Origin of the sequence: Anabaena sp. FACHB-83 (assembly GCF_014697485.1) — a bacterium.
Taxonomy (GTDB): Bacteria; Cyanobacteriota; Cyanobacteriia; order Cyanobacteriales; family Nostocaceae; genus Nostoc_B.
This window is the reverse complement of sequence record NZ_JACJRY010000013.1, coordinates 1-57,671: the sequence shown is the minus strand read 5'-3', so window position 1 is coordinate 57,671 and position 57,671 is coordinate 1. Positions and strand designations below refer to the sequence as shown.

The window sequence follows — 57,671 nt, the reverse complement described above, 5'->3', positions numbered from 1 at the left end:
ATCACCTCATCGCCTGCACCAATTTCTAAAGCTCGCAGGGCTAAGTAGAGCGCATCAGTTCCAGAGTTACAAGCTATACAATTAGTAACACCATGATAGGCTGCAAATTGTTGCTCAAAGCTTTCAATGATCGGGCCACCAATATAACGTCCAGATGCTAAAACTTCTAGCACTGCTGCACTTACTTCTGCTTCGATAGTGACGTATTGCTGCTTGATATCAAAAGCAGGAACAGAATTTACGCTTTGGAACATGAGTTTTTATGTGATTTGAAAATACAAAGGATGCAATTCGACAGTCAAGTTTAGCTACTTGACTTTTTGTCAAAAAGCTGATTAATAGACTGTCGCCCCGGATACGCATCAAAAAGGGTTATTACTGAAATTATTGTATGGGTAAAAATATCATACTAATTTGTAACTCGTAATTTGTAATTTGTAATTAGTCCACTCTGATAAAGTGTCAATACACAAGACTTGCAAGCACTCATTTTATGAGATGCGTCAATCCTTATTGATTCACCAACACCTCTCCCTTGTCACCCAAATATCACTGCTACAAATATTTAAGTTTCTACTCAGCACTTTTCCAGGAGGTAAACAACTGTGCAGGAATTAATCAAACTAGATTTAGCTGATTTAGGCTTGGCTGTAGGGTTAATGGCGATCGCTATTGGTTTATCTGCCTGGGAAAAATTAGGATTAGAGTTAAACTGGGCAATTGCTACAGGCAGAACCATCTTACAGCTGCTGGTATTGGGATATGTTTTCGACTTTATCTTTGCTGTCAATCATCTTGGGGCAGTTTTGGTAATTTTAGCAATTATCTTGACAATTACCGCCATTGTCGCCCGCAATCGCATCAGCCAGAAAATTCCCCTCGTCTTACCTGTGGTTTGGGGAGCGATTTTCATCAGTACCGCTTTCACACTTTTTTACACTTACTTGTTAATTTTGCAACCAGACAGATGGTTTGAAGCCCGCTATCTCATTCCCCTAGCGGGAATCATCATTGGTAATGGGATGAATGCAGCTGCGATCGCAGGTGAACGTCTGGTTAGTACCATCAATAATTCCGCTTTTGAAATCGAAACTCACTTGAGTTTAGGCGCAACTCCCCAACAAGCCGTTAGTCAATACCGGAAAGAAGCCATTCGCGCTGCATTGCTTCCCACAATTAATCAAATGATGCTGATTGGGATGGCGACACTTCCCAACATCACCGCCGGACAATTATTAGGCGGAGTCAACCCTTTAGATGCAGTTTCTTACGAAATTTTGATTGTATTTATGGTTGCAATAGCTAATTTGTTGACAACAATTTTAGTCACCAAGGGATTGTATCGTCAGTTTTTTAATTCAGCAGCACAGTTAATTAGATAATATGGGAATCCGCTTTGATTTCAGATTCTAACTCTCACTCTTTGCGTCTCTGCGTGAGATAAAAACATTCTAAAATTCAGCACTGCCATATTCTCTTATATCTCTATCTCACTAGTTACTAACTGATAAATTTCTCAAAACTTAAAGTTAGACAAGCAGAAAATTAGGATGCTCTCAAACTATTGTTTAATTGTTTTTTCTAACTCTTGACAAATGTGCGATCGCTCTAATTTCTCCCAAATATCCCAAATCAGATAGTTATAGAGAAAAATTCTGTATAAAAGTTGAATATTGACAATATAACGCCAATTTATTGATATTGTTCTATCAAGAAAAAGCTTGCAAGTCTTTTTATACCTACATCGCTAAAGCATATATACGGCAATATTCCGTATCATAAATAGTGAGGAAAAAATGAAGTATATTGGGTTTCGCACATATAGTGTGGGCATCGCTGCTATGCTTGCGTTTATGCCAACTTTGGTAAGGGCAGAAATCAAAAGCACTGTAGTAGATGCACTCGCAGCAGCAAGCTATCAGGAACGAAAACAAGTCCTCGACACAGCAAACCAAGCCGCTAAAGATAAAGGGCTGACACTTGAGGCACTTGGAAAAGCCTGCAATCTTCTCCCAGTCCGTATCGGGGCAATTCTCACAGGTCAGGCTCCATTGGAAACACCCACGCAAGAATGCTTAGAAAAGCAATTGGGACTGAAGGCAGGAATCTTGAATCCGCTACGTGTCCCGCCAGTGCGGTGGAATGCCGGAGCAATTTACCGCCTCCATGAAGCCATTGATGTGTATGCGCCTACACTTCAACGCTGGATGAATGAGCGTTTTGGTGATGCTATCTTGTCAGCGATAGATTTTACAATCAATGTCGAAGAAACTAAAGGAAGCCACGGCGAACGCCGCATTCGCATTATCTTGGATGGTAAGGCGCTGCAATATTCCGGCGATGAAGCTTGGCGACCTACAAGTACTCAGCCTGCTGGTGAACGTCGCTAGTCATTGCTGTTAATGATAAGTATAAGTAAGTGAAGTACACCATGAGTATTAAGTAATGAGTAATGAGTAATAAGTAAATTTCTGACTCATTATTCATTACTTTTTTCAATCAGTTGCTATACCTCATAAACATTGTATCTGCTGTATTTGCGTCGAATTTCAGACTTAAAATATTTAATATGCGGCATTAAATATTAAATACATGACTCAATACCTAACCAAAGTAGTTACCTTCGATGAATTCGTTGCTCAATATCCAGACGACTCAGGTAAACTCTATGAATTACACGATGGAGTAATAGTTGAAATGCCACCCCCAACAGGCGATCATGAAGAGATTATCGGATTTTTGGTGAGAAAGCTAAGTGTAGAATCAGACAGGTTAAATTTACCCTATCTCATCCCAAAAACAGTGTTCGTAAAACCGTTGGCAAGTGAATCAGCTTACTCACCAGATATCCTGTTATTAAATCAGCCAAATTTAGTTAATGAACCACTGTGGAAAAAGAAATCTACTGTGAGTCAAGCAGCATCTATTCCCTTAGTAGTTGAAGTAGTCAGCACAAACTGGCGTGATGATTATCACAAAAAATTTGCTGACTATGAAGAAATGGGAATTCCTGAATACTGGATTTTAGATTATGCGGCGTTGGGTAGCAGAGAGTATATTGGTAAACCCAAACAACCGACAATCTTAGTTTGCAGCTTAGAAGACGGTGAGTATCGAATTAACAAATTCCGGCAAGGCGATCGCATTCAATCCCCGACTTTCCCTGATTTGAATTTAACAGTTGAGCAGATTTTTCTCGCTGGGGGAATGATATCTGCTAAATAAAAATAAGGTGGATTTTTGGCGATCGCAGATCGCAGTCCGTTTCATCCATAGTTCCACCTCTAGAATATTTTTTAAGCTGCTTGCTGTTGATGTTCTATCAAATCCAGTAAAGGCGGAAATATTTTCGATTTATCACCAGAAACCAATACAAACACGGCATTTATCGAAAATGATTCTCTAATATAGTTATAAAGAATCACAAATGCTCTGGTTGTTAAGTAATGAGCATTTCTCAATAAAACTACTACCTTACGCCCTTCCATCTCTGCCAATGACAGTTTTACTTGTTCGATGAGTCTTTCAATATCTTGAGCTTCATAACCATCCGTAGCTTCAAAATCTATAATTTGGTCGCATATAAAAGATGTCATTGTTGTGCCTCCGTATCTTCTATTTTCTCAAAAGTTCCATCAGCGCGTCGCCGCCAGCCATCTACAATTACGTCATCTTCAGGATTACGAGGTTTACTAGGATCACGCCAGTCATATTTAATCAACTCGGCTAGTGATTTCGGTTCTTCGTTGGGGATTTTGTCTTTATTTGCTTCGTTAGTTTCGCTCATGCTCTAGAATAAAAATAACTGTTGTTTGCTATATTCAGCAATATTTAAAAAATTACTGTCTTGTGTTTTCTGAACTAGTCTTGTCTCTGTGAGCTTTGTGGGATAGAACTTGCAAGTTATCTATCGTAGTTAAACCACCCTGAGACATGGGTTTAATGTGATCGATTTGAAAATCTCTTTGCATTTGGCTTCTCAGCCCACTGACTGCACAAGTTATAAACCCTTTTCTATTTGTATGTTTGGCAAATACAGCCTTTTTAATTTTTCTGTATTCAATAATATCTCGTTCTTTAATTTCATATAACGTCAGTTTCTCTAAAGGTATGTTATCAGGAATCACATTTGGGAGTGATACAAATTCATTACCGTATATATCTGGCTCTTCAATTTTAAGGCTTTCAATACTCAACTGTTTCAGGAAATATAGTTTGTTGTAGCTGAATAAAACCTGCCAAAAAGATTTCTCATCATACCAAAGTGAGTTAATATAATCCGATTTTGCTTTACCACCTAATGAATTGTCATAAATATGCCTTGCTACAATAGATAAATCACATTTTCTCCTTTCACTAAAAGCTAGAAATTCTGGCTTAATTTGCTTTTGAGCGTAAAATCTTAGTATATTTTTTACATCTTCATCTCTATAACCTAGCAAATATTGGTATCCAGGAAAATAAATTTCTTTTGCAGTATTCAAAAGATACTCAAGCTCTTTTGTAGTTAGTACTTCCCTATATTGTAAATCAATGCTCTGGAATAGAACCTCTAAATCAGTCACGAAATTGTCGTATGCGTCTTCTGTATCATCGTATAATAAGACATCATAGTTTGTAGGCTTTGGCTCATATCCTTCAGAAGATTCGAGAATAGAAAAATGATAAATTCCAACAGGAATCCTTTTTATAAACTCTAATGATTCTAAATCACTAGTATCAATGGAATCATCAATAATACGAGCAAATTCCTCAATCATTTCGATAGAAATTAGCCTAGCGGTTCTATTACTTGATGCAATATCTCTTTCAATAAATTCTGCCCCATCTTCAAAATGAAGCTTTTGTGGGTTTACCCAGTTTATTTTGTCTTCCCAATCATCAATAAAACTTACTACATAGGCTTTTTCTGTCCCACCTGCCTTTTGTCCACGCAAAGCTCTTCCAATCATTTGTGTCATAAGTATTGTCGAGGTTGTGGGACGTGTGAGAAAAACCGTTTGTATATTGGGTAAATCTGTACCTTCAGTCAACATTTCTACATTAATTAAAACCTCAATTTCACCATTTCTAAACTTGTTAATTTTCTCTGAGTTGCCTTTTATAGATACTGTAGCGCCTGTGTTTAAATCTTTAACTGAAGCTACAATAAAATCCGAATTAATTCCTTTGAGTCTAAATATAGCATTCAGAGTTATTGCATGTTCTACATCAATTGCAAATACTAACAGAGGTTTATATTTTTCTCTGTTTTTGATATAGTGATCAACAATTTTATTATTACGAATACTAGATTGAGCAATTTTTTCAGCAATATTTTTGGGGAGTTTATCAAAGTCCTCAATATTTTTGATGTCTTTAGCAGACAATTTTTGCTTTATTTCTATCTTGGTTTCTAAATTTTCAAAAATTGGTTCAGCAAGAATTCCTCTAGAAATCAAGTTTCTTAAATGTTCTGAGAATATAATATCATTAGGGAAAACTAATTTTAATAGTCCCTTTTCGCTCTCACTTGTTCTGAAGGGAGTAGCGGTTAGTCCTAACATCCTAAATCCATTTGTATCGCCTCGCTTCTCTATATCATCTTTGACAGCATTAATGAGCTTACGGTAAGTTTTAGCTGTTGCATGATGTGCCTCATCAACGACCAAAAGAACTTCTGATAAATGATTGACCCAGTTTTTTAATAAGTAATCTAATCCACTATTTAAACTATCCTTACTGGCAACAATTATGTCATCATTTGGTTCAATATTTACAGGGCGGTCGTGCTGAGGATGCCCTGAAATAATACGGTATCTAAATTCTGTTACGTCATTTAATAATGATGAATAAGCACTAAATCTGATTGTCTCAAAGGCTTGGTTCAGCAATTCATGACGATGAGCAATCCATAAAACTTTTTTTCTTTTATTGATAAAATTGCGTAGTAACCAGTGAACTACTGTTAAAGTTTTTCCACCACCTGTTGGCAGAACTAATAAACCTTCAAACGAAAGTTTATTTATTTGGTCTAGTGCCTTGATTGCCTCATTTTGGTGAGCATATAACTCTCTGGGATTTTCTCCTCTTGCAACTTTGATTTCTCCAGCATAAGTAACTTGAACAGTTTTCATAATTAAACACCTGAGAAGAATATGTTTTAAGGTAAAAGCTGAAACTCAGTTTTCCTTGAGCGGTTGCAGCAAGTGATCACCCTATTTCAGAGTATTCCCAAGTTAGGTATATATTATAACTAATTGCCTAAATTCAACTTTTCTGTTAATGATTTAGATTGCTTGTACTGTTGCTACTATCTCGATACATACAATATCTCCCTAACAGGCGGTTTTTGTTGCTTCATCTGCTGAATTCAATTCAGTAGACCATTTGAAGTACATTGTGATGCTTTTACCAAGAGATCATCCCCGCGCCAAAATTTAGAGTGAAAGTTTCCATTTCCTCTCTTAACACTAGAATAAGAATTGATGTAAAGTTATCCCAGAGCTAAAGTGTCAGACTCTCTGCCATTGCGCGATCGCTACCTCGCTTTAATTGACGAAATTGTTCAACTCACCCTCCAGGGCAAAGTTAGTTCCGTGGAGATGGTGTACCAGATGTTGCAAAAAAATATTACATCGGGAACGGGGGAAATATTTGAGTTGGCATTGAGCGATCGCTTGAGTATCATCCAAAATCAGGTAGATAGCGAACAGGATGAACTCAAAAAAGCCAAAGCCAACCGCAGCCTGAGAGCAATTAAAACAATTCAAAATCAATGGCAACGTTATGCAGAACAAAACAAAGCCATAGAAGCGATCGCTACAGCAGTGCGAGAAATTACCACAGCTTCTACAGATGAACGCCTCGCTACATTGTTGCGTTTCACAGATCCCAATCAAAAACACCCACTCAATTCATCACAATTACAGCAGTTAGCCAAAGGTTTACAACAATTTGCTCAATTAGATCCTGATATTGACCAAATATCACAAGGGATTACTCGCGGTTTAGCTTCTTGGCAAAGACTCCAAGACCACTTGATTAGTTGGATGTACGAACAAAATCGAGACTTGGGATTTGGCGGCGTACCAGGAGAAAACGGCCCTTGGGCAACTTGGGCAAAAAAAGTTAATAGTGAGTTTCCCTATGGATTCTTTCGGACTTTAGCTTTGGGACAATCTGCAATTGAATTTGCCGAACAGCAAAGCAATGTGACCCTGGGTGACTGGGTAGAATTAGCGTTGATATTACAGTATTTGCAACGTGGTTTAGTTAACTGGTTTGACCAACAACCATATAATGTGCAAGCAGGCTCAAAATTATCAATTTCGACTTATTTGACCTTTGCGGTGATTTGGAGTCAGTTAGCCAGTGGTTTTGGTAATACGGCGGCGAGATTTGGTAATGCAGGTTCGCAAATGATGTTGCAAATTCTGCGAAACTTTGCCCAACGTCCTTATTTTCCCCTTTATGGTGGGATATTTGCCTCATTTTCGGGGAGTTATTTAAGAAACGCCTTAGATTATTTAGATGAACCCTTGCGCCAAGTGGAAGGAACCCAGGAAAAAGCCAGGATTTTGACACTTTTGGGTTATTCGCAACGAGCTTTAGGACAATATCCGCGTTCGATTAACTTTCACTTGCAAGCATTAGATATAGCCAGAAATGCCAGTGATCGCCCCTGCGAAATAGCCAACCTCAACCACCTCAGCCGGACTTATGTACAGGAAAAAGATTATGGCGAGGCGATTAATTATAGCCAACGCGCTTTAATCTTGAGTCGGCAAGCAGGCGATCGCAATGGTGAAGCCAACGCCTTAGTAAATCTCGGTTACAGCGAAGTTATGCAAGCACAACAACTAGAACAAGTTGAACCAGAAACTTATGAGATGCCCATTAATTATTTAGAACAAGGTTTAAAGTTATTAGAAAGATTAGGTGATATCCAAAGTAAAGCTTTGTGTTTGAGTAGTTTAGGCATTGCTTATCTAGTAATTGATCAACCCGAAACCGCAATTAAATATTTAGAAGATGGTTTTAAAACAGCCCAAACTGCGGGAGATTTATATCTACAAGGGCGGAATTTAGGATACTTAGCCGAAGCTTATTATCAATTACAAAATGCTGAAAAAGCCATTTACACTGGCAGTTTAGGCATGTATCTTTTAGAGCAGATTGCTTCTAGTGAATGGAAACAACCAGCAGGTTTATTAACAATTTTGCAAGGACAAATTGGCAAAGAAACATTTCAAAATCTGTTACAACAACACCGCCCTAAAATCATCGCAATCATTGGTGTGGATGGTTATGATCATATCCCTGCATTATTAACGACATATCAACAAGATATGTGAACAACAAGGACAAGGTAGACAAGGTAGACAAGGTAGACAAGGGAGACACATATCTTGCACCAGGCGACTGAAGTCGCGGCTACACGTTTCAAAACTTTGATTTTTCATTAGTCCGCGCTACCTCATTTACCCAAAATAGGCTGCAATATTCAGTAGAGACGCGAAATTTCGCGTCTCTAAATCAGGATTACTGCATCAAAATTTGCCGAATTAAAATACTCATAACTTCATCTTCGTTAGCGGTTGGTAATAGCGGACTCCAGTCGCCAACGCTGGCGTAGCCAATGACTTGCAAATAGTGGATTGTACTGTTAACCGCTTTGGGGGAACCAATGAGTAAATGTTTAATTGGTTCTCTGTGGGGGAGGGGATTTTTGGTAATTTGTGCCATCATGTATTTATCTCCTGAATATGGGAGCCAGATAAGGCGATCGCACACTTCTTCGCGGGATGAGGCGATCGCCTTTATCGTGCTTAATATATAATAAGGTATAAATTTATACTTGTAAATAGTTAATTGAAAAATTTTTAATAAAAATTCTCTTGTTTTTCAGGAAAGAAATTTTACGTTTGTAGTATTAATAAAAACCTCAGTAAATTATTTAGGTGTAGGTTGGGTGGAGGAACGGAAACCAACATTCACGCATACTTTGTTGGGTGTAGCGATAGCGTAACCCAACCTACTATTCTCTTAACTGAACCGTATTGGTATATAAGTATAAAACTACAAAAAATAAATAAATAATTTGTTTTAATGATTGATTAGGCTAAACTGTCTTAAATGTCTTAAGTGTCCTTGCATTTTTATACAAAGTCAGAGAGATTAAAAAATGTTGAGTATACTTTTACGTATTTCTCAAGAGTAAAAGTAAGTTTTTTTGTACAAAGAGATACCAAAAAATTTTAAACCCTTGCGTATCTAACTAATTTCATTTTCTTGTTCTTAGATAATCCTATTCAAAAATGAATATAGCAAACATAGCAATTATTATTGGTGAAGTCATATTTGTATTAGTTCTTTTTTGGCTATTAAACTTGCTAATTGGCATCATCTTTAAACAGTTAAATAGAGTTGCTTGGCTGCAAGAAAGAACTGCAAACATCACCTTCCTACGTCGGAGTATTAGCAGAATTTTAATGCTGATTTCCGTGGCGCTGTGTTTGGCGCTGGTTGGTGTGAATGGAATGATAATTTACCGGGGTGAAAATGTTCAAGAATTTCAACTTAATTTGATTCGCAGTCTTCCTACACAATTTTGGGTAAATCTGGTCACTGCAAGTTTAAAAACTATCAGTTTGCTATTGCTAGTTAAATTTAGCATCCCACCTTTAAGCCGTGGAATAGACTGGGTTTCTGACTACGCGAAGAAAGTCGATCAAATCAAAGCCAATGATGAAAGTGTCGAGGCTTTTTTCCAAACTTTAAAAAGAATTATTATTCATAGTGCATGGATAGCTACTGCTATTTTATGCGCTAATTTTTTGTATCTTCCCGCAATTGTTACTAAATATCTATTTATTGCTTTAAAAATATATATTACTATTTCAGTTGGGTTATTAATTGTTAAAGCTGTTGCAACTATTGTTGATACTCTTGATGCGCTCAGTCTCAAGTTTTCTCATTCTAATAATCTACTGCGATTATATGAACGGTTACGCCACTTAATTCCCCTATTTAAAAAATGTTTAGAATATGTTCTTTATGTGGGAATTGTCAATCTCGTTCTCCCGGAAATAGAACCTATTGCGTGGATAAGTGAGTATACTCCCAGAGTTGTGCAAATTATTGGGGTTTTCTTTCTCAGCAATACTTTGATAGAAGTTGCTTACTTTTTACTAGATGAGTTCTATTTAAGAACCACAGATTTCAACGACTCACAGCGACAAAAACGGCTGACACTGATTCCCTTAATTCGGAGTTTCGCCAAATATTTTATTTATTTTACTGCTGGAGTAACTATCCTGAAACTAATTGGCATTGATCCTGCGCCCATATTAGCAGGTGCGGGAATTGTGGGTATAGCAGTCGGGCTAGGGGCGCAAAATCTGATTAATGATGTTGTGTGTGGATTTTTGATTTTATTTGAAAACTATTATTTGGTAGGTGATTATATAGAAGCCGGGAAAATGGAAGAAAGAAGCGTGGAGGGAATTGTTGAAGCCATTGAACTGCGAACTACTCATGTCCGCCATCCCGATGGACAATTGCAGATTATTCGGAATGGAGATATAGGTTCAATTATCAACTTTTCTAAGCAATATATATATGCAAGAGTAGAATTTAGTGTTGCTTACGACTCTAATTTAGATCATGTATATCGAGTAGTGGAAAAAGTAGGACAGCAGTTACAAGCCCAAGAAGCTGATGTTTTAGAACCAACGCGAGTAGCAGGAATAGAACATTTTGGTGAGGATAACTTATTGTTGCTGACGCTGACAAAAGTTAAGCCAGGAAAACACCTACACATTCAGCGTGTGTTGCGTAAGATATTGAAGGATAATTTTAATCAGGCAGAAATTGAACTTTGCGGTTTTGCTAAAAATTAATCATAGTTAGTAGGTTGGGTGGAACAAAGTGAAACCCAACAAGAGTAAATTTTGACTAAGTACAATCAAGAATTACAATTCCCATATTATTTTGAGCAGCATCAATATAATAAGCAACAAATTCGTTGATAAAATATTCTGAAAAATCTTCAATGTTCTCCACAGACTGTTCTAAGTTCCTAAAGTTTGGTTGCAACTTCTCCAAACCACCAATTATTTTACGACGTTCTGCATTGGCGAATAAGTTCAAAGCATCCCAACGTGATGCTAAATCTTCTTGAGAAATTTTAGACAAAGCTTGAGCAACTTCCTGAACCTGTTCAACTGTTAAACAAATTGCTACAAGTCCATGAGAACGCAATGATTTTAAACATATTCCGCCAGCTAAAGCATCGACTAGTAGAAGATTTCCATAGTTCGGTATTGATATTTCTTGGACTAAGAATGGAGAATCACTGAACCATGCTGCTGATATGTCAGTTGAACCAGTTAACAGAAAAGATAATACTTCTGGCAAACCGTTATTAACTTCAAAAGATTCATGAGTTTCTCCATCATAGTTATCATTCCATTGAATTAAAAATGATTCAATGTCATGGAGTGTCTTGTAATTAACTTTGATCAGGCTTAGTTCAATAGACATACAAATCATCCATTATTCCAGGATTGTATTTAAGCCGCAGACTACGAAATTTCTTATCATCCCATTCTAGTTGTTCCCAACACCGAGACTTACAACATTTTTGGAGTAAGTGAGGTACGCCATAAGTATTAAGTAATGAGTAATAAGTAAAGTTCTAACTCATTACTCATTATTCATTACTCATTACGTCCCTCAATATACAAGGTTGGGTTGCACTGCGCTTCACCCAAACCACATTTATAAGTACTTGTGTAACAATAGATGTAATTTTTCTTTCGTTGCTGTTGGCGCTTTATCTAATTGAGTCAAAATTGCATATTTTAAGGCTGTGTGTGCGTCGCTGGGTGGGGGATTTTCACTCAAACGGCGGACAGTTTCTTGTATGACTTTTTGGGCGTTGACGGCGTTGCGTTGCAAGTTACCAATTACCATCTCGACGGTGACGCTATCATGATCTGGATGCCAACAATCGTAGTCTGTGACTAGTGCTAAGGTTGCGTAGGCAATTTCGGCTTCTCTGGCTAATTTGGCTTCTGGTAAGTTGGTCATCCCAATTACTGTTGCACCCCAACTGCGGTACAGGTTAGATTCGGCTTTGGTGGAAAATGCTGGCCCTTCCATACAGATATATGTGCCGCCGCGATGTAGGGTGACATCTGGTAAATTGAGAGATGCGATCGCTTCTGCTAAAATTCCAGCTAAATTGTGACAAATCGGATCACCAAAGGCAATATGCGCCACAATTCCTTCGCCAAAAAAGGTAGAAATGCGATTTTTTGTGCGATCGATAAACTGGTCTGGTATTACCATATCTAATGGTTTGGCTTCGGCTTTTAATGAACCCACCGCACTAGCCGAAATTAAATACTCTACACCCAATTTTTTCATTGCATAGATGTTGGCACGAAAAGGTAATTCGGAAGGTAATAAGGTGTGATTGCGCCCGTGACGTGCCAAAAAAGCTACCTGGGTTCCTTCGAGTGTCCCCACAATTACAGCATCGGAAGGAGAACCGAAGGGAGTTTCGATTTGCACTTCTTCTACATTCTGCAAGGCGGCCATTTTATATAGTCCACTACCACCAATGATGCCAATCTTAGGGTTAACCATATTTTTTGATACCTGTTGCTGATCTGCCTAGTTATTTTACACAGGTGTAGAACTTAGCCAGAAAATATTTTGTCTCACGCAGAGGCGCAAAGGAGTAAAGAGAAATTTTCATCATCTCCCCTAAATCCTTACGCCTAATCCTGAAATCATCAAGATATCACCTCAACTACTTGCGACTAATGGTGCTACGTCGGTATATTTACGACAGCTATGATGCTTTGAAGATTGCGGCTACAACTAAGTTATGATTCTGCCGTGACGTTTAAACACTTGCATCTCAACAACCAATGGTAAATTCCACCCTCGTGGCCACACTCTATGTCAACCCTGTAACGGGGAAAGATACTAATGATGGTTCAAGGTTGAACCCGTTTAAAAGCCTCACCCGTGCTTTAAGAACCACAACACCGATAATTATTCAGCTGTCACCAGGGACATACAGCGCGGCTAACGGTGAACAGTTTCCCTTGGTGTTAACTGCGGGGGTAACAGTCATTGGTAATGAACTGAATAAAGGTGCAGGAATTGTCATTTCTGGTGGGGGTGAATATCAAAGCCCGACTTTTAGCATCCAGAATATTACGTTGTTGTTGCTGGGTGATGCCAGTTTGATGGGTGTGAGTGTGACAAATCCCAATGCTAAAGGTACTGGGGTATGGATAGAGTCATCAAATCCTTATTTAGCTAACAATACTTTGAGTGGTTGTGGACGAGAAGGAATATTTATTACCGGCAATGCCAAACCCGCCATTTTAGATAATGTGTTTGTCCAAAATGCTGCCAGTGGGTTGTTTATGGCGCGGAATAGTAAAGGGGAGATATTACGCAACACTTTTCAAAAAAATCCTTTGGGGATAGCGATTACAGACTCAGCCGCGCCATTAATTGCCAATAATAAATTATCAGAGAATCGGACTGCGATCGCTCTTTCTCGTGATGCCCGTCCGGTATTACGGCAAAATCTCATCAGTAAAAATGCCCAAGGTGGCTTGTTGGTTAATGCTAATGCTGTCCCAGATTTGGGTAATAGCCAAGATGCTGGCGCAAATATCTTTCAAGAGAATGGCGAGTTTGATTTACAAAATGCAGCCGCCCAGCCTTTAGTTTCTGCGGGTAATCAATTAAACCCCACCTTTGTCAAAGGACAAGTTAATTTTGTCGCCGCCACCGAAGATAGTCCGAGATTAGTTACCGGGAGTAGCAGTTTTCCTGATTTGGCGGGACATTGGGCGGCGGTGTTTGTGGAAGCCTTAGTCAGTCGAGGGGCAATTAGCGGTTTTCCTGATGGCACATTTAGGCCGAATGCACCCATTACCCGCGCCCAATATGCGGCGGTGTTGGCGAAAACTTTTCAGTTACCCAGCAGCAGTCAAGGTAGTAAATTTACCGATGTCAAACCTGATTTTTGGGCAGCACCAGCTATTTTTAGTGCAGCGACAGCCGGATTTATTAGCGGTTTTCCTGATGGCACATTTCGCCCTGGAAATAATCTCACAAGGGTACAGGCGATTGTATCAATTGTGAACGGTTTAAAATTTACAGGAGGTAATTCTAATGTGTTGAGTGTCTACCGCGATCGCGCCCAAATTCCCAGTTATGCTACTAATGCTGTCGCCGTCGCCACCCAAAAATTAATTATTGTTAATTATCCCCAATCGGATTTATTAGAACCACTGCGGGAGATTACACGCGGTGAGATAGCCGCCTTACTATATCAGGCGTTGGTTGCCAATAGCAAAGAAAAAGCGATCGCCTCACCTTATATTGTTAGCCCTGATGCCGAAGTGCCGACATTTACCGACTTAGTTGGACATTGGGCGGAACCATTCATTCGCACCTTAGCCAGTCTGAATTTAACCCAAGGTTTTGCTGATGGTAGCTACCAACCAGATAAACCCATGACTCGCGCCCAATATGCAGCTTTAGTGGCGGCGGCTTTTAACCCGACTCCCAAACGCCCTTCCATTGAATTTATTGATGTTCCCCAGAATTTTTGGGCTTACAAAGCCTTACAAATTGCTGCTAGTGGTGGTTTTGTGAGTGGATTTAGCGATCGCACTTTCCGCCCCGATCAAAATGTCCAAAGGTTACAGGTAATTGTTTCCCTGGTGAATGGTCTGGGTTTACCCGCCGCCCAAAGCAATCTATTACTGCCTTACACTGACAGTAATACTATTCCTGAATATGCCCAAAAAGCTGTGGCAACGGCTACACAACAACGTATCGTTGTCAACTATCCCAAGCCTAATTTACTCGCCCCCACCCGCGAAGCCACAAGGGCGGAGGTGGCTGCAATGGTTTATCAAGCCTTAGTAGCTATTAACCGCACCGCAAATCTTAATTCGCCCTATATTGTTTCGACAGCCAAGGGTTGACCAAGTAAAATGAAAAACATTGCTGATTAACTTGGAAACCTTGGTGACCAACCCTATAGCTAAAAACACACTAGGCTATAGGCGATGGGTCGAAAATTTACACCTATTGCCTCAAGCCAATAGTCCCATGTTTACCAAAACGCCAGAAACAGCTGCTGAATTAGCAGCAGCCCTCCTAATTCATTACAGTTTTGACCTCAGTGGCTATAGTGCGACTGAGTTAGTTTACCGTTGGCAAAATCAATATCCCCTTGATTGGCTGCACTTAGCAGTCATTGAAGCTTTGTATCAAGGTCGTTATAAAGCGATTTCTGTCCAGCAAATCCTGGCATTTTGGCAACGACGGCAACAGGCAATTTATCATTTCAACATGGAATTTGAACGCCTAATTTGCAGCAAATTCCCAGAAATTTTAACTGCCCTCAACACGCCAGCATTACCACCTGCACAAGAAGATGGTAACTCAGAAAATGTAGCGAATGTTGCCAATTTGGCAGTAAATAATTCTACATATTCGGTTGAAGCGGAATTTGAACCCAGCTACAAACGCACAGGAACCGCCTCTAGCCGTAGCGAAAGTGAACGTGTCAAAAACATTTTGGCATCATCAACTTTAACTCTCCCCGCCACAGAAACTAAATCTAGGGTGACTTCTTCACCAGTCCTGCCTCATAATTTTTCAGCAAATTCTGACAATCAGCCCAAATTACTGCCATCTACCGTTAATCATCCCCCAATTGACCGCTTTACCCCCGAAACAAGCGATCGCTCCGAGTCATTTACCTCTAAACTGAAGGCCATTTCTAACGAAAAGCCGCAACGGGTGTCTACTAATAAACAACTTGAACAAAGTTGGTAAATCTCAAAACCGCAAAAACTAACCAAATGTTTTTAGGATTAATTTTTTTTTCAAAAATTAATCTATTATTTTTTGGATATTAAATTGGCGATCGCACTGGCAACCATAAATAAAAGTTTATCTAATTTTAAATTATATTTATACTGATTTTTACTCAAAAATTAAGTAATCAGCTTAACTTAGCTATAGCAAAATCAGTTTTTCAATTATTTAAATTTCTGAATTGAAATAAAAATCTTGGTAGAGATGTTATTGCAATAGTAACGTCTCTACCAAGATTTAAAAAATCCAGAAAATCATTTTTATCAATTCAGTCACAACAAATAATTTGTCATCTGACATTTATTTGATTGCGGAAATTTCTGCAATCAAATAAGTGAATTTTTGCTGTCAAAAAATTATGCCCAAAAAACAAACATTTTTCCTATGGTTCAAGTTACTTTTAATGTGTGGGGAAACGGTTCTATTAACCGTTCAGGAATAATTAATTCTAGTGAGCCGACATATACTATTATTCACGGCTATCAAAGTACGGCTGGCAATGCTGGGAATAACTACCAACCCGCAGATTGGGTAGTCAACATTGCCCAAACCATTCGGCAGCGCGAGTCGAATGCAAACATTATTTTGGTAGATTGGGAAGCTGGCGCAAGTTCCTTGTATTATCCAACTGCGGCTGGTAACACGCGGGATGTTGGAAATCAGTTGGCTACCTATTTAAGAAGTCGCGGTGTAGCTCCAAGTGATGTTAACTTGATTGGACATAGTTTAGGAGCGCATGTAGCGGGGTTTGCTGGTACGGCTTATCGTGCAGCTACGGGAAGTTCCATCGGACAAATTGTGGGCTTAGATCCAGCCGGGCCGAATTTTGAAGGCGCAGCAGTAGGCGATCGCTTAGATCCCACCGATGCAACTCGCGTTACAGCCATACATACTAGTGAAACCCTGGGCTACGATGCCAGACTCGCTACCCTAGACCTCTACATTAACTGGAATGACCTGTTTCAACCAGGACAAATTAGTTTTGTGGGTAATCACAGTTACGCCCATACTTTGTATACACAATTACTCCAAGGCAATAGCTTTACCCAGTCCAACGGTACTCTGTTGAACTTGAACACCGTACTAAATGCCGGATTTCTGGGCGAGAACTATAACAGCACCAAAAACAATCAAGTAATTGCTGCACTCAATCTGGTTGGTACTACTGGCAATGATGTGCTGTCTGGTGGTGCGGCTAATGATACCATTCGCGGCAACGCTGGCAATGACCGGATTACAGGTGGCGACGGTAATGATTTGCTTTATGGCGATAGTGGGAGCGATCGCATTAATGGTGGACGCGGTAATGATTCAGTCTTTGGTGGTACGGGGAGCGATCGCTTGTTTGGTGATGACGGCAACGATATACTAACAGGCGCAGATGCCTCAACTGGTAGAGGGTTGGGTGAAGTTGACCGCTTAACGGGTAGTATAGGGAGCGATCGCTTTGTGGTTGGTGCTACCACAGGTATTTTCTACAGCGATGGTAATACCAGCACCTCTGGTCTAAGTGACTATGCCTTAATCACCGATTTCAATGCCCTAGAAGATATCATCCAATTATCAGGCTCCAAATCTAGCTACAGCTTGGGATCTGTACCCACGGGTTTACCCACAGGTACAGCCCTATTCCTCAACGAAAACAGTCTGGAATTGGTAGCGATTATTCAAGGTTCCACCAACCTCAGCTTGAGTGCTAACTATTTCGTCACAGTTTAAATCTCACAAGTCCCCGATAGCCCGCTACAGGCGGGCTTTTCATTTTTAACAGGGTTTTATCTAGCTTTTATAAGGTTATCTTAGGTGTCTCTTAACATCAATCGCTTATAACTCCTGAGTAGCAGACAATTCATTCATAATTCAGGAGAACACTGTGAAATTTTCCAGACGTAAATTTTTTACCTTAGCCGGAACAGGAACAGCAGGTGCTGTTCTCTTATCACCATTACAAGCTTTTTACGCCCAGCGCACATTAGCAGCCGGGCCTTACGGTGCTTTACAACCAGATCCTTTAGGTGTCCTAGATTTACCTGCGGGATTTTCTTACAGAAGATTATCAGAAACAGGGCAAACAATGACTGACGGCAACAGAGTTCCCGGTGGTCATGACGGTATGGCTGCTTTTGCTGGAGGCAATGGTAATACAATTCTGATTCGCAACCATGAACTTTCTCCAACCTCTAGTAATGGTTTGAATGCACCCAATAACAGGAAATACAACACAAATGCTAGGGGCGGTTGCACGAAATTAGTGGTTAATTCTTCCCGTAACCTAGTGGAACATCGAGGAGTTCTGGCGGGAACCATTCGTAATTGTGCTGGTGGCCCTACCCCTTCAGGGTCTTGGTTAAGTTGTGAAGAAACCTTTGAAACTAATAACAGCAAAAGACATGGTTATGTGTTTGAAGTTCCCAGTAGCACCAATACTTTTGTTACCCCTGTTCCACTAACAGCTATGGGGCGTTTCAACCATGAGGCTGCTGCTGTAGATCCCAACACAGGCTATATTTACATGACAGAAGACCAGCCAAATGGGTTGTTTTATCGCTTCATTCCCAACCAACCCAACAACCTGAGTGCTGGCGGTACGCTTTACGCCTTAAGAATTATCGGCTCATCTGGAATCAACACCGCTACAAATTTCCCCAAAAATACTCCAAAGGCAGTAGATTGGGTAACAATCAATACTCCCGACCCTGCGACTGATACCGTCAGAACCGAAGGTTATAACAAAGGTGCGGCCAGGTTTTCCGGTGGGGAAGGCATTTTTTATGGTAGTGGTTATGTCTACTTCACTTGTAAGAGTGGCGGTAGTACGGGAGATGGTCAAATTTGGCGTTATTCACCTACTAACAATACTGTTGAACTGTATATTGAACCTAACAATTCTGGCTTTTTAGATAATCCCGACAATATTATTGTTTTCCCCAATCGTGACATCTTCCTTTGTGAAGATGGAGATGGAACAGATCATATTTTGGGCATTACACCGAGTGGCAGTCTTTACAAGTTTGCCAGGAATGCTCTCAACACATCAGAGTTTGCTGGAGTTTGTTTCTCACCTGATGGGCAAACCATGTTTGTAAATATGCAGACCCCAGGAATTACCTTTGCAATTTGGGGCGCTTGGTAAAACTAAACCCGCCCAGCATATACCTGTGTAGTTGAAATAAATAATATTTCAACTACACAGGACTTACGCACCAAGATTGTCTATGAAGATTGGGTGTAAGGGGAAGTGGTATGAGGGTTTTAGATACATACACCCCTGTACCCCTACACCCTTGCCAATGCTCTCTCCACTGCTCCTACACGCAATGCCACACGCTTGTACTTACTGGCATCATAAGCAACACCAGCGTGCATAACTTGGGAGTTATCCCAAACAACCAAATCTCCAGGCTGCCAAACATGAGCATAAACGGGTGTACGTTCTAAAATCTGTTGAAAGAGTTCGTGCCAAAACTGTTTTGCCAAACTCAATTCATCTTCCATTCCTACAAGTATGGATGTATCTGAACCTAAATATAAGCCCTTATGCCCAGTGACTTTATGCGTTGAAACAATAGGGTGTTTTTTCATCGGCACATCTGCCCCTAGCTTAGAGGTTCCTGGTGGCAGATGATACATTGACATTTGCTCTAATTGTCGCTGATATTCAGGCGCAAAATTTTGATAAGCTTCTACCATATCAAGAAATTCTGTGGTGTGGGGTTGACCATCAATTCCTTGTGCTGGTATTTCCACGCCATACAACATCACCACATACAAAGAATTCATCTCTAGACCTGCTGTTCTGGGCAGATGGTCTTTGTCATGATGCCATTGCCAAGCAAATTTACCCAGAATTTCGGAAGAATTTGTTTTGGGATTTCCTAAAATACCAACACCAGGGCTTTGTAAATCTGGGTCAATCTCTGGGTCTAAAGGTTGAGGCAGATACTTAAAGCCTGATTCCCCAAAAGCGCGGTTAGCAAATTCCTGTAATTGTGACGCTGTTAAATGTTGATTTCTGAGGACAACTACACCATTAGCCCACAGAGATTGTTTAAATTCTTGTATTTGTTGGTTTGTGAGTTGCGTCAAATTGCAACCTTGTAAAACTTCTGTACCTAGTCTATGATGCTGCTGAACTGTCTGCGGCATTTTCCTAGTCCTTGTCACTTGATTTCAATCTATCTGTAAAACAACACAAGAGAATGGATGTGTTAAAAAATATTTATTCGCTAGTTACAATTCTCAACAAATAGCATTCAGTATGTATCAGTACAAATTCTATACGCAGCCGTGGATAAATCAAACCTGCCAAATTTTTTGTTTGGCGGTCAACCAAACAGTTACCTACACCCTCTCTCTAACCCTTGATATTTCGTCTCACTGCGTCAGTCCTTGCAACATTACTTAACTATCCTACGTCACAAGATGAGAAATTCATCTCATAGGTTTTGAAATTCAACTAGCCCAGATTTGAATTTCCAACCAGTCTGGCAGTTGGTTGTATTCATAAATGAGTATCTGAAAGAATAATGAGAAATATCAGCAAGTACTTTAGTACGATTTCTTTAGTTGTGCTACTTCAAAGTTTTCCGGTAAATGTTCAGGCACAATCAACAGAAACGCCTTCTCAGACAAGCTCAGATTCCATTCAACAGGTAATTGCTGCCAAATGGATGACCAATTCACCAGATGGTAATTTTTATCCCGAAAGATTGGTAAGTCGGGCAGAATTAGCCTCAATTATGGTGAAAGTCTTTCGGCTAGATAAACGACAAGCTGTAAGTCAAGAAAATGTTGTGATTGCAGATGTCCCAGCTTCTAATCGCGCATTTAACGATATTCAGATAGTCTTAAAAACAGACATTATGAAAGGCTATCGGGGGAATTTGTTTTTTCCCAACCAAAGAGTTACCAGGGCAGAAGCTTTAGCGATATTTGCCCAAGCTTACGGTGTCTTTCAATTTGATGATGATTCGGTGAATGAGATTTTAGCCTCCCATCCTGATGCTAAATCAATTCCAGCATGGGCGCGAAGAGCGATCGCCACCGTCGTCTCCGAAGGATTTGTCAACACAGATAGCCAAGGCAATCTTTCCCCATTGCAACCCATGACTCGTGGAGATATGGCTTACGTGTTGAGTAAATACTTGCAACGACAACAAAAACTCCCAGACACACCAGAAGTTCCGACTGTGCCTGATAATACAGTTTCACCCTAGTAATCAAGGTAACTTACCCATATTCAGAGAACTCACACAAACAACAGGTATCAGGAATGTCAAACATTGACAGCCAAAGACTTTCATCGTTTAACACCATGCTGGATTAGAGTGTGTGATTACGTAAGTTCTCATTCTTAACGGGTTATGTAACAGAATTGCAATGCCTCATCATCATGGGGGCAACCCGACCGTGGGAAAATCAAAATACGAAAAGTAGAAATTAGAGAGGAAAACCCTATAATATGCATCTGAGCGAAATCACCCATCCTAATCAGTTGCACGGTTTATCTATCCGGCAACTGCAACAAATTGCTCGCCAAATTCGAGATAAACACCTGCAAACAGTAGCAGCAACAGGCGGTCATTTAGGGCCAGGTTTGGGTGTTGTAGAGTTAACTCTAGGGCTTTACCAAACATTAGATTTAGATCAGGATAAAGTTATTTGGGATGTCGGACACCAAGCTTATCCTCACAAATTGCTTACAGGACGTTATAGTAACTTCCATACCCTCAGACAAAAAAACGGAGTTGCAGGTTATCTCAAACGTTGCGAAAGCAAGTTTGATCATTTTGGTGCTGGTCACGCTTCTACAAGTATCTCCGCCGCCTTGGGTATGGCATTAGCTAGAGATTTAAAAGGCGAAAAGTTTAAAGCTGTTGCTGTTATTGGCGATGGTGCTTTAACAGGTGGGATGGCGTTAGAAGCCATTAACCATGCTGGACATCTACCGAAAACCAACTTGCTGGTAGTATTGAACGACAACGAGATGTCTATCTCTCCCAACGTCGGTGCAATTCCTCGCTACCTGAACAAAATGCGCCTGAGTCCGCCAGTCCAATTCATCAAAGATAACTTCGAGGAACAATTCAAGCAAATTCCTTTCGTGGGTGAATCTTTGTCTCCAGAGTTGGGACGCATCAAAGAAGGGATGAAGCGGTTAGCGGTTCCCAAAGTAGGGGCGGTGTTTGAAGAACTCGGCTTTACTTATATGGGGCCAGTGGATGGACACAATTTAGAAGAATTGATTGCAACTTTCCAACAGGCGCATCAAATACAAGGGCCAGTTTTAGTTCATGTAGTCACCACCAAAGGTAAAGGCTATGAAATAGCCGAACAAGACCAAGTAGGCTACCACGCCCAAAACCCCTTTAACTTGACAACCGGCAAAGCCATTCCTTCTAGCAAACCCAAACCCCCGGCTTATGCCAAAGTCTTTGCCCACACCTTAGTTAAACTAGCTGAACAAAACCCGAAAATTATCGGTATTACAGCCGCAATGGCTACAGGTACAGGTTTAGACAAACTCCAAGCTAAACTACCTAATCAATATATAGATGTGGGTATTGCTGAACAACATGCTGTTACTTTAGCAGCAGGTTTAGCATCTGAAGGTATGCGTCCGGTGGCGGCTATTTATTCCACCTTCTTACAAAGGGCTTACGACCAAATTATTCACGATGTTTGTATTCAAAACTTGCCTGTGTTCTTCTGTTTAGACAGGGCAGGTATTGTGGGTGCTGATGGCCCCACTCACCAGGGGATGTATGATATTGCTTATTTGCGCTGCATTCCAAACATCGTGTTGATGGCTCCCAAGGATGAAGCCGAATTACAACGGATGATTGTGACTGGCATTAATCATACCAGCAGTGCGATCGCTATGCGCTTCCCCCGTGGCAATGGTTATGGTGTCCCCTTAATGGAAGAAGGCTGGGAACCTTTGGAAATTGGTAAGGGTGAAATTCTCCGCAATGGTGATGATGTGTTAATCGTTGGCTACGGCACAATGGTTTACCCCAGTATGCAAGCGGCAGAAATTCTCAGCGAACATGGTATTGAAGCTACAGTCATTAATGCCCGCTTTGTCAAGCCATTAGATACAGAATTAATCTTACCCTTGGCTAAGAAAATTGGTCGCGTTGTCACCCTAGAAGAAGGTTGTGTCACGGGTGGCTTTGGTTCTGCTGTGGCTGAAGCTTTACTCGACGCTGATATTGTTGTCCCCATCAAGCGTATTGGTATCCCAGATGTCTTAGTTGAACACGCTACCCCCGAAGAATCGAAGGCAGAATTAGGTTTAACTAGTCGTCAAATTGCCGAAAGAGTCATGCAGGCTTACTTCCAAAAGCAAGTATCTGCTGTGGTTTAAATCTGCACAGGACTGACGCACCAAGGTTGTCTGTGAAGAATGGGTGTAAGGGTGTGGGGTGTGGGGTGTGATGTTAAGTCCTAATTGCTAGTAAATTCTTCCCTACTCCCCACTCCCTACTCCCCATTCCTAAATACTGCGTAACGCGCTTTTCCTTGCTGCTTGGCATGATACATTGCTGCATCTGCATTTTGCAGTAAGTTTTCGGGTTTATCGCTACCACCTTGATTGAGAGTAATACCTATACTGGCTGTGGTCGAAAATAAGTTGCCATTGAGTGTTAAAGGTAAGCCTAAAGTGTCTTGAATACGTTTAGCGACGTTAATGGCATCGTTAATATCTTTAATATCTTCAAGCAGTACAGCAAACTTATCGCCGCTAAACCTGCCGACGGTATCACCACTGCGGAGGCACGATTCTAATCTACGAGCGATCGCTATTAATAAATCATCGCCCATCGTATGACCATAGCGATCGTTCATTTCCTCAAAGCCATCTAAATCTAAAAATAAAATTCCAAAACGATAATCTATCCGGCGTTTACTTCTTTCTACCGCTTGTTTTAATCGATCTAAAAATAAAGCTCGATTTGGTAATGCTGTCAGTCCATCATAAAACGCATTCTGAAGCAGTCGTGACTCCATTAGTTTGCGTTGGGTGACTTCTTGAAGCACTAACACCGCACCAGTAATATTATTACTACTATCCCGCATTGGTGCAGCATAATCGCCAACTAATATTTCTCTCCCATGTTTATTAATTAATACACAATTATCGGGTAAATATATAATCGTTCCTGTAATTATTGTTTGTGTAGCTAGATTTTCAATTGCTTCTTCTATATCTTTGTCAATCAGGTTCACAACTTCTGCTACATTTTTTCCCTGTGCTTCTTTTGGCTGCCAACCTGTCAGTGTTTCCGCCATTGAATTCATAAATTGAATGCAACCATCAGTATCCGTGACAACTACAGCATGTTGCATACTGTTAATAATTGCCAACATTGGTTGCTGTTGTTCCTGCATTTTCTCATTAATAAGGAAATTTTCATCCTCAGCAACTAGGATTTTATTTGCCAGCATATTCAGATTACCTATTTGCTAAGTTCTGACTTGAGGGAATTGTTAATTGAATCTGAAGGTGAATAATTCTATGATAATCAATATCTCGAATAATCCGATTTTATTTTTGAAATTCTTCAACGCCACATTTTAGCCTGGTCACGCCACTACGTATATTTCCAAAATATGTCTCTACAGGATTTATCGAGTGCTAATTCTGATAAAGTTGGTATAAAAAATTTTATATACAGTGACAAGCCAACTCTTCTTGAATGCTCATCATCAAAGCAGTGAGGTTTATCGGTTTTACAAGATAACGACGTGCGCCTAAATGTATAGCTCGTTCTTGATCGGCTTTAAAAGCAAAAGCTGAAACTACAATCACAGGTATTTTAGATAAATATGGATGTTTTTGAATTTGTTCTAACAGCCAATAGCCATCAATATCGGGTAATTTTAAATCTAGTAACACTAAATCGGGCTGAAATGTGTTGACAGTTGAAAATAAAGCTGTACCATTTGACAAACTTTTGACATTAAATCCACAGTAACCGAGATAGTCACTCAGCAACATCCGGTTTACATGGTTATCTTCAATTAATAAGACTCTTTTTAATTGATTGAGATGCACTTGCTGATTAATGGTGAGTAAATTTACTGTCATTACAAAACAGAATTGAAGATATACATTCCTGATTCTAAATTGAATAAAAATATGCTGTCAGAGGAATTTATTAAGTTACTAAAAATCTATTTATACTATTTCGCTATATCAGAAAATAGTCAATAAAAATTGACTTTTATCTTAGTATTTACTAAATAATATCATTATGATTTATTGAAATATTTTAACAAAAAATTAACATTTACTCAATAAATCTTTATATTTCTATCATAGAACTTAATTGTGAATTTGTTTCCTGTCATGTATATCTACTTACATAAATAGCTTATTATAGTGATATATACAACAGTAATTACCCAGAAAAGATATAAAGATTTCATAAAAAAAAGGAGCATAATTGCTCCTTTAGTGATTATTTGGAATGGAAACCGGAGTCTCAACCGGAAACTTTCTTTAACTTGCGTTGTGTAGCAACGATTCCAGCTACACCCAAAATACCGAGTACTACAGAAGGTTCTGGTACAGCTGTTGGCTCTGGAGTTGGTACAGGTATACCTTGGATGGTTACTTCGTAGTTGCCATTATGAGATTTAGTCCCATCTTTAGAAATTAGACCAGAATCAGAGGCTTTATAACTGTAAAGGATTTCAGATGGCCCTCCGTTATAAGAAACCTTAACAAGTTCGCTGACTTGTATTTTGTTTTCTGGGTTTAGTCCTAAAAGAGTTGCTGCATTTAAGTGACCAGCTAAACCAATCTTAATTTCTCCAGTGGTGTCATTTTGGTTGACATAAGAAATATTGGGGTCACTGAAGCGTTGAAATCCACCTGCCAGTAAAAATGTGTTAAACAGGGTTTGGTTAGCAGTCACACCATAAGTAGATAAAGTAGTATTAAACCACTGAGTTGCCAAATTAGATGAATTGTACAACCCATTAATCGCGTTGTTTAACAGTGTATTTGTTGCTGCTCCTGTTACTGCCTGTACACTGCTTGCACCAAACCAATCAGTAGCCGTCAGGCTACTCAAAGAGATTTGTTTGCCATTAATTTCACCACTTAAAGTTGTAACTTGGTTGTAATTAAAGAAATTTCTCAGTGCTAAAACACGTTGTGTGGTATTTGTTGAGGTTGTGAAGAGGGGAGCTTTTTCACTACTAGCGAATAACTCAACATTACCAGTAGGGCTGCTGCTGTCACCAGTTAAAATAGTTGCTAAGTCAGCACCTGGAGCTTCCTCTGTGTTGGTGCCATTAACGTTGTATTTGATGTAATCGTTGCCAGTAATGGTGGCATTGGTTAAAACACCAGCTTGTGCTGGGTTAGAGGCGATCGCACTCACGCCAACAGCCATCGAGGCACCAATTACAAGTGTTTTCAAAGTTCTTTTCATTTACTGTCTCCGCCAGTTTTGTGGTAATTTTGTATACTTTTATGTGTCTCTGGAATTGGGTTAGCCTGACTACAGGCTTTGACTTTTAAAGAATGCGGCTGGTCTCAAATATCACCAGCTTTTAATCATCCCTAGTAGTTATGCACACCAATCTAGTTTAGGAAACGGGGAGACTTTATTGGGTAAAGCTGTTGTGGATTCTGAATAAAAAGATGACTAATCTTTTGCTATTGATTTCAGCAAATCTACTAAATTACTAATTTTTCTAGTGTCGTTAATATGACATTGATTGAAAAGGCAATAGGAAACGGACAACAGGCAACACTCCAGCAAGCTCAGTGCATCGCAGGAGAATAGGATTGATAGGTAGAATTGCAATACTTTTCGGATAAGGAATTTACTTGTGAAGGTATCTTGGGTGCAGGGGTGCAGGGGCGCAAGGGAGAATTAACAGTAACCTCTCCCCTGCCCCTCTGCTCCTCCGCACAACTGCTGCCTCAACGAAGAGATATCTTAACCGAAAGGTATTGGGTTGAATTGTGGCGCGTTCTTTACCTCTCTCCTCATTTCTCTGTTCAAAAGACTTTTTTATCTAGCTTTTTTCTGCTGATGCTGCATTCCCAAGCAACCTGCGATCGCAATTAATCCCAGCAAGACTGAAGGTTCTGGGACTTTCCGGGGGCGTGGATTTGTACTACTGAGGTTTGCCCATCTGTTGCTATAGGCGGGGATGTAACTAGATACAGGTGCATCACTTCTAGGGGTGAGACTCAAACTAGGCGTGTAGTAATGATTTGGGCTGGTATGATTTTCATCCCCAGTTACTTCTGCTTGGGAAGTCGTCTGTTCTGGTTCTCGTAATGAAGTGTTGCTCAAACCCCAAACTGACTGCTGTCCCCAAACACCAATCACCAAGAAAGACGCAGCACACAGGCTAATTTTTACCACACTACTTGCCATGCACCTCTATTCACCACTTCTAGTCAACCGTCACCGATAGATTTTAATATCTCGGTGACATTTCCGTAATTTCTCTGTAGTGTATCTTAAATAAACCCAACGTTAGATATGGATTAATCAAATTCTGACAAATTTAACATCAAGACTTGATAAATCCACTGACCTCGGCATACTTAAAGAAACTTAGCAATTCGCTCCACGGCAGTTTCTAACAAAGCTGGTTCATGTACCAAGGCAAACCGCACATATCCTTCTCCAGATTTACCAAAACCAGCACCGGGAGAAGCGGCTACCCCGGTTTGTTTGACTAACTGAGTACAAAATTCCACAGAATTATTTTGCCAAGGTGCGGGTAACTTAGCCCAAATATACATCGTGGCTTCGGGACTGGGAACTTGCCAACCAATGCGATGTAAAGCATTCACAAAAGCATCACGGCGTTGGCGGAAGGTGGTGACTGTATTTTTGACTCCGGCTTGTGGCCCGGTTAGGGCTGCGATCGCCCCATTCAAAATTCCTCTATACTGATTAAAATCAACTGCGGCTTTGATGTGACGTAAAGCTTTGATTAATTCAACATTGCCAATGGCATAGCCAATGCGAAAGCCGCCCATATTGTAAGACTTAGAAAGGGTGAAAAATTCAATCGAGACGCTTTTTTCTGGGTCAGCTTGCAGAATTGACGGTACTAAAGATGGGGAATCAACCCCCTGAATTCCCTCAAACACCAAATCTACATAGGGGAAATCGTGAACTAACACAATATTGTGTTGCTGACAAAAAGCTACAGCTTCTTGGAAAAAAGCCAAAGGTGCGATCGCGGCTGTGGGATTATGGGGATAGCTCAACACCATCATCTTTGACTGCGCCACAACCGCCGCCGGAATATCGGCTAATACTGGTAAAAATCCATTTTCTGCCAGTAATGGCATAGGATAAATTTGTCCACTGGCTAAATACACTCCGCCTGCATGGGAGGGATAACCAGGGTCGAGCAATAAGGCAAAGTCGCCAGGATTTAATAAAGCTAGAGGTAAATGAGCCGTACCTTCTTGAGAACCAATTAAAGGTAATACTTCGGTTTCGGGATCAACCTTGATGCCAAATTTCTGCTCATACCAGTCAGCAGCCGCTTGTCGAAAGGCTTGCGTACCGTTAAATAACAAATAACCGTGGGTACTTTGATCATACAAAGATTGGGCGATCGCTTCTAAAACATGCGCCTCTGTCGGCAAATCCGAAGAACCCAGGGATAAATCAATTAACTGCTGCCCAACAGACAAAGCCGCCGCTTTAGCTTTGTCCATCTCCGCAAACACGTTAAATTGTAGAGGTTGTAAACGTTGTGCAAATTGGATGTTAGTCATTTTTTCTTTGTCCTTTGTCATTAGTCATGAGTCATTTGCTAATGACCAATGACTAATGACTCATGACTAATTGTTATTTAAATGGGTATCTAGCAGACTCAGTAATTTTTCTTTATTAATAACTCCCTCGGTTGATTCTAATAATTTTTCCCCTTGGATTAGCCTTAAAGCTGGTACACCTTCTACCCCGTACTGTTTGACAGAAATGGGGTTGGGGTCAATTTCCATTTTGACAATTTTTAGGCGATCGCTATATTGGTTGGCTGCTAAATTAATCAGTGGTGACATTAACTGACATGGGCCGCACCAAGAAGCCCAAAAGTAAACTAATACAGGCTGCTCAGATTTCAACACTTCGGTTTCAAACTCAGCATCAGTGATGGTGATTACACCCTTACTCATGGCAGTCTCCATTAGTGGTCATTAATACTTGGCACAAAAAATACTTTATCCCAAACTTGTCAATAGTCCATAGTCGATAATTCATGGACTGTTGACTACTGACGCAAAATCCCACAGCCAACAGGTGTGGGACTAGCTCAAATCAGTAAGCTAAACACATCTAAATTAAATTATTACTCCTAAAGGTCGCTCTTGGTCATCTGCGTTGACAAATGACTAATGCAAGTCTCAACCCCAGAATATGCAGTTCGAGTGTCTAAGAGCTTATCCAATCGGATTTTACTAGGACTTACGCATCAAAGCAAAAAATCAAGGGTTTTGGCGAGGGTGTAGGGGTTCAGGTGTGTACTTATTCAAAACCCTTTCACCCTTTCACCCAATCTCCACCGACCATCTTTGTGCATAAGTCCTATTTACATTTGATCTAGTTGCTTGCGTAGAGATTCCAACTCAGCGTCAACAACTTCATTGGTTTGGGGAGGGGTAGTTTGGGAAGGAGTTGTTTGCTGTGGTGGTAGTTGGGGTTGATTTGGGGGGCTGGCGGGTGCTAGTGAAGCTTTTAAAGCTGCCAATTCATCATCAACATCACTTCCCGCTTCTAAACGGGCAAACTGACTTTCTAAATCAGCACCAGCGAGTTCTGCGGCGGATTGGGCGCGGGCTTCTTGCATCAGGACTTTTTCTTCCATCCGCTCAAAAGCTGCCATTGCACTGCTGCTGTTCATCCCACGTACCATACCTTCAAGTTGCTCTTGGGCTTTAGCGGTAGTAATCCGCGCTTTGAGCATTTCTTTTTTGGTTTTGGCTTCGGAGATTTTGCTTTCTAGCTGAATTAAATTGCGTTTAAGAGTTTCAACTTGGGCGACTTGCTGATCTAAACTGGCTTTGAGGGCTGTAACAGTATCGTTAAAAGTTTTTTTCCGTTCTAGGGCTTGACGTGCCAAGTTTTCATCGCCTTTTTGCAGTGCTAATTGGGCGTTGCGCTGCCATTTATTAACTTCGTTGAGATTGTCGTTGTACTGTTTTTCAGTCCGTTTTTGAGCAGCGATCGCTTGAGCAACACCTTGTTTCAACTGTACCAAGTCTTCCTGCATTTCCAGAACTGCTTGCTCTAGCATTTTTTCTGGATCTTCAGCTTTATTTACCAAGTCATTGATATTGGCACTTACAACTCGTTTAATCCGATCAAATAATCCCATAATTACTTTTCCTTTGGCAGTTTCGGTACTTGGATGAACAGTTAAGGTTTTTACTATGTAATAGTTTCTTATTTAAATGTAATCTTTCTGGTTTGGTTCGGTACCCCCCGATACCCCATAATTGCTAAGATATACCCTATTCATAGCAATTGACCAGTTTTTAAGACTCTGGAGTTTGAGGCAATTGCCGTAGTGGTGTATTGTCTGATTCATGGAGTACTTGTTGTTTCATACTGGCCAATTCCGCATCAATACTGTTACCAGATTCTAGGGAAGTAAATTGTTTTTGTAAGTCATCGCTATCTAGTTGCGAGATGGCATCTGATTGCGCTTCTATTTGCAATACTTTTTCTTCCATCCGCTCAAAAGCATTCAAACTACTAGTAGGGGAAACGCCACTCAGCATTTCTTGGAGTTTATAAGATGCTTCCGCCGAACGGGCGCGGGCGATATACATATCTTTTTTAGTTTTGGCTTCCGAGATTTTAGCCTCTAGCGATCGCATATCTGTTTTCAGACGGTTGACAATTTCTGTTTGTTGCCCAATTTGATTCGACAAAGATGTGGCAGTTTCTTGGTAAGCACGACGTTTTGTCAAAGCTTCTCTGGCTAGAATTTCATTGCCTTGTTCTATGGCGAGTTGAGCGTTACGATACCATTTTTCTGCCGCCGCTTGGGCTGCTATGGCTTGGCGTTCTGTACGTTTTTGGGTAGCAATTGCCTGCGCTACACCTTGTCGTAATCGCACTAAATTGTCTTGCATTTCAGCAACGGCTTGTTCCAAAAGTTTTTCTGGATCTTCTGCACTGCCTATCAGACTATTTAGGTTAGCCCGAATCACCCGCAGGATACGCTTGATCAATTCCATTTCAGCTCTCCATTCACTTTTTGCCAGTCAACAGGCAGAGCATATTCTTGATATTTTCCCCATCCTATCTTAGATGTAGATCACTTAGTTTCACTGCACCCGTGCTTTAATTCCTTTGGCTTGTAGTTCTTGTAATCGTTGTGCAACTTGTTCTTTGGTTTTTAAAGCAGCAAGATGAATCAGTTTATTGTCACCCGATAAATAAGCATCAGGAACTATTTGCTTGGCAGTCGCAAAACTGCGATCGCCTTCATTATCCATAACAATGTGATAAAACCCATCTGCTGCGGGTTTGATTTCGCTATTTACCTGTGGTGAAGTGACTAAAGGCTGTGTTGTGGGGATGGGTGATACATTCAATGGTTGTACTGGCTGCACCTCTGGCAAAGGATTAACGGCTGGTGGGGCAATTACCACAGGTGGATTTACAGGTGCGGCTGCATTTGGGGGAGTTTTTGGTTGTAAACCCACAATATCGTTAGGATCTTTCAGTTCAGGAAATTCTTTCGCCGCTAAGTTGGGATATTTGGGTATGGGAGTGAGTTCGGTTTGTTCTGGGGGCTGAGATTGGCTGGCGGCTGGCTGAGTCTGGGTTGGATTGGTATTAGTTGCAGAATTTCTGTTAAATATTTTATCGAAACTCAACTGCGGCAAGCTTTTGGGATTAAAAACTACATAGCCCAATGTCAGACTAGCCATCAACAATAGCAACATAGAGCCGATACCCAAAGGCGATAGCAAACTATCTTGAGAATTACTGGGTGGCTTGGTTGGTTGTGGTTGTTCATCATTGAGACTCCGCAGCAATGCTTCACTGGATTCTAAGTAATCATCTGGCTGAGTCGGAGTTTCTTTCGTTGACATCAAATTTTCACTTTCAGCCGCCTTGAAAGCCGCAGGCACGATACTGCTAGTTGACTTGGGTGATGGTAGGGGAATTTGAGTTTGTTGGGAATCGGTAAAAGATGTTGGCTGGGGTGGATTTGTTGTTTCAGTCTTGGCTACTGTGACTGGTTTTTCGACAGAAACTTCCGTCACAGGTGCAGGCGGTATACTGGTTTTAACTTCTGTGACAGGTAGCTGAGTTTTGCCAGTTAATGCCGTGATTGCTGTTGAATTTTGGAGTTGAGTGTTAACGTTACTACCTGTTTGGGCTTGATAAGCTGTCTTGGCTGCTATACGTGAACGACGGTATCTAGCCAACTCTTGGTCTAGCTGCACTTCTAAACTGGCCAGGGCTGCGGCTAGTGCTGGCTTCAACTCAGGTGTTTTAGATAATTGAATACCGGAATCTATCGGCGAGTTTTGACTCATTACCTGTCTGCCTCAAACCTAGACTGTTAGTTTAACTTTAGATAATTTGTGCTAATGGTAGCGAAAAATTTCTCATCACTATAGACTTTCTTGAACTATCTTGAATTTCAGCACTTGGAAGTAAAGATGTCTTTGAAATCAGTCAATGATATTTTAGGCTGTTTAGAACAGCAAGCCAGATGGCAAGAACAGCCATTTCAAAAAGTGCTGCATTTTTGGGCAGAGGTGGTAGGTGCAGTAGCCGCTAAACATACCCAACCAATCATGATTCAGCGAGATGTTTTGCGTGTGGCAACTTCCAGTGCTGCTTGGGCGCAAAATCTCGCTTTCAAACGCCAAATTATTCTTTTAAATTTAAATCCAAAGTTACCTGCGCCGTTGGTTGATATTCGCTTCTCTACGGCTGGCTGGCAAAATTCATCAGCCAAACCCCAACTAACCACAAATTTACCCCAAGAACATCCTAGTTATCTGGGAAAGGCGGGTGCTGTTCAAATTGATGCTGCACCTGCACAGGAAACTCCTGAAACTGCATTTGGGGAATGGGCGAAAAAAATGCAAATGCGATCGCATAATTTACCTTTGTGTCCCCAATGTCATTCTCCTACACCTCCAGGCGAACTCCATCGCTGGCAAGTTTGCGCTATTTGTGCATCTAAGCAGTTTTAAAACCTGCCTCACTCCTGAATATGTCAGGACTTACGCACAAAGATTATCTGTGGAGATTGGGTGTAAGGGTGAAAGGGTTTGGGGTGTAAGGATTTTGAATCAGTACACACGCCACTTGGCTCAAATATGAGTCCTAATATGTAAACAATATTTAATAAAGTTGATATTTTTACAAAAAAAATCGCAAAGCTTTTGTAAATTTCATATTCTCTATAGGTTTCCTGGAAAATACTTAAGAAATCTAGAGTTAATTTTTGGCGTTTCCATAAACAGTTAGAAATTATTAACTGGAGTTATGCCTTGAGATTCCTCCCCAAAAATCAAGTTTGGGCTGATATCGCCATCCTCAATGATTTATAAACATCTCTCTTCCTTGTCTACCTTGTCTCCCTTATCTGTGTTGCTCAAATATCAAATAGGAATGCCATAACATCGCATCCCATTTTGGATTGGAAATAGCAGCCTACATTTATAGGAATCATATTTGATTTATGAAAAAAATCAGTACACCCAGATCAGCCGTCTTTCCTACTCCCTACTCCCCATTCCCTACTCCCTGCTTACACAACTAGATTCAGGAATCAAACCGTATTCCTATAGCTAGGAGTTTAACTAAAATTTTTACCAGGATTTTAGGTAACGTCCATACTCAAACTTTCCCTGGTTATCTCCGTTCTGAGTACTGATTGACACATCACAATTTTTATTTTTAACGCAACTCAGGACTGAATTGAGTAAACATTATTTCTCAGTCTAGCAATTTTCCCTGATGCCATCTCAGTAAGAACTATGTAAGTTTCAACTCAAATAGCTACATTAAATACACAATTTTATCGTTAACTAGCTATATAAGGTGTCAAAAAAAATTAAAGTTAAACCCAGCTTAAATCTAAACTTTTAGTTTTAGCCTTGATCCCTAGCTTGTTTGAGCTAAAAACTAGTAGGTAAATACTTTACCAATCATTTACAAATATAACAAGATTCTAAAAACATCCTGAAGTTTATTTTTCTGTTGGGATCGCTAGAACCTAGAGTAAATAATCATTTGTTGGCAATATTACGTATTTATATCTAGGAGCAAAATATAAACATATCAACCAGCCCTGAACAGCACGAAAGATGAACTCAAATGAAACCGATAAAATTTTTGACATCTGCCTGTAGATATTGTCGTCATTACAAACCAGAAGGTCGCCGTGGCGGAACTTGTCAACAGTTGGGAGCGCATGTGCAAGCCAGTTGGAAAGCTTGCGCCTTAGCGATCCCACCTTTTGCTCCTTCTTGGGAAACTTTAGAAGACTCTTGGAGTTTGCCAGATGGAACACCTGTTTTAGATGGTGTTCATTCTCTAGTTTCTGTGGCAGACAATATAACAGTTGTGCCTATAGAAGAAATAGCTAATTTAATTCCTGAAGAGACTGAGGCTAAAACAGTAAGTGCTAATTTAGCAACTATTTCTTATTAAACTCAGTTTATAGACATTAAAAAAATATTTCTCTTAAAAATTGCTAGTGCTGTAAACTTTGACATTTGGAAAAATCGCACCTGATACCAATTGTGGTATAGCTGGAGGTGCGATTTTTGCCATTTTTAAGGTAGCCAAGGGAAAGAGCGAAAATTAGGCGATCGCTTTTCTAAAAATGCTTGCTTACCTTCTGCACCTTCTTCAGTCATGTAATAAAGTAAAGTTGCATTCCCCGCCAGTTCTTGTAAACCTGCTTGCCCATCACAATCGGCGTTAAATGCAGCTTTCAGACAGCGAATGGCAATGGGGCTTTTTTGTAAAATTTCTTGCGCCCATTGAACACCTTCATTTTCTAATTCTTCTACAGGCACAATACAGTTAATTAAACCCATATCCAGGGCTTGTTGAGCATCATATTGCCGACAGAGAAACCAAATTTCTCGTGCTTTTTTCTGCCCAACACTGCGGGCGAGATAACTAGCCCCAAAACCACCATCAAAACTGCCGACTTTGGGGCCAGTTTGACCAAAAATAGCATTATCAGCTGCAATGGTGAGGTCGCAAATCAAATGTAAAACATGCCCACCACCGATCGCATATCCCGCGACTAAAGCAATTACTACTTTTGGCATTGAACGGATCAATCGCTGTAAATCCAGCACATTCAAGCGAGGAATCCCCGCATCATCAACATAACCCGCTTGTCCGCGCACACTTTGATCACCACCAGCACAAAAAGCGTACTTGCCATCAGTGTGAGGGCCAGCCCCAGTAAATAGAACTACCCCAATACTTGTATCTTCACGGGCATCACAAAAGGCATCGTAGAGTTCAAAGACTGTCTTTGGGCGGAAAGCATTGCGTTTATGGGGACGGTTGATGGTGATTTTTGCAATACCATCGGTTTTGTGATACAGGATATCTTCGTAGGTTTTGACAGATTGCCAGTTAACTTGCATGAGAATGAATTGCGCTATCGTGCTTGAGAATTTTATCGCGGACTGAGAAGCGATCGCTAAATTACTTTCAAATCAAAAGATGTACTAAGTAAGTGGACACAATTATTTAGAAGACGCATTTCGACTGCGCTCAATGCTCGATCAGCTGGCTAGAAGAGGGTTGAGTTTCGACTTCGCTCAACTCCCGCGAAGCGATGTACTGAGCCTGTCGAAGTTTGGATACTGAGCGCAGTCGAAGTATCCAAACCCGGTCATCTCAAATTAGGTTTAATTTAGTCCTTCTACTTATCACTGTGTAGGTAAAGGGGCAAGGGTGAAAAAGAGGCTAGTACAACAAGGCAAAAGTCAAAAGGAAAAAGAAAGAATATTGATAATACCAGCGTTTTAGCAATTTCTTCTGGTCTGTTTATTTACGCCGACCTGTATTAGTTTAACTATCGATTTTTTGAGACTGTGCGCGAAACAAAAAACATCTCACTAATCAGCAACTCCCAAATTTTCCTAGATTTTCCTGTCGCCATTTAGCATCAGCTTTCCGATTTGTCTGCACCTCTAAAACTCTGATTCCTTGAGTTGGTAACGAATTTAGTTTTCCCTGTAAATCTTCCCAAGAAGTAATTAATTCGTGCTGTACACCGTATGTAGCAGACAATTGAGCAAAATCAATATCCTGGGGTGTGCCGAAAAATTCTTCAAAAGGTGGGTCGAATTTGGCGATAGGTAACATTTCAAAAATTCCCCCGCCGTTGTTATTAATTAAAACAATTGTGAGATGACCGACAAATTTATTGCGGATTAAAAAACCATTAGTGTCATGTAATAATGCTAAATCTCCTGTCAACATCACACTGCTTTGTTGATGATGGGCAATTCCTAACGCAGTGGATAATGTGCCATCAATTCCATTCGCGCCACGGTTAAAATATGTCCGCACTCTTAAATTATTCGGTCGCCAAAAATACTCCACATCTCGCACAGGCATACTATTGGCAATAAAAAACGGTGTTCCTGGGGGTAATGTTTGAGACAACAACCAAGCTGCTTTCCCTTCAAATAAATTCTCCATTGTCGTCATCGTCTGGTCAACGGCAGTCCTGACTTTTGCTTCTGCAATACACCAATTTTGCAGATATTCCGATGGCGAATTTTGATTGTCACTTGGCCTAATATCTAAAGTTTCGACACTGATTCGTAAATGTGTGGTTTTGCCGTGGAGGGGGTCAAGATTTTGGTCACTGGGGTCAATTATCCAGCGTTGCGCTTGTGTCGTATTTAACCAAGTCCGTAGTTCTTTACTGGTAGGCATATCTCCTACCTGAATGACCATTTTGGGTGCTAACTGCTTTGCCAATTGCTGATTACGTAAAATCAGGTCGTAGGTGGAAATTAAATAGGGGTTGAGGTCGGCGTAATTTCTCAGTGGTGAGAGTCCCTCAGCCAGAACAGGCCATTGCAGCGTTTGGGAAAGTTTGGCGATCGCTCTACAATAATTTTCAGGATTTTGTGGTTGGGCAACTCCGGCAATAATTACACCGCGATCGCAATTTTGCCATGCTGGGGGAGTAGGGAGTGTGGTGTAGGGAGTAGAAACAGTATTGGTAAAGGCTGAGAAGAATTCTTCTGGGTCAAACTGAAAGTCAGTACCATCGGGAACTGGCGCAAGGGGGTCACGGAAGGGAATATTTAAATGTACTACCCCTGGAGTTGGTATCTGCATTCTCTCCCAGGCATACATTACCATTTGCCGCAAATAAGCCAGCATTTCTGTATTTGCCGAAGGTAAGGCTAACTCAGTTTGCCAGTTGGGATAACTACCATATAATTTCACTTGGTCGATGGTTTGACCAGAATGACAATCTCGCAGTTCTGGTGGTCTATCAGTTGTTAATACTAAAAGTGGTACGCGGCTTTCTTTAGCTTCTATGACGGCTGGATAAAAGTTTGCCCCTGCTGTACCCGAAGTACAAACCAGTGCTACAGGTTTTCCGGTGGCTTTAGCTACTCCCAAGGCAAAAAAAGCCGCAGAACGTTCATCGAGAATAGATATAGCTTCAATATCTGGTACTTGTTGAGCAAAGGCAACTGTTAAAGGTGTAGAACGAGAACCAGGACAAATTACAGCACAAGTTAAACCCAGTCGCTTTAATGTCTCCGTTAAGACAAAAGCCCAAATTTGATTAACATTCTTATAGGCGACCAGCATCAAATCCAAGGTAGCTATCAGACAATATTCAATTTTAAAGGGAACAGGGGACGAGAGTGTGATGCCAAGTTGCAATCAAAGATACTGGGGAGTAGGGAGTAGGGAGTAGGAATAGTATGAGGTGTTCAAAACCCTTAAACCCTACACCCTTTCACCTTTACACCCAATCCCCACAAACAATTTTGGTGTCAACAGCCGCAATCTCGTAAAACCGTTACTCACTTGCTGTTTCTACAGGCGTGGTCGATTCTGGGATGGGATTCGTGGATGAACCAAAGGCAACCCGTAAAAAAGGTGGAGCCAGAAAAGTTGTCAAAATTACCATGATAATAATTGACACTTCCAGGGGCTTATCCAAGATGCCACTAGCTGAACCAATGCCGGCAAACACTAGACCCACCTCACCTCGTGGAATCATCCCAACCCCGATCGCTACTCGATTGATGCCAGGTTGTCCAAATACGGCCCAACCTGTGATCAGCTTGCCGATAATCGCTACTCCCACCAAAAAGACAGCAATCAATAGTCCTGCACGATTCTCCGGTACTGCTGGGTTCAAAACACCGAGGTCGGCACGCGCTCCTACTGTCACAAAGAAGACGGGTACCAGCAAATCAGAGATCGGTTTGATTAATTCATCTAACTCATTCCGGGCATCGGTTTCATCAAGTACCAAACCTGCTGCAAAAGCACCCAAAATCGCTTCGAGGTGAATGGCATTGCCTAAAAATGCCATAAAGAAAGCGAAGATAAATGCTGGAATGACGATATTTCCACGGGTTTTGAGCTGCTCTACGATCGCCACAAAACTTTTGTTAAAGACACCCCCCAACAAAATTGATCCAATCAAGAATGCCGTAGCGCCGACAATCAAGTAAATGACATTGGCAACATCAATTTCACCGGTTTTGGCTAAACTGGCGACTACAGCCAAGACAATAATGCCGAGGACATCATCAATCACCGCCGCGCCAACAATGATTTGCCCTTCTTTGGATTTGAGTTGACCTAACTCTGACAGCACTTTAGAAGTAATGCCGATACTCGTTGCCGTTAACGCTGCTCCCGCAAAAATCGCTGGAATGGCTGCAACATGAAAGAGCAGCATTAAACCTGCCGTACCTGCCGCAAAAGGTGCCGCGACCCCAACACAGGCGACAACTGTGGCTTGAATTCCCACTTCCTTCAGTTGCCGCAGATCGGATTCCAGTCCAATTTCAAACAGCAGAATAATCACGCCGATTTCAGCTAGAACCGAAATCACTTCACTTTGCGACTCAAAGATTCGGGTCAGCGCATCCGGTGCCAATTGATTCAATTTTTGCAGCGCCGTCATAACCACCGAGTCAGAGGCAGACAGCCCCCCTTCAGGAAAGATCACTAGGTGCAATGCCGAAACGCCAACAATCACACCGGCGACCAGTTCCCCCAGAACTGGTGGAAAATCCAAGCGTCTAGCGACCTCTGCGCCGAACTTGCTGGCCAGATAAATCACCACCAGTGTCAGCAATACGCCAGACAGAATAATCGGTGAATCCTCAGCAACAACGGTCGCCAGGAATGGTATCGGAGCCAAGAGAGCGGTCATCCCCCCACTGAAAGGAGGCAGAATGTTGGACAAGATCATGAGTTTAAAGGAATGAAGGTTAAGGGTTTGAGGAAATTATAAAACTGCGGGGGAAATGACTTCTGCACCAGGGTAAACGTCCTGCGGACAGGAAACACGGCCACTCAAAAGCCGAGGTCATGACCTCGGCCTTTGGGGTCGCTTTGTCTCGGTGCAACAGATGTCTGACCCACAGAAACTCGCTCCAATGGCTTGCTCCTTTCGTGGCGCGTCATTTCGATTTAACAGCCCTCTGGCCCACAGAAATGTCTCCCGTACAGTACCTCTGCTTCACAGATATAGATAATGCCCGCATAATCGGTGAAAAAAGTGATTGCGACCTTATCCGCAATCTTCTCTGCCATCTCCCTGGTTTCGGTGAGTACCTCGAACTTGACATTTGAATCGGTATCGGCAGTGTTGGGTTTACCTGTAGAGCGCACGTTGCGACTGCCTTTACCGCCAGTATCCACAACCGTATAACCGGTCGCCCCGCATTCATCGATGATCTTGGCGACCTTTTTCAGCAGAACCTTTTCCGTAACGATGACGAGCTTGTTGGCACGCTTGGCCATGTTGCTTACCTCCTGAAATGATGTACATTGATTTACTTGGTCTGCCCGATCAAGGAAGCGCCGACAGACCTCAATCCATCTGGGATTAGCCGCCGATCGCTTGGGCAAGTCCGAGGAAGAACGGTATACACAAGCCGATCGCAACTGGCGTACCAACGGCTGTGGACGCGCCTATATAGGCGGAGGGATTGGCTGATGGGATACCAGCTCGCAATGTGGGCGGCCCTGAGATGTCGGAACTGGAGGAGGCGATGACAGCTAGAATCACAACACCGCCCATGCTGAATCCCGCGACTTGGTGGGCAATCATGCCGAGACCGAAGGCGATTAGCCCATGTACAAACGGTGCCACCACACTATACACAACATACCACTGGGCTACCTTACGCAGTTCGCCAATTCTTGACCAAGCTTCCATCCCCATGACCAGCATCAAGATTGAAAGCAAGCCACGAAAGGCGGGATCGTAGAAGCTTTTATAGACACTTTCCGGTTGGGTGAACAGTCCCAGAGCTAGACCTAACAACATTGCCGATAGGGCAGGCCCCCGGAGGCTTTCCTCGATAATTGGCCATATCTTGACTTTGTTATCCCCAGCATCCTGCTGCTGGCTGAGATACTCCTGCCGGCTGCTGGGATAATCTTTTTGATCGGGATAATCGCCAGCCACAACGGGCTGCTCAAGAGAGTAGGCTGCTTCTTTACGCTTCTTCTTGTTGAGATAAATATTAGCCACAACAATTGCTGTTACCAGCGCGGGGATATCCATAAAGGGATAGAGTGCGCCAGCCCATGCCTCGTATGCCATCTTTTGTTCTTCCAGTACTGTCAGACCGGCAGCCATTGTAGAGCCACTCACGGCTCCAAACAATCCCCCGGTTGCGATCGCATCAACGACTTTGACCTTTGGCAGCTTGGCTAACGTATAGCGCGAGATGAATACAATCGTAATCCCTGTTATTACAGCAAAGATCATGGGTAACACCATCTCCGTCAGGTTAGAATTACGGATCGCAATTCCACCAGTTAGACCGATTTTGGTGAGCAGCATGAAGACGATGATCGTACAAATAGACTCAGGAATGACCAATTCGCTACCGAGGGCAGCGATGATCATGCCACCAATCAAAAAGGCGAGTGTTGGGGACTGCAATTGGGCAATGAAGTCCGTCACGAACAACGACACAAAATCCACGAATGCCTCCTTCTCCTCGGATGACGAGTATTGCAATAAATGAACTAAATGAACCGGAGGTTATTAAACCGGATGAGATTGGTGATTGCCATCATTGAGGTCAATGAACGGTATATCAAACGAACTAGAACCGACCCTTTTCATATAAAGGATGGGTTATAGATAAAAGTCGGCTGGATAATGGAATCTAACATCTGCGATCGCGTACTCAAAAAAGTCTCGACAACAGATTGCCGAGCGACTTCAAACTTTGAAAAACTAAATCGTAATAGTTAAATCATTTTGATATTCTTAACTTTACGCTACTCTGGGTAGTAATATTTACCGAGTGATCAAAAAAAAAGTTTTTGTATGTATAGATATTCTTCTATGGTTTTTAGATCACTAAAACTGCGAAGCCGTCGGTCGGGAGTAGCAGAACAATGTCAGTAGACCGAAAAGTTTGGCGATCTCTAGAAAATAGTAGTATTTGATACCATTTTTGGAGAAAAGTGTAAAAGCTGATTGCTTGGGATAAGCGATAAATTTAGCTGATTAAATAACCCCAAAAACTAGACAAAATCAGCCGGATGATAAATAGAGCAGGCTAGTGCTGAAGTATAAATTTCTCTGTTGCCATCGGCGGTTAATTATTCTTGCTTGTATCTCAATAGAATGAGAAACGCTATAAGCATAGAACGAATAATTACCATTTTTTGCTTGACTTTTAAATTTTGACTTCTATAAATATATGGTGCTTCTAATTGGGATGGTTCACCATTGTATGTAAGTCCTATGTTTGTTAAATTCTGTATGGCAAATTTATCTGGAAGACTATGGACTGTATTCATTTAACGGGAATTCGCTGCTATGGCTACACTGGATATTTGCCAGAAGAGCAAGTTTTAGGACAATGGTTTGAGGTGGATATTAAATTGTGGTTGGATCTTGCCCAAGCTGCTGAAACGGATGCGATCGCAGATACTCTTGATTATCGCAGTGTAATTAGCACTATTCAAAACTTAGTTAAAACATCTAAATTTGCTTTACTAGAAAAGTTAGCAGGTACAATCGCTGACTCTATCTTGCAACAGAGCGATCGCGTCACACAAGTCCAAGTCTTTGTTACTAAACCCGCAGCACCTATTCCTGATTTTGGCGGCAAAATTAGAATTGAATTGACTAGAGGTAACAGGTGACAGGTTACAGGTGATAGATAATAGATTAATATCTGCTGAAGAACTGCGGGTTTTTGTTTACGGTACACTAAAACCCGGTGAAGCTAATTATCAAAAATATTGTGCAGAAAAGGTAATCAATACCAAAAGGGCAGTCGTATTAGGCAAACTGTTTGCTTTGCCTATGGGCTACCCAGGGATGACATCAGGACAAAATCAAGTCCACGGCTATTTGCTTTCTTTCGCTGACCAACAGGTTTTACAATCTCTAGATTACTTGGAAGATTACCAACCCCATCGACCCACCTCAGAAAATCTTTACAATCGCCAAAGAGTTGAAGTGTACACACCCCAAGGCGAAGTTCTAAGTTGGGCTTGGGTTTATGTAATGAGTTTAGAACTTGTTCACCAGTTCAACGGCACTTTTTTGGCTGATGGCTGGTGGAGTGGTTGTGGTTTAGCACTCACTGAATTTTAGATTTTAAATTTTGGATTGAAGGGAAAAATCTAAAATCCAAAATTCTAGAGGTTTTTATTCCAGTGAAGTCATTTCTCTAGCCTCTAGCCCCTAGCCTCTTTTCCCCATCTACTTGTACTGCACTCAACCAAGAAACACTATATTTTACTTGGGGTTAATTCAAGTCTGGCTGAACGTTGTTCAGTTCCGGTTGGTTGAAGTCAATAGTGCTTTCTGGGGTAGTGACTGCTGCTTTGGGAATTTCAATCACTGGGTTATTTATCGCCACCATCAGGGGTGCTGTGGGGGTAGTAGATGTTTTAGCGGCTGATGGAGATTCTATTTCTGCTGGGGGTTTTTGTGCCAGTTGCGGTGTCCTAGATTCACTTCCAGGTAGCAAACCCGAAACTACACTAATAAAACAAGCTGCAACAGCCGCACCACCAAATGTCCAGGCTAGGCGTGAGCGACGACTCAACCGAGAGAAGACTTTTTGGGCTGTGACTTCTGGTGATTGTGCGGTGTCTGGAACTGGTAAAGTCCGTAAACCTTGCCGCAGTTTTAATAATCTAGCGTACAGGCATTGAACAGAGGCATCATTAGCCAACCATTCTTCTACTTGCCTGCGTTCTGTAGCTGTTACCTCACCATCGAGGTATGCACTTAATAACTCGAAGCGATCGCGCTTCACCATATCTGTAGTACCCGTTGATTCATTGGTATGTTGATCCATCCCTGCTGACAAATCTCCAGTAAGTTGTGAGTGGGAACGGTCGTTAAACTGAGAATCAGTAGTCATCTTAACATTATTACTAATCCATACACGGGTAAAGCAAGCTAGTAATTCTCAGAAATTCATTGATCAATTCCTGATTTTTCCTGACGGCAGCAGCAGACGTTTTGATTCCTCACAATTCTTAATCAATGTTTAAATTATCGCATTTAACAAAGGAAAGAGATTGTAATTTAGGTATCTAGATAATTTTGCAATTGCGCTTGCAGTCTGGATCTGGCTCTAGCTATTCTTGATTTTACCGTACCCAAAGAAACCCCTGTGATTTCGGCGATTTCTTCATAAGCCATGCCTTCAATTTCTCTTAAGACGATTGTAGTCCGAAAAACTTCTGGTAAGTCAGCGATCGCTTCTCGCAGTTGCTCATAAAATTCTCTGGTGGTCAACTCCTCTTCTGGCCCTGGAGTATCACCAGCAATTTCCCAATCCATTTCGCCATCATCTACCGCACGGGGAGCATCTAGGGACAATGGACTCACAACCCGCTTGCGTTTACGCAATTCATCGTAAAACAAGTTAGTAGCAATCCGGCTTAACCAGCCGCGAAACTTAGCAGGTTCTTGTAATCGGTTAATATTCCGATAGACTCGAATCCACACTTCTTGAGCCAAGTCGGCTCTATCCGCCCAATCGGGCGCTAAGTGGTATAAAACCCTATCTACTTGGGTTTGATAGCGACGCAGGAGTTCTGCAAACGCAGCACGATCTGGACGCAATCCCGCTTGACAGCGCAAAATTAAATCGTGGTTTGAGAGCTTGTCAACTTGCACCGATGCTTCTGAATATTTCGCATCAACCGTTGACCAGGATACAGCAATCGATTGACTCATAGATCGTATTCGCTTTAAATCATCCCTTACTATTAGACCTATGAAATGACAGTATGTTCCTGATTTAAGTGCCGGATTAATGACTGGAACACAAAAGCCCCGAATTTTGGTGAGATTCCTGGTTACAACAATGGTGCTGAACTCTAGTTTTCCACCAAAAAATAGGGTTTGCTGTTGAATCAAGCCACATTTATACTTATAGGTGTTTTACCTATAATTGTGCGGCTGATAGCAACTGACTATTTACCCTTGACAAGTTTTGTTTTTTATGTATATCAGATTAAATCTGTTATCACCTGTAACCTGTCACCTGCTCCCTGCTCCCCTGCCCCCTGCTCCCCTGCCTCCTCACCCCTCACCCTCACGGCAAAAATCTAAATCTGTTGACAGACGAATAGCTAAATTTCTGAGCTTCTACTTTGAATACTGAATTGAGTTTGAAGAAGTCGTTAGACTGTTTTAAAGATTGTGGTAACTTCACTAAGGGTAGAGTAGAATCTTGTTTTTGGTGATTGTTGCCGGAGATGATGAAGCTCGCAGAAATTCATAATTATTAATTATGAGTCAGACATTATGAATTTCTGCTGGCATCCTGGAAAACTCATGTTATTTATTGGGTCTAGTTACCAGAATTGTAGTTTTTTCTGGATGTTCTTGATAAATAGCATCAGTGTTCGCTGGATTTGTGATCCGAACTTGAAGAAAGAAATTAATGGAAAATGTGATTGTGACTGCTAACAATAGTTTTTCAAACATGAATTATCTCCCACCCACACCATTAATAATTGATTACCGTACTTGGAGAGTTCTAGAAACAAGCCTGAACGGAGGAAACCTGCGTTCGGTCTTTACAGGAATCAAGGTTTCTCTCCAGAAGTTTTATTTGCTGGGACATTTGCTTAAGTTAAGTTTGCCCAGAAAGATTGGCGAATATATAAGGAAACAGATAAGTATTTATGAATTATTGATAATTGGATGATGAGCGCATTCAATTATTCCAAGAGATGGATCTGTCAGGGATAAATAATAGGCGATCGCAATGATAAGAAATGAATCTATAACGCGTGTAGCAATGTTTCTCTGTTTTGGCGCAGCCATCTTGTCTTTAGCTGTCCATTGGCGAGTGACGACAACACAACAACAGTCGGATAATTCTGCCCCTAATCGGAAGTTTCCTGGGAGTATAGGAGAGACAGCCTTTGGCGCGTCTACAACTGCTGATGAATCTATTCCAAAACAGGATTCTGATCGTAAGTCAGGTATAGTCATCCGAAATGTAGCTAGGGATACGGCTATACCTAATAACAGAAGATTTGTTGGCGCTGAGTCAGAATCAAAAGAAAGTCGCAATACTGATACGCAACCAAAATCATTTTTTACCCAGTTTTCCACTCAACAAAAAACGGCTAGTAAACTGGGGGGGATGAAAATGCAAGTGGTGGTTGATTTAAGCGATCGCCGCACTTATGTTTATCAAGGAGATTTGGTTATCGCTAGTTATCCAATTGCTATAGGGAAAAAAGGCTGGGAAACACCTACGGGTTCTTTTCAAGTCATGAATATGCAGCATGACCCGATTTGGCGACACCCCATTACTGGTAAAGTGTTTCCTGCTGGTAGTGACAGCCCTTTGGGGGAGCGTTGGATTGGCTTTTGGACAGATGGACGCAATGAAATTGGGTTTCATGGCACACCAGATATCCATTTGTTAGGAACTGCCATTTCTCACGGTTGCTTGAGAATGCGTAATTCTGATGTCCGTTTGTTATATGACCAAGTTAAAGTCGGCACATTGGTAACAGTGCGTGATTAATCAAGAGTCAAAAGTCCATAGTCAAGAGTTTGTGTTAAAACATCCTAACCATCAACTATTGACTATTGACCAAAATTTATTTCTGCTCGAAGCTAGGGGCGTAGACTTGGAGTAAGCTACTAACTTGACGCAGCACTTCATTGCTTTTTACCAAAAATGGTGTTCTGTTATCTCCGATGTTGGGTTGGTCGAGGTTGCGACCGATTGCTTCGCCGACTTGCTGAGAAATCAACTCTTGTAATTCGGCCCTGGCACGTTGTCGTTGGTAGTTAGCACCTTCTTCTGTTGTGGCATATAAAGGTGGCAGGCGGTTGAGGGCATAGGCAGCAATATCACCCACATCCAGAGAACTTTCGCTGGTGGCTTCAATTTCGGCAACACGGGCGATCGCTTCTGTCAACACCAATTCTTCCATGACGTTGATAAATTGTTTGCGAGGTACCGCCACTACTTCACCTGTTAATAAAGCTCCCATTAATCGATCCAGGGCCATATACTCTTCTATTGAGAGTTCCGATGCGTTATCACAAATTCGCCCAACTTCTGCTTCCATTGCTGGTGTGAGATAACCATCCTGAAGAGCTTGTTCTACAATTTTTTCAATACTCATAACGCTCATCTTTTTTAAGCCACCCAAGTAAGGTAAGGACGGTACAAATCCAATTTATCTTGCCCAATTATCGGTGCATAATCTACAAATTATGCACACAGGTTATTAGTTAACATTTTTTATTGAAAAATCTGTGTTCGCCAGGGTACAGGGTCAACAGATTGGCCATTGACATACAAGCCCCAGTGCAAGTGCGGCCCTGTAGACGCGCCAGTTGAACCAACTGCGCCAATTAATTGACCAGCTTTCACAAAGTCGCCTTCCTTAACGTTAATGCGACTTAAATGTAACAATATGCTGGTTACTCCTTGACCGTGATCAATCCCGACTACATTGCCATGAACTCGGAAGCCTTGAGATACTGTACCCACTAAAGCAACTCTTCCAGATGCTGGGGCGGTTACAGGTGAACCTGTGGCTCCGGCGTAGTCTACACCCCGATGATAATAATCCTTTGCAAATTTACCATTATAGTAACGACGTACGCCATAGATTGTACTAATCCGGGCTTTGCTGGGTGCGAGGAATTTGCCGTCCCAATATTTTTCAGGGGTTTGCAAAGCTTTGAAGGCAGCGACACGCTTGAGTTCATGTTCGGTGGCTCCATCGGCGGATTTCCCTGGTGGGAGGGTGATGCGTTGTATGGGAAATTTGCGCGATCGCAATTTGACTGTTAAATTCTTAACTTGACCATCTCCCGCAATTTTTAAGGTTCGATTTCCTGCTGGTTCTAGGGGAGTGGTGGGAATGAAGGCACGATATTTGTTGGGCGCAACAGCAAAGGCTGGGTAAGTTTTCTCCCCTACCACTACCGTTGGTTGCTGATTATTTTCTTGGGTAACATCAATCATTACCGACAGGGTGTCTCCCAACTGGGGATTACTCGGAGATAACTGTACTTGTAAAGCTGCTGCTGGTAATGCCAATCCCAGAGGTAAAGAGATAAATATCCCGTAGAAAAGATTTTTTGTGTGGCGAGTTACTAGCCGACTCTGAGAACTTTTAGTATGATTCTCGATAATCATAGAAATATAATATAATTCCTTTCTTTTGTGAACATCTAGCCTAAATGATCATTGCTAGGGCTTTGTCCGCAATGTAATTATTTTTGAACACCATAATATTATGTCAATAAACATTCTAATGAATAAGCTATACCGATTTGGATGCGATCGCCAATAATCATCATTTGTTTCCATGAAATACTCTAGGCAGTCAAGCAAACAATAAGCTAAAACATGGTTAAGCGTTGTTGTTGCCAACCCTTGTTTTGCCGATACATTATAGTGTCCTAAGATTGATTACTCAAATAGAAGTTGTATCAAAAATTATTAAAGTGGTTATCAAAATCAACTAAACCACAAAAGCCACAAAGGCAGTGCTATAAATAAGCCAATAAATGTCAAGGCAATACTGCTGGCTAATAAGTTGCGATCTAAATCATAAACTTCTGCCAAAATTAATACAGAAAGACCAGTAGGTGTACCGGACATTAACACTAGTACTAAACGTTGTTCACCAGTTACACCAAAAAAGGTGGCGATCAATCCCACTAATACAGGTACAATAAAGACTTTCAGGACGCTGGCAATAGAAGCAATTTTAATACTTTTCCAGCCTGTAATTGTACCTAAACGCAGACCGACGAGTAACAAAGCCAAGGCGATGACTACCCAAACAGCTTGTTCTAATCCTGACTCAACAACTGCTGGTAATTGGATAAATTGAGTACTCAAACCCAGAAAAAATGTCCACAAGCTAGGAACTGTAATTAAATCGCGTAGCTGAGTCCACCAGTGCTGATTGATTGTGCTTTTACCAAAATAGCTGGCAATTAAGACTGCTATACCATAAGTGCCGATGACGTTGTTGGTAACGCTGAATAATACTGCCCAGTCGTTGTTGGCTGGACTAGTAAGGACTTGGGTGAGGGTGAGTCCAACAAAACCAGTATTCCCTAAAATGGTAGCGAGAATAAAACTGCCTAAACTGGCTTGCATCAATGGCATGTCCACGGCTGATTCTGAGGCTGGCTGTTGATGATGTCGGAACCACCGTATAGCTTGCCAAATCAACAATGCTAAAACCAAACTCAGCAGTAATACTGCAACTGCAACTCCAGGGATGAGGAAGCCGTGAGATAAATCAGTATGACGTGCTAAAACAAAAAGTTGTAATGGCACTCCCACCCAATACAAGCTGTTCCCCAGCCACTTGAGAAAATTATCTGAAGTTAATCGAGAACCTAATAATCCTATCCCAATCCACAGGAAAAGCGGGGTGTAAGCATGAATCAAACTTTCAATCATGATAGAGTGGCACCTTGGTTGAGGTGTCAAGAAATTGTGGATTTTGGATTGAATCTCAAATCTAAAATTCAAAATCTAAAATTCAGCACAGCCTCTTACATTATTATTTAACGCGATGTGCGACTTATTCTTGAAACCCCTCTCCAAACCTCTCTCCGTTTCGGAGAGAGGCTTTGAATCTTGCTCCCCTTCCCTGGTAGGGAAGGGGTTGGGGGTTAGGTTTGAGAGAAAGTCGCACACGGCGTTATTTATTCTGCGTAGGCCTCCATTGGTAAACAAGCACAGACAAAGTTTTTGTCGCCAAAAGCAGCATCAATACGACCGACAGTAGGCCAGAATTTTGCATCGCGCGTCCAAGGTGCGGGGTAGGCGGCTTGTTCGCGGGAATAGGGATGAGTCCATTCGCCAGCGATGAGACTTTCGGCGGTGTGGGGTGCGTTTTTCAAAAGATTATCTTCAATATCCATTTTGCCTGATTCAATTTCGGCAATTTCTTGACGAATAGCAATCAAGGCATCACAAAAACGGTCTAATTCTGCTTTTGATTCGCTTTCTGTAGGTTCTACCATGATAGTTCCCGCCACAGGCCAAGAGACTGTCGGCGCATGGAAACCATAGTCCATTAATCGTTTAGCAACATCATCGATGTCGATATTGGCGGATTTTTTGAGCGATCGCAAATCTAAAATACATTCATGGGCAACTAAGTTATTTTTACCTTTGTACAACACTGGATAGTAGTTTTCTAGTCGCTTGGCAATGTAGTTAGCATTCAAAATTGCCACTTTCGTTGCTTGGGTTAAACCAGCCGCCCCCATCATGGCAATATACATCCAAGAAATGACTAAGATGCTGGCACTACCCCAAGGTGCGGCGGCGACTGCGCCTGTTGAGTGGGGAGTGGGGAGTGGGGAGTGGGGAGTGGGTTTATTTATGGGAACTACGGCGTGTCCGGGGAGGAAGGGTACGAGATGGGATGCGACACCAATTGGCCCCATACCAGGGCCACCGCCACCGTGAGGAATACAGAAGGTTTTGTGCAAATTCAAGTGACAAACATCTGCACCAATATCGCCGGGACGACACAACCCGACTTGGGCGTTCATGTTTGCCCCATCCATGTATACTTGTCCACCGTGACGGTGTATAACTTGACAAATTTCTTGAATGGCTTCCTCAAATACACCGTGAGTTGAAGGATATGTCACCATCAACGCCGCCAGTTCACTACTGTGCTTTTCGGCTTTGGCTTTGAGGTCTTCTACATCAATATTACCGTCAGCATCACAGGCAACGGCTACGACTTTCATCCCACACATCACCGCACTTGCTGGGTTGGTTCCATGCGCGGAGGTGGGAATTAAACAGATGTTGCGGTGTGCTTCGCCGCGACTAGCATGATATTCATGAATGACTAACAGTCCGGCGTATTCTCCTTGGGAACCTGCATTTGGTTGTAGAGAAATTCCCGCAAACCCAGTAATTTCCGCTAACCACGCTTCAAGTTGCTGAAACAGAATTTGATAACCGCGTGTTTGTGATGGTGGTGCAAAGGGGTGTATCTTGCCAAATTCCTCCCAACTCACCGGAATCATTTCGGCGGTTGCGTTTAGTTTCATGGTACAAGAACCCAAAGGAATCATCGATGTTGTTAGGGATAAATCCTTGGTTTCTAGTTTGTGCAGATAACGCAATAACTCTGTTTCGGAGTGATAGCGGTTAAATACGGGATGGGTGAGGTAGCTGCTTTGACGGCGTGGCAAAATATCGGTAGTGGAATTTGTTAATTCTTCTACAGAGAAAGATAATTCATCTTGACCAGCGAAAATCTGCCACAGGTCGATTAAATCTTCTGCTGTAGTTGTCTCATCTAAAGATATACCAACAGCAGTCTCATCAAAAATTCGTAAGTTGATATTCCTACCTTGGCAACCTGCAAGAATAGTTTCGAGGTTTTGTGTACCTAACTCTACTCGTAACGTATCAAAGACATTTTCTGAACTAATTTTGTAACCCAGACGCTTTAAGCCTGCTGCCAAAATTACAGTTAACTGGTGAATATTTTCGGCAATATTCTTCAGTCCCTCTGGCCCGTGATACACGGCGTACATACCCGCCATCACCGCCAATAGTACCTGGGCAGTACAAATATTACTGGTGGCTTTTTCTCTGCGGATGTGTTGTTCGCGGGTTTGCAGTGCTAGACGTAATGCAGGCTTACCGTTGACATCTTTAGATAACCCAACAATGCGCCCTGGAACTTGGCGTTTATACTCTTCTTTGGTGGCAAAGTAAGCAGCATGAGGGCCGCCAAACCCCAAGGGAATACCAAAGCGTTGAGTACTACCTACAGCAATATCCGCACCAAATTCACCGGGTGGAGTGAGTAAAGTTAAGCTGAGGGGGTCGGCGGCGACTGTAACTAACGCGCCGACTGTATGGGCTTTATCGATAAAGGCGCGATAGTCGTAGATAGTGCCATCGGTGGCGGGGTATTGCAAGACTGCACCAAAAATCGGTTCAGCAAAATCAAAGGCTTGATGGTCGCCGATAATAATATTGATTCCCAGAGGTTTTGCTCGTGTTTGTAAGACATCAATGGTTTGGGGATGACATTCACGAGAAACAAAGTAGCTATGGGCTTTCGTTTTGCTGACACCATAACTCAGACTCATGGCTTCGGCGGCGGCGGTGGCTTCATCGAGTAAGGAAGCGTTGGCAATTTCCAAACCTGTTAAGTCAATAATCATGGTTTGGAAATTCAGCAGTGCTTCTAACCTGCCTTGGGCAATTTCGGGCTGATAGGGGGTGTATGCAGTGTACCAACCAGGATTTTCTAAGATATTACGACCAATTACAGGCGGGGTAACGCAGTCGTAATATCCCATACCGATGTAGGAACGACACACTTGATTTTTAGCCGCAATGTTTTTTAACTTTGCTAAGGCGGCATATTCACTTTGTGCGTCGGGTAATTGTAGTGTTTGCTGCGATCGGATGGCTTGTGGTACTGTGCGATCGATGAGTTCGTCTAGGCTGGCAAAACCCAGAACTTCCAACATTTGCTGAATGTCTTTGGTGTTGGGGCCTATATGTCGTTCTAAAAAATTAGAGTACGCTGTATTTTCAGGAAGGGTAGACTGGGTTTGAGGGGCATGGAATACCACAAATCGAACTCCGGACGCAACTATTTAATATTTTGCAATAAAAAATACTTTTAACAAGTCGGCGATAAATAAAAAAGATGAAGGATGAAGGCTGAAATTACTCTGCGATAAGCCACCCAAAGGGTGTCTGCATACTTCACACTTCATACTTCACACTTTTTACTCTTGTCCTTCTACCAGTGCGCTGTACTGACTGGCAGTTAAGGCATCATCTAGTTCACTGGGGTCATCAACACGTATTTTCAGTAACCAACCTTCGCCATAAGGGTCATCGTTAAGTAGTTCGGGATCATCAGCCACAACAGGGTTAATTTCTACCACTGTACCGGTTACGGGTGAAAAAACTTCTCCCACAGCTTTGACTGATTCGATTGTGCCTAATTCATCACCCTTAGCAAAAAGTTGACCAATCTCTGGCAGTTCTACAAATACAATTTCCCCTAATTCTCTGGCGGCAAATTCGGTAATGCCAATGGTAGCAATGTCACCATCTAGCCGTACGTATTCATGACTATCCTGGTATTTTAAATCATCAGGATATTGAGACATATTACTTACCCTCCAATTCTCACTAAAATTATTGTTCTCACAGTAATGCTGGTCATGTTTAATAATCAGGTTTACTGTAGCTTGAGTAGTTCACAACACATTATTCCTTAAAAAGCAGCAAAGGATGAAGTAAAAAATGTGATGTCACTTTATCCTTTTGTTTTTGACCGATAAAAGGGGCGTTTGACTACTAATGCGGGGTAGGCTTTACCGCGAATTTCCACTTCTAACTGTTGACCAACCTTTGCTAGTTTGCTGGGAATATATGCTAAAGCAACAGGATAACCCAGTGTTGGAGATATCGTCCCACTGGTAACTTCTCCTACAACTTGACCTGCGGATAAAACTTGGTAGCCGTGACGGGCGATGTTACGCCCTTGCATTTGTAAACCTACAAGTCGGCGTTGCACCCCGTTGGCTTTTTGCTGTTCTAAGACTGACCGACCAATAAAGTCGTCTTTGGTATCGAGGTGAACTAACCAGCCTAAACCTGCTTCTAGAGGTGTGATGTTATCGTCGATGTCTTGTCCATAAAGTGCCATTGCGGCTTCGAGGCGTAGGGTATCTCTAGCACCTAGTCCTGCGGGAACAACACCAGCAGCGTAGAGACTACGCCATAATTCTATGCCTACTTCTGGGTCTACCATAATTTCAAAGCCATCTTCGCCGGTGTAGCCTGTTCGGGCGATAAAGGCTGGTTGACCGAGTATATTTGCTTGTAAATGACCAAAGGCTTTAATTGGTTGTAAGTCTTGTTCTACAAATGGCTGGAGATATTTCTCAGCTTGTGGCCCTTGCAAGGCAATTAAGACTTTTTCGGGTGAGAGGTCTTGAAATTGAATGTCATCTAAGTTGAGGTTTTGCAATAGCCAGGTTTTATCTTTGGCTGTGGTTGCTGCATTAACAACGATCGCTACTTTCTCTTCACCTTGATAATAAACAATAATATCGTCAATGATTCCCCCTTGGGGATTTAACAATACTGTATATTGCGCTTGACCCGCTTGTAAGCGACTCAAGTCAGAAGGGACTAAACCCTGGAGTTGGTCAATGACTTTTTTACCTTCCAAGGTGAATTTGCCCATGTGGGAGATATCAAACATCCCCGCAGCATTTCTCACAGCTTCGTGTTCGCTGGTAATACTGCTGTATTGTACAGGCATTTCCCAACCACCAAAGCTGGTGAAGCGGGCTTTGAGTTCTACACCCAGTTGATATAAAGGAGTTCGCGCCAAGGATGCGGCGATGTTTTCTTGATTAGCCACAGGTAGTTATGCTCTTCAACTGCTATATATCCTAAGTCAAGGATGAAGCCTGAAGTCTGAAGTATAAAATTTCCGACTTCATACTTCACCCTTCAGACTTTAACCTAGTAATGTTATTTGTAGGAGTATTGAGTTTTGTTAAGAATAAGTTATGAAAAATTGGCGCATACTAGCGAGTGTTGTTTTAGCAATAGCTTTATTGTTATTCCCCTTATCGGCGGAGGCTGCTAGTTCTTCGAGTATTACCCGTTCGGCTGGGGATGAAGTGATAGCAAAGGATTATTCTGGTCAAAGTTTAGTGGGTAGTGAGTTTACCAACGTTGATTTGGAGAATGCTAACTTTAGCAATGCTGACTTACGCGGCGGTGTGTTTAACGGCACTATCCTAGAAGGTGTAAATCTGCATGGTGTAGATTTTAGTAATGGTATAGCTTACTTGACTAGGTTCAAAAATGCTGATTTGACTGATGCAATTTTGACCGACGCGATGATGCTGCGATCGACCTTTGATAATGTTGAGATTACAGGTGCAGATTTTACGAATGCCGTGTTAGACGGGACGCAGGTGAAAAAACTCTGTGTTAAAGCTAGTGGTGTCAATTCTAAAACAGGTGTAGATACGCGAGAGTCTTTGGGTTGTAGGTAAATTGATAAAAATAACCCTCCAGATATTTGGAAGGTTTTAATTGATGAAATTTTGAATACAGCAGTCATATTTGATTTGTGAAAGTCAAGAGGCTCAGATCCCCGACTTCTTGAAGAAGTCGGGGATATTTTGGTTCACGAAGGGTTTAGGATTACTATATTAATCAGCAGAACAATTACTCAGGATTTGTAGATTGTTCATCTGCTAAATGAAAAGTTTTTTCTATTTGCAGTCTTTGTTCGGCGTTACGTAAAAAATAGCCATCTACCATAGCTGAACCTAGTAATCTGCCTAATTCTTCGCGGTTAGTAGTAATCATAGTATTAAATCTGTCATGGGGCAAATTGCCTAAGATTGCCACAATTGTCTGTTGAATTAAGTGTAATACTTCTGGGGAATCTGGTTTAGATAGTTGGACAACTGTATCTCGATTGAGAGATTGTAGATATTGCCAAAACTGATTATTTTTAATATCTTCCGGCATAAAGTTGTCTGGCTGGTGAGGAGAAAGATTACTCATAGGATGATTTATTTTGTTGCGGCGATATCTTGAATTTATCAGATTTTTGCAATATATAGATTCAAAGTAACCGAACATCTCACATCTGGTTTATTCTACTTCTGATAAATCTTGCTTGGCTAGAAAGAAGTAGGTTCTATGTAGGAATAAAAATATTATTTTCTATATATATGTATCAAAAATAACTAGTGATTTATTCTATAAAAATATAAATTTTTGACAAAATATAGGCAAATATCTAATTAATTTGATAACATCATAAAACCCTTATCAAATTGCTTAGGATACCAGTCGAAAAAATATCTTAGGCATCTATATTGCTTAATAGCTGGCAACTTGCTATAGCCTATTAGATTGTTGTTAAGTTTTCTCTTCAGAATCGCATCTATCTCTATTGACCGTTGCAAGTATTCAATTTGGAGACAGATATGAAAAAATTATTGCCGTTGATCATCAGTAGCATTTTGTTAGTTGGTGCTGTTGGTTGTCAAGAAAATCATCAAGATGCTGCTAGAAGTTCTACTAATAACCCAACTTCCCAAGCATCAGCAAAACCCGCTTCTCAAACTACAGATAAAACACCTAAAGATACAACTGAGAAAACAGCAGTAACTAAAAATACTCCTGTAACTACAAAATCTGAGGGTGCATTAAAAAGTGAAGTTGTTAAAAAGCTGAAAGCCGAGTTACCAAATAATAAATTAGAGGTAGAAGCTAAAGCGGGGAATATCGTAATTAAAGGGACGGCGACATCGAATGCAGAGTTAAAAAAAGCTGAAAAATTAGTTAAGGAAGTCAAAGGTGTGAAGAGTGTCAAAGTAGAAGCGAAAGTGCTAATACCTAATAAGATTTAACTTTAGCCTGTATGTAAACCCCTCAGACTGGAAGTCTGGGGCTATACAAACAAAGCCTGCCTATTGCGATTGGCGCACCACGCAGGCTAATTATATTTAGTAGGAGAATTGAGCGTTTTGAGTAAGTCCTGGTAAAGAATCATTACCAGATTCAACTAATTTGCATTTGACAGGGATAATTACTGTATTTTATCCATCACAACTGATTTTTTGTGAGGGTGCTGTGCATAGAAGTTTTGATTTAAATTGCTTATCTGGATTCTTCAAAATCACTAAATATACTAGAGTAACTATTCCTGTGATTAGTCTGGCTTTAGCAGTAATTATGCCTAATGCTGCTTTAGCTGAGACTGTGATGCAAAAAGTTGCACGTACAGGGGTACTGACTGCTGGTACTAGTAAAGATGCACTGCCTTTTGCATACACCGATGACCAAGGTAAATTAACTGGTTATTCGGTAGATATGTTAAATGTCATCAAACAACAATTAGAAAAACAATTAGGCAAAAAAATTCAATTAAAATTAGTCGGTTTGACTCCTGCACAGAGAATTCCAAAAATAGTTAACCGGGAAGTTGATATTGTTTGTGATGCTAGTAGTTTTACTTGGGAACGAGATAAAAAGGTTGATTTCTCGGTGAGTTATGGTGTGACGGGGACGCAATTATTAGTGAAATCAGGTAGTGATATTGGTTCGCCAGAATCGTTAATTGGGAAAAGAATTGGGGTGTTAGCACAAACTACAAATGAATTAGCAATTAAACAGGTACAACCCCAAGCTAAGTTGGTTTATTTGAAAACTCGTGCGGAAGGTTATACAGCGTTAGAAGAAGGCAAAATTGATGCTTTTGCGTCTGATAGTATTTTGTTGGAAGGATGGTTGCAAAAGGCAAAGAATCCTGATAATTTTGCGATCGCACCCGATCGACCTTTTTCACGAGAAGGTATCGCTTGCATGGTTCCAGAGGATAATTCTAAGTTTCTCGATGCTGTAAATTATTCTCTGGTGAAGTTTATGCAAGGTTTTGTCAACGGCGATAGTAAATATGTGGCTATTTTTGACCGTTGGTTTGGGCCGCAAGGCGCGGTTTTTCTGAATCGAGATTTGCGCGATTTAACTGTGGAAACGATGCAATTGGTGATTGAGTTTCGTGAGGAAATTCCGAAGAGAGAACTGTAATTAAGTTGGGTCAATTGGTCACGGAAGATTAAGTTCAAATTCCCAATTTCTTCTCCTGTATAATTTACGCATCAAAACGAAAAATCAAGGGGTTTGGTGTGTATTTATTTAAAATCCTTACACCCCAAACCCTTTCACCCTGACACCCAATCTCCACGGATAATTTTTGTGCGTAAGTCCTGTCCTGCACTTGCACCAACGTGCAGAATGGTACATTGATATTACTCCACTATACAGCACCTACGGCTGTTATGAGGTACAGTAGCAGCAACTAGCAAACCAGTTTCTTAAATGTTGAGGATTTATTAAGTCGAGTGCAACTGAGATTAGTTTATCAACCATTTCTGTTGTAGTTGGAGCAAAATTGCGTAAAAAAGAT

50 protein-coding genes and 1 pseudogene (1 of these 51 running past the window's edge) are annotated in these 57,671 nt (G+C 41.4%); 19 read left to right on the top strand and 32 right to left on the bottom strand.

Annotated elements, in window-relative coordinates; all coding sequences use genetic code 11:
• Positions 1-254, bottom strand: partial view of a DegT/DnrJ/EryC1/StrS aminotransferase family protein gene (locus tag H6G79_RS17015; protein WP_190590358.1) — the beginning only. 895 nt of this gene lie to the left of the window's left edge; 254 of the gene's 1,149 nt are visible here — the first part of the coding sequence; the start codon lies at positions 252-254; its stop codon lies beyond the left edge, outside the window.
• A 351-nt stretch (positions 255-605) separates the two neighbouring features.
• Between H6G79_RS17015 and H6G79_RS17010 the strand changes: the two genes are divergently transcribed.
• The 3 genes from H6G79_RS17010 to H6G79_RS17000 all read left to right on the top strand — a co-directional run bounded on the left by H6G79_RS17010 (position 606) and on the right by H6G79_RS17000 (position 3,225).
• Complete coding sequence (locus H6G79_RS17010; RefSeq protein WP_190590359.1) at positions 606-1,382, top strand: ABC transporter permease; 777 nt, start codon at positions 606-608, stop codon at positions 1,380-1,382.
• Between the two features lie 414 nt (positions 1,383-1,796).
• The gene (locus H6G79_RS17005) at positions 1,797-2,390 is read left to right on the top strand and encodes a hypothetical protein (RefSeq protein WP_190590360.1); all 594 of its coding nucleotides are present in this window, start codon (positions 1,797-1,799) and stop codon (positions 2,388-2,390) included.
• A 202-nt stretch (positions 2,391-2,592) separates the two neighbouring features.
• Positions 2,593-3,225, top strand: a complete 633-nt coding sequence (locus H6G79_RS17000) for a Uma2 family endonuclease (protein ID WP_190590361.1) — start codon at positions 2,593-2,595, stop codon at positions 3,223-3,225.
• A gap of 71 nt (positions 3,226-3,296) precedes the next feature.
• Here the strand turns inward: H6G79_RS17000 and H6G79_RS16995 are convergent, their stop codons facing one another.
• The 3 genes from H6G79_RS16995 to H6G79_RS16985 are packed head-to-tail and all read right to left on the bottom strand — an operon-like array spanning position 3,297 to position 6,116.
• Positions 3,297-3,596 carry a hypothetical protein gene (locus tag H6G79_RS16995; protein ID WP_190590362.1) on the bottom strand — a complete coding sequence of 100 codons (300 nt, stop codon included), beginning with the start codon at positions 3,594-3,596 and terminating at the stop codon, positions 3,297-3,299.
• Positions 3,593-3,787 carry a hypothetical protein gene (locus tag H6G79_RS16990; RefSeq protein WP_190590363.1) on the bottom strand — a complete coding sequence of 65 codons (195 nt, stop codon included), beginning with the start codon at positions 3,785-3,787 and terminating at the stop codon, positions 3,593-3,595. Before H6G79_RS16990 ends, H6G79_RS16995 begins: the two co-directional genes overlap by 4 nt.
• 52 nt (positions 3,788-3,839) lie before the next feature.
• Positions 3,840-6,116: a DEAD/DEAH box helicase family protein gene (locus tag H6G79_RS16985; RefSeq protein WP_190590364.1), complete on the bottom strand. Its 2,277-nt coding sequence runs from the start codon at positions 6,114-6,116 to the stop codon at positions 3,840-3,842.
• Between the two features lie 375 nt (positions 6,117-6,491).
• On the opposite strand from H6G79_RS16985, the gene H6G79_RS16980 reads away from it, so the two are divergent.
• Positions 6,492-8,336, top strand: coding sequence for a tetratricopeptide repeat protein (locus H6G79_RS16980; RefSeq protein WP_190590365.1), 1,845 nt, complete (start codon positions 6,492-6,494; stop codon positions 8,334-8,336).
• A 187-nt stretch (positions 8,337-8,523) separates the two neighbouring features.
• Here H6G79_RS16980 and H6G79_RS16975 read toward each other — a convergent pair whose 3' ends face one another.
• The gene (locus tag H6G79_RS16975) at positions 8,524-8,730 is read right to left on the bottom strand and encodes a hypothetical protein (protein WP_190590366.1); all 207 of its coding nucleotides are present in this window, start codon (positions 8,728-8,730) and stop codon (positions 8,524-8,526) included.
• A gap of 569 nt (positions 8,731-9,299) precedes the next feature.
• Here H6G79_RS16975 and H6G79_RS16970 point away from each other — a divergent pair.
• The gene (locus tag H6G79_RS16970; protein WP_190590367.1) at positions 9,300-10,883 is read left to right on the top strand and encodes a mechanosensitive ion channel family protein; all 1,584 of its coding nucleotides are present in this window, start codon (positions 9,300-9,302) and stop codon (positions 10,881-10,883) included.
• A gap of 55 nt (positions 10,884-10,938) precedes the next feature.
• Here H6G79_RS16970 and H6G79_RS16965 read toward each other — a convergent pair whose 3' ends face one another.
• Positions 10,939-11,526, bottom strand: a complete 588-nt coding sequence (locus tag H6G79_RS16965; protein WP_190590368.1) for a DUF1877 family protein — start codon at positions 11,524-11,526, stop codon at positions 10,939-10,941.
• A 237-nt stretch (positions 11,527-11,763) separates the two neighbouring features.
• A complete protein-coding gene (locus H6G79_RS16960; RefSeq protein ID WP_190590369.1) occupies positions 11,764-12,636 on the bottom strand; it encodes an S-methyl-5'-thioadenosine phosphorylase in 873 nt (290 codons plus the stop codon).
• A gap of 287 nt (positions 12,637-12,923) precedes the next feature.
• Here H6G79_RS16960 and H6G79_RS16955 point away from each other — a divergent pair, with 287 nt between their 5' ends.
• The 4 genes from H6G79_RS16955 to H6G79_RS16940 all read left to right on the top strand — a co-directional run bounded on the left by H6G79_RS16955 (position 12,924) and on the right by H6G79_RS16940 (position 19,045).
• Positions 12,924-15,011, top strand: coding sequence for an S-layer homology domain-containing protein (locus H6G79_RS16955; protein ID WP_190590370.1), 2,088 nt, complete (start codon positions 12,924-12,926; stop codon positions 15,009-15,011).
• A 127-nt stretch (positions 15,012-15,138) separates the two neighbouring features.
• Complete coding sequence (locus H6G79_RS16950) at positions 15,139-15,870, top strand: hypothetical protein (protein WP_396019807.1); 732 nt, start codon at positions 15,139-15,141, stop codon at positions 15,868-15,870.
• A gap of 426 nt (positions 15,871-16,296) precedes the next feature.
• A complete protein-coding gene (locus tag H6G79_RS37355; RefSeq protein WP_277877261.1) occupies positions 16,297-17,631 on the top strand; it encodes a hypothetical protein in 1,335 nt (444 codons plus the stop codon).
• Positions 17,632-17,785: 154 nt separating this feature from the next.
• Complete coding sequence (locus H6G79_RS16940) at positions 17,786-19,045, top strand: alkaline phosphatase PhoX (protein WP_190590371.1); 1,260 nt, start codon at positions 17,786-17,788, stop codon at positions 19,043-19,045.
• A 143-nt stretch (positions 19,046-19,188) separates the two neighbouring features.
• Here the strand turns inward: H6G79_RS16940 and H6G79_RS16935 are convergent, their stop codons facing one another.
• Positions 19,189-20,058 (bottom strand): TauD/TfdA family dioxygenase, encoded by an 870-nt coding sequence (locus H6G79_RS16935; RefSeq protein ID WP_190590372.1) that lies wholly within the window; start codon positions 20,056-20,058, stop codon positions 19,189-19,191.
• Positions 20,059-20,438: 380 nt separating this feature from the next.
• Between H6G79_RS16935 and H6G79_RS16930 the strand changes: the two genes are divergently transcribed.
• Both H6G79_RS16930 and dxs read left to right on the top strand, forming a co-directional pair.
• Positions 20,439-21,128 (top strand): S-layer homology domain-containing protein, encoded by a 690-nt coding sequence (locus H6G79_RS16930; protein WP_190590373.1) that lies wholly within the window; start codon positions 20,439-20,441, stop codon positions 21,126-21,128.
• Between the two features lie 245 nt (positions 21,129-21,373).
• Positions 21,374-23,281 carry a 1-deoxy-D-xylulose-5-phosphate synthase gene (gene dxs, locus H6G79_RS16925; protein ID WP_190590374.1) on the top strand — a complete coding sequence of 636 codons (1,908 nt, stop codon included), beginning with the start codon at positions 21,374-21,376 and terminating at the stop codon, positions 23,279-23,281.
• Between the two features lie 116 nt (positions 23,282-23,397).
• On the opposite strand, the pseudogene H6G79_RS16920 reads toward dxs, so the two are convergent.
• From H6G79_RS16920 to H6G79_RS16880, 9 genes and pseudogenes are all read right to left on the bottom strand, one after another.
• Positions 23,398-24,318 (bottom strand): annotated as a pseudogene (locus tag H6G79_RS16920) (diguanylate cyclase domain-containing protein); the annotation flags it as partial.
• A gap of 265 nt (positions 24,319-24,583) precedes the next feature.
• Positions 24,584-25,006, bottom strand: coding sequence for a response regulator (locus H6G79_RS16915; RefSeq protein ID WP_190590376.1), 423 nt, complete (start codon positions 25,004-25,006; stop codon positions 24,584-24,586).
• 397 nt (positions 25,007-25,403) lie between these two features.
• On the bottom strand, positions 25,404-26,360 hold the full coding sequence (locus H6G79_RS16910; protein WP_190590377.1) for an NF038130 family PEP-CTERM protein: 957 nt from the start codon (positions 26,358-26,360) through the stop codon (positions 25,404-25,406).
• Positions 26,361-26,948: 588 nt separating this feature from the next.
• A complete protein-coding gene (locus H6G79_RS16905) occupies positions 26,949-27,320 on the bottom strand; it encodes a PEP-CTERM sorting domain-containing protein (RefSeq protein ID WP_190590378.1) in 372 nt (123 codons plus the stop codon).
• A 173-nt stretch (positions 27,321-27,493) separates the two neighbouring features.
• Positions 27,494-28,687, bottom strand: a complete 1,194-nt coding sequence (locus tag H6G79_RS16900; protein ID WP_190590379.1) for an LL-diaminopimelate aminotransferase — start codon at positions 28,685-28,687, stop codon at positions 27,494-27,496.
• Positions 28,688-28,753: 66 nt separating this feature from the next.
• On the bottom strand, positions 28,754-29,089 hold the full coding sequence (locus H6G79_RS16895; RefSeq protein WP_190590380.1) for a co-chaperone YbbN: 336 nt from the start codon (positions 29,087-29,089) through the stop codon (positions 28,754-28,756).
• 413 nt (positions 29,090-29,502) lie between these two features.
• On the bottom strand, positions 29,503-30,288 hold the full coding sequence (locus H6G79_RS16890; protein WP_190590381.1) for a PspA/IM30 family protein: 786 nt from the start codon (positions 30,286-30,288) through the stop codon (positions 29,503-29,505).
• A 160-nt stretch (positions 30,289-30,448) separates the two neighbouring features.
• Complete coding sequence (locus H6G79_RS16885; protein WP_190590382.1) at positions 30,449-31,156, bottom strand: PspA/IM30 family protein; 708 nt, start codon at positions 31,154-31,156, stop codon at positions 30,449-30,451.
• Between the two features lie 90 nt (positions 31,157-31,246).
• Positions 31,247-32,470 carry a hypothetical protein gene (locus H6G79_RS16880; protein WP_190590383.1) on the bottom strand — a complete coding sequence of 408 codons (1,224 nt, stop codon included), beginning with the start codon at positions 32,468-32,470 and terminating at the stop codon, positions 31,247-31,249.
• Positions 32,471-32,596: 126 nt separating this feature from the next.
• Between H6G79_RS16880 and H6G79_RS16875 the strand changes: the two genes are divergently transcribed.
• Positions 32,597-33,139: a DUF721 domain-containing protein gene (locus tag H6G79_RS16875; protein ID WP_190590384.1), complete on the top strand. Its 543-nt coding sequence runs from the start codon at positions 32,597-32,599 to the stop codon at positions 33,137-33,139.
• Between the two features lie 1,129 nt (positions 33,140-34,268).
• The gene (locus tag H6G79_RS16870; RefSeq protein ID WP_190590385.1) at positions 34,269-34,604 is read left to right on the top strand and encodes a hypothetical protein; all 336 of its coding nucleotides are present in this window, start codon (positions 34,269-34,271) and stop codon (positions 34,602-34,604) included.
• A 125-nt stretch (positions 34,605-34,729) separates the two neighbouring features.
• On the opposite strand, the gene menB is transcribed toward H6G79_RS16870, so the two are convergent.
• From menB to H6G79_RS16845, 5 genes are all read right to left on the bottom strand, one after another.
• Entirely contained in the window at positions 34,730-35,563 is an 834-nt protein-coding gene (menB, locus tag H6G79_RS16865) for a 1,4-dihydroxy-2-naphthoyl-CoA synthase (protein WP_190590386.1), read from the bottom strand.
• Positions 35,564-36,044: 481 nt separating this feature from the next.
• Positions 36,045-37,766, bottom strand: a complete 1,722-nt coding sequence (gene menD, locus H6G79_RS16860; protein ID WP_190590387.1) for a 2-succinyl-5-enolpyruvyl-6-hydroxy-3-cyclohexene-1-carboxylic-acid synthase — start codon at positions 37,764-37,766, stop codon at positions 36,045-36,047.
• Between the two features lie 214 nt (positions 37,767-37,980).
• Complete coding sequence (locus H6G79_RS16855; protein WP_190590388.1) at positions 37,981-39,393, bottom strand: cation:proton antiporter; 1,413 nt, start codon at positions 39,391-39,393, stop codon at positions 37,981-37,983.
• 221 nt (positions 39,394-39,614) lie between these two features.
• Positions 39,615-39,947: a P-II family nitrogen regulator gene (locus H6G79_RS16850; protein WP_190590389.1), complete on the bottom strand. Its 333-nt coding sequence runs from the start codon at positions 39,945-39,947 to the stop codon at positions 39,615-39,617.
• Between the two features lie 85 nt (positions 39,948-40,032).
• Positions 40,033-41,142, bottom strand: coding sequence for a sodium-dependent bicarbonate transport family permease (locus tag H6G79_RS16845; RefSeq protein ID WP_190590390.1), 1,110 nt, complete (start codon positions 41,140-41,142; stop codon positions 40,033-40,035).
• An 815-nt stretch (positions 41,143-41,957) separates the two neighbouring features.
• Between H6G79_RS16845 and folB the strand changes: the two genes are divergently transcribed.
• Positions 41,958-42,320: a dihydroneopterin aldolase gene (folB, locus tag H6G79_RS16840; RefSeq protein ID WP_190590391.1), complete on the top strand. Its 363-nt coding sequence runs from the start codon at positions 41,958-41,960 to the stop codon at positions 42,318-42,320.
• A gap of 10 nt (positions 42,321-42,330) precedes the next feature.
• Positions 42,331-42,777 (top strand): gamma-glutamylcyclotransferase, encoded by a 447-nt coding sequence (locus H6G79_RS16835; protein WP_190590392.1) that lies wholly within the window; start codon positions 42,331-42,333, stop codon positions 42,775-42,777.
• Between the two features lie 154 nt (positions 42,778-42,931).
• Here the strand turns inward: H6G79_RS16835 and H6G79_RS16830 are convergent, their stop codons facing one another.
• The 3 genes from H6G79_RS16830 to H6G79_RS16820 form a co-directional block, all read right to left on the bottom strand.
• A complete protein-coding gene (locus H6G79_RS16830) occupies positions 42,932-43,555 on the bottom strand; it encodes an anti-sigma factor (RefSeq protein WP_190590393.1) in 624 nt (207 codons plus the stop codon).
• Between the two features lie 167 nt (positions 43,556-43,722).
• Positions 43,723-44,379: a sigma-70 family RNA polymerase sigma factor gene (locus H6G79_RS16825; protein WP_190590394.1), complete on the bottom strand. Its 657-nt coding sequence runs from the start codon at positions 44,377-44,379 to the stop codon at positions 43,723-43,725.
• A 606-nt stretch (positions 44,380-44,985) separates the two neighbouring features.
• Positions 44,986-45,135: a hypothetical protein gene (locus tag H6G79_RS16820; RefSeq protein ID WP_190590395.1), complete on the bottom strand. Its 150-nt coding sequence runs from the start codon at positions 45,133-45,135 to the stop codon at positions 44,986-44,988.
• 283 nt (positions 45,136-45,418) lie between these two features.
• Between H6G79_RS16820 and H6G79_RS16815 the strand changes: the two genes are divergently transcribed.
• The gene (locus H6G79_RS16815; RefSeq protein ID WP_190590396.1) at positions 45,419-46,192 is read left to right on the top strand and encodes a L,D-transpeptidase; all 774 of its coding nucleotides are present in this window, start codon (positions 45,419-45,421) and stop codon (positions 46,190-46,192) included.
• 76 nt (positions 46,193-46,268) lie between these two features.
• On the opposite strand, the gene H6G79_RS16810 is transcribed toward H6G79_RS16815, so the two are convergent.
• The 6 genes from H6G79_RS16810 to gcvT form a co-directional block, all read right to left on the bottom strand.
• Positions 46,269-46,811: a late competence development ComFB family protein gene (locus H6G79_RS16810; protein ID WP_190590397.1), complete on the bottom strand. Its 543-nt coding sequence runs from the start codon at positions 46,809-46,811 to the stop codon at positions 46,269-46,271.
• Positions 46,812-46,921: 110 nt separating this feature from the next.
• Positions 46,922-47,827: a M23 family metallopeptidase gene (locus H6G79_RS16805; RefSeq protein WP_190590398.1), complete on the bottom strand. Its 906-nt coding sequence runs from the start codon at positions 47,825-47,827 to the stop codon at positions 46,922-46,924.
• 324 nt (positions 47,828-48,151) lie between these two features.
• Positions 48,152-49,111, bottom strand: coding sequence for an AEC family transporter (locus tag H6G79_RS16800; protein ID WP_190590399.1), 960 nt, complete (start codon positions 49,109-49,111; stop codon positions 48,152-48,154).
• Positions 49,112-49,359: 248 nt separating this feature from the next.
• Positions 49,360-52,278, bottom strand: a complete 2,919-nt coding sequence (gene gcvP, locus H6G79_RS16795; protein ID WP_190590400.1) for an aminomethyl-transferring glycine dehydrogenase — start codon at positions 52,276-52,278, stop codon at positions 49,360-49,362.
• Positions 52,279-52,437: 159 nt separating this feature from the next.
• Positions 52,438-52,827, bottom strand: coding sequence for a glycine cleavage system protein GcvH (gene gcvH, locus H6G79_RS16790; protein WP_190590401.1), 390 nt, complete (start codon positions 52,825-52,827; stop codon positions 52,438-52,440).
• Between the two features lie 149 nt (positions 52,828-52,976).
• On the bottom strand, positions 52,977-54,092 hold the full coding sequence (gene gcvT / locus H6G79_RS16785; RefSeq protein ID WP_190590402.1) for a glycine cleavage system aminomethyltransferase GcvT: 1,116 nt from the start codon (positions 54,090-54,092) through the stop codon (positions 52,977-52,979).
• A 151-nt stretch (positions 54,093-54,243) separates the two neighbouring features.
• Here gcvT and H6G79_RS16780 point away from each other — a divergent pair, with 151 nt between their 5' ends.
• Positions 54,244-54,738 carry a pentapeptide repeat-containing protein gene (locus tag H6G79_RS16780; protein WP_190590403.1) on the top strand — a complete coding sequence of 165 codons (495 nt, stop codon included), beginning with the start codon at positions 54,244-54,246 and terminating at the stop codon, positions 54,736-54,738.
• Positions 54,739-54,913: 175 nt separating this feature from the next.
• On the opposite strand, the gene H6G79_RS16775 is transcribed toward H6G79_RS16780, so the two are convergent.
• Positions 54,914-55,258: a DUF760 domain-containing protein gene (locus H6G79_RS16775; protein WP_190590404.1), complete on the bottom strand. Its 345-nt coding sequence runs from the start codon at positions 55,256-55,258 to the stop codon at positions 54,914-54,916.
• Positions 55,259-55,686: 428 nt separating this feature from the next.
• On the opposite strand from H6G79_RS16775, the gene H6G79_RS16770 reads away from it, so the two are divergent.
• A complete protein-coding gene (locus tag H6G79_RS16770; protein WP_190590405.1) occupies positions 55,687-56,112 on the top strand; it encodes a BON domain-containing protein in 426 nt (141 codons plus the stop codon).
• A 325-nt stretch (positions 56,113-56,437) separates the two neighbouring features.
• A complete protein-coding gene (locus H6G79_RS16765; RefSeq protein ID WP_190590419.1) occupies positions 56,438-57,292 on the top strand; it encodes an amino acid ABC transporter substrate-binding protein in 855 nt (284 codons plus the stop codon).
• Positions 57,293-57,671 lie beyond the last annotated feature (379 nt).

Coding starts and splice junctions, on each gene's coding strand:
- H6G79_RS17005 (WP_190590360.1), top strand. CDS start 1,797: ATGAAGTATATTGGGTTTCGCACATATAGTGTGGGCATCGCTGCTATG.
- H6G79_RS17000 (WP_190590361.1), top strand. CDS start 2,593: ATGACTCAATACCTAACCAAAGTAGTTACCTTCGATGAATTCGTTGCT.
- H6G79_RS16995 (WP_190590362.1), bottom strand. CDS start 3,596: ATGACATCTTTTATATGCGACCAAATTATAGATTTTGAAGCTACGGAT.
- H6G79_RS16990 (WP_190590363.1), bottom strand. CDS start 3,787: ATGAGCGAAACTAACGAAGCAAATAAAGACAAAATCCCCAACGAAGAA.
- H6G79_RS16985 (WP_190590364.1), bottom strand. CDS start 6,116: ATGAAAACTGTTCAAGTTACTTATGCTGGAGAAATCAAAGTTGCAAGA.
- H6G79_RS16975 (WP_190590366.1), bottom strand. CDS start 8,730: ATGATGGCACAAATTACCAAAAATCCCCTCCCCCACAGAGAACCAATT.
- H6G79_RS16970 (WP_190590367.1), top strand. CDS start 9,300: ATGAATATAGCAAACATAGCAATTATTATTGGTGAAGTCATATTTGTA.
- H6G79_RS16965 (WP_190590368.1), bottom strand. CDS start 11,526: ATGTCTATTGAACTAAGCCTGATCAAAGTTAATTACAAGACACTCCAT.
- H6G79_RS16960 (WP_190590369.1), bottom strand. CDS start 12,636: ATGGTTAACCCTAAGATTGGCATCATTGGTGGTAGTGGACTATATAAA.
- H6G79_RS16955 (WP_190590370.1), top strand. CDS start 12,924: ATGGTAAATTCCACCCTCGTGGCCACACTCTATGTCAACCCTGTAACG.
- H6G79_RS16950 (WP_396019807.1), top strand. CDS start 15,139: ATGTTTACCAAAACGCCAGAAACAGCTGCTGAATTAGCAGCAGCCCTC.
- H6G79_RS37355 (WP_277877261.1), top strand. CDS start 16,297: ATGGTTCAAGTTACTTTTAATGTGTGGGGAAACGGTTCTATTAACCGT.
- H6G79_RS16935 (WP_190590372.1), bottom strand. CDS start 20,058: ATGCCGCAGACAGTTCAGCAGCATCATAGACTAGGTACAGAAGTTTTA.
- H6G79_RS16930 (WP_190590373.1), top strand. CDS start 20,439: ATGAGAAATATCAGCAAGTACTTTAGTACGATTTCTTTAGTTGTGCTA.
- dxs (WP_190590374.1), top strand. CDS start 21,374: ATGCATCTGAGCGAAATCACCCATCCTAATCAGTTGCACGGTTTATCT.
- H6G79_RS16915 (WP_190590376.1), bottom strand. CDS start 25,006: ATGACAGTAAATTTACTCACCATTAATCAGCAAGTGCATCTCAATCAA.
- H6G79_RS16910 (WP_190590377.1), bottom strand. CDS start 26,360: ATGAAAAGAACTTTGAAAACACTTGTAATTGGTGCCTCGATGGCTGTT.
- H6G79_RS16905 (WP_190590378.1), bottom strand. CDS start 27,320: ATGGCAAGTAGTGTGGTAAAAATTAGCCTGTGTGCTGCGTCTTTCTTG.
- H6G79_RS16900 (WP_190590379.1), bottom strand. CDS start 28,687: ATGACTAACATCCAATTTGCACAACGTTTACAACCTCTACAATTTAAC.
- H6G79_RS16895 (WP_190590380.1), bottom strand. CDS start 29,089: ATGAGTAAGGGTGTAATCACCATCACTGATGCTGAGTTTGAAACCGAA.
- H6G79_RS16890 (WP_190590381.1), bottom strand. CDS start 30,288: ATGGGATTATTTGATCGGATTAAACGAGTTGTAAGTGCCAATATCAAT.
- H6G79_RS16885 (WP_190590382.1), bottom strand. CDS start 31,156: ATGGAATTGATCAAGCGTATCCTGCGGGTGATTCGGGCTAACCTAAAT.
- H6G79_RS16880 (WP_190590383.1), bottom strand. CDS start 32,470: ATGAGTCAAAACTCGCCGATAGATTCCGGTATTCAATTATCTAAAACA.
- H6G79_RS16875 (WP_190590384.1), top strand. CDS start 32,597: ATGTCTTTGAAATCAGTCAATGATATTTTAGGCTGTTTAGAACAGCAA.
- H6G79_RS16870 (WP_190590385.1), top strand. CDS start 34,269: ATGAAACCGATAAAATTTTTGACATCTGCCTGTAGATATTGTCGTCAT.
- menB (WP_190590386.1), bottom strand. CDS start 35,563: ATGCAAGTTAACTGGCAATCTGTCAAAACCTACGAAGATATCCTGTAT.
- menD (WP_190590387.1), bottom strand. CDS start 37,766: ATGCTGGTCGCCTATAAGAATGTTAATCAAATTTGGGCTTTTGTCTTA.
- H6G79_RS16855 (WP_190590388.1), bottom strand. CDS start 39,393: ATGATCTTGTCCAACATTCTGCCTCCTTTCAGTGGGGGGATGACCGCT.
- H6G79_RS16850 (WP_190590389.1), bottom strand. CDS start 39,947: ATGGCCAAGCGTGCCAACAAGCTCGTCATCGTTACGGAAAAGGTTCTG.
- folB (WP_190590391.1), top strand. CDS start 41,958: ATGGACTGTATTCATTTAACGGGAATTCGCTGCTATGGCTACACTGGA.
- H6G79_RS16830 (WP_190590393.1), bottom strand. CDS start 43,555: ATGACTACTGATTCTCAGTTTAACGACCGTTCCCACTCACAACTTACT.
- H6G79_RS16825 (WP_190590394.1), bottom strand. CDS start 44,379: ATGAGTCAATCGATTGCTGTATCCTGGTCAACGGTTGATGCGAAATAT.
- H6G79_RS16820 (WP_190590395.1), bottom strand. CDS start 45,135: ATGTTTGAAAAACTATTGTTAGCAGTCACAATCACATTTTCCATTAAT.
- H6G79_RS16815 (WP_190590396.1), top strand. CDS start 45,419: ATGATAAGAAATGAATCTATAACGCGTGTAGCAATGTTTCTCTGTTTT.
- H6G79_RS16810 (WP_190590397.1), bottom strand. CDS start 46,811: ATGAGCGTTATGAGTATTGAAAAAATTGTAGAACAAGCTCTTCAGGAT.
- H6G79_RS16805 (WP_190590398.1), bottom strand. CDS start 47,827: ATGATTATCGAGAATCATACTAAAAGTTCTCAGAGTCGGCTAGTAACT.
- H6G79_RS16800 (WP_190590399.1), bottom strand. CDS start 49,111: ATGATTGAAAGTTTGATTCATGCTTACACCCCGCTTTTCCTGTGGATT.
- gcvH (WP_190590401.1), bottom strand. CDS start 52,827: ATGTCTCAATATCCTGATGATTTAAAATACCAGGATAGTCATGAATAC.
- H6G79_RS16780 (WP_190590403.1), top strand. CDS start 54,244: ATGAAAAATTGGCGCATACTAGCGAGTGTTGTTTTAGCAATAGCTTTA.
- H6G79_RS16775 (WP_190590404.1), bottom strand. CDS start 55,258: ATGAGTAATCTTTCTCCTCACCAGCCAGACAACTTTATGCCGGAAGAT.
- H6G79_RS16770 (WP_190590405.1), top strand. CDS start 55,687: ATGAAAAAATTATTGCCGTTGATCATCAGTAGCATTTTGTTAGTTGGT.
- H6G79_RS16765 (WP_190590419.1), top strand. CDS start 56,438: ATGCCTAATGCTGCTTTAGCTGAGACTGTGATGCAAAAAGTTGCACGT.